Source organism: Serratia inhibens (assembly GCF_003591175.1).
Lineage (GTDB): Bacteria > Pseudomonadota > Gammaproteobacteria > Enterobacterales > Enterobacteriaceae > Serratia > Serratia inhibens.
Map to the genome: position 1 here is coordinate 1 of NZ_QYYG01000004.1, position 57,671 is coordinate 57,671.

A 57,671-nucleotide genomic window follows, 5' to 3' on the forward strand; every position below is an offset into this window, starting at 1 on the left:
AAAGGTTACTAAATGAATTTTACTTCAGTAGTCACTCTTCAAGACTTGATATTTTTTCGTACCCGAAGGTACTGGATATCGTCTTGTGGAGTGCCCACACAGATTGTCTGATAAATTGTTAAAGAGCAGTGAGTTAGTCGCCGTAGCTGGCTATCTCGAGGTGGCGTATACTACGCTTTTCACCCGAAGAGTCAAGCATTTATTTTGCTTTTCTCTTACCGACCTGGCGACTGGTTCTCGTTAGAGGAGTCGTTGTTCCCGGTCAGTGGAGGCGCATTATAGGGAGTTCTCAGAAGGTCGCAACCCCTAAATGCAAAAAACTTTTCAAGCGCGGATTTTTTCGGCAAAACGCTGCACAAGCCAGCATATCAGTCACTTTTCATACTGGATTTGGCCAAACTCCTGGGCAAAACGGTCCACCTGCTGCCAATCGGTGTACTCCACTTCTTTACTGGTATCCGTTTCGCCTCCCGTCATACGCATAATAAATTGAATCATGACGCGATCGAACCAACGATAACGTGGGTAGCGCAACGCGCCGGCAAACACCACGCACTGTTTTGGCTGCCAAGGAGAGGAAAGCAGGAACTTGCGGGTATAGGCATTGGTCTGCGGTGAACGTTTGTCTGGTTTGCGGGCTGTCAGGTTGACGGCAAAGAATGCACTCGGCATCCGGTTCAATTGTTCGGCATGGCGCTTAACGAATTTTTCCAGCACCGGATGGAAGTGGCCGTAACGCACCGAAGCGCCGATCAACACCTGTTGATACTCACTGAGTTCGACACTGTCCGCCTGCAGCAAGTCAATCACGTCACAGTGCAATGTATCCTGCAGTTTACTTGCTATATAAGAAGCGATAGAACGCGTTTGCCCATCACGGCTCGAATAAAGAATCAGTGCCTTCACGGCGTTACTCCTTCTAACTGGATCATTCACGCCAGAACGTTGGCGTAAACAGAACCAGCAGTGTAAAGACTTCCAGTCGTCCGAACAGCATGGTCAGTACCAGAATCCACTTCGCCGGCGCTGGCATAGTAGTAAAGTTATCCGCTACCACGCCCAACCCCGGTCCGAGATTGTTCAGCGTTGCCGTTACGGCAGCAAAAGCGGAGAAATCATCAACGCCGGTGGCGATGATCGCCAACATACTGACGATAAATACCAGGGCATACGCTGAGAAAAATCCCCATACAGCCTCCAGGATCCTTTCCGGCAACGCGCGATTCCCCAGCTTAATGGTATAAACAGCATTGGGATGCACCAGTCTTTTCAGCTCACGCGACCCCTGCAGATACAGCAACAGAATACGGATAACTTTCAGACCACCGCCGGTCGAGCCTGCGCAACCGCCAATAAAAGCAGAGCACAACAGCAGCATGGGCAGGAACAGCGGCCACTTGGAAATGCTGTCAGTGGTAAAACCCGCCGTCGTCGCCATCGACACTACCTGGAAGAACGCCTGATTAAGCGTCTCCATGCCGGTTTTATAGACGCCATGCCCCCACAGCACCGCAGTACACACCACTACCAGCGTGAACTGCACAGCAATGAACATGCGAAACTCAGGATCGCGCCAATACACTTTCAGGTTGCGACCACTCAGCAAGGCAAAGTGCAAACCGTAGTTACAACCAGAAATCAGCAGGAAAATAGCAATGATGGTGTTGATGGTCGGGCTGGCGTAATAACCGATACTGGCATCGTGGGTAGAGAAACCGCCGATGGCGATGGTCGAGAAGCTGTGGCCGATAGCGTCAAAGACTGACATCCCCGCGCCCCACAACGCCAATGCACAGGCAATCGTCAACAGAACATAGATCAGCCACAAGGTTTTGGCCGTTTCGGCGATGCGCGGGCGCATTTTGTTATCTTTCAACGGGCCGGGCATTTCCGCGCGGTAGAGCTGCATGCCGCCGACGCCCAGAATCGGCAGTATCGCTACCGCCAACACGATAATCCCCATCCCTCCCATCCACTGCAACATCTGCCGGTAGAACAAAATGGCTTTGGGCAATGAATCCAACCCGACCAGCGTCGTCGCGCCGGTAGTAGTCAAGCCGGAAAAAGATTCAAAGAAAGCATCAGTAAGCGACAGATTAGGTCGCTCCGAGAATAAAAACGGAAGTGCCCCCACGCTGCCCAACACCGTCCAAAACAACACCACAATCAGGAAACCTTCCCGCGGCTTCAGCTCATGCTTTTGTTTACGGTTGGGCCACCACAACATCAGGCCAATCGTCACCGCCACAAAGAAGGTCTGGCTGAAAGCCCTGCCCGCCCCATCGCGATATATCAATGCCACCAGACCAGGAATAAACATAGTCCCGGAGAATAAGATGACCAGCAAACCTACGATACGGGTTATGGCGCGAAAATGCATTTCAGCACGATCCTTAGCAATTCAGTTGGGGGAATTATTGCGAAACAGGGGCCAATTGCAAATTACCGCGACTGAGATCACGTAATTTCTTCCCGAAGGTCTCAACGACGGTTATCGGCAAAGCCAGATGCAGCATGACGGAGGCGCCATATTCCCCCTGAACGATCCGCCCTTCAGTTTGCTGTAACAAATTCTCGACCAGCGCCAGCTGCGCATAGTCACATTGCAAAATATATTCGGCCTGCGGGACCTTGTAGCCCACAATGATCTGTTTCAGCGCCTGCTGCACGCCGCTGCCATAAGCTCTCACCAGGCCGCCTGTGCCCAACTTGATACCGCCGTAGTAACGTACCACTACGGCGGTGATTTCCCCTATGCCGCTGCCCATCAGTTGTGCGAGGATCGGTTTACCCGCAGTACCGGAAGGCTCACCGTCGTCGGAGAAACCCAACTGCTGCGAATCATTCGGTGGCCCGGCGACAAAGGCCCAACAATGATGCCTTGCCGCCGGATGTTCATTTCGAACCTGTTGAATAAACGCCTTTGCCGCATCGGCCCCGCAAGTCGGCGCCAACAAAGTGATAAAGCGGCTCTTCTTTATCTCCTCGCTGATGCTGACGGCACCCGAAGGGATCGGATAAGGCTGCATCAGGCCAGGTTCAGATCGCGCGTCATGTTCTCGATACGCTTCTCGTGGATCACGATATTGTCTTCAATGCGCATACCACCATAAGGCTTCAGCGCATCAATGCGATCCCAGGCAAAGTGCTTGCTGAACTCACCGTTGCGCCATGGCGCCAACAATGACTCAATAAAATACAGGCCAGGTTCTATAGTCAGCACCATGCCTGGCTGTAACACCCGGGTACAGCGCAGGAAGGGATATTTGGACGGCGCTGCCAGATGCGTACCTTGTTCGTCCTGCATAAAGCCGGCGGCGTCGTGCACCTGCAAGCCCAGAGGATGACCAAGGCCGTGTGGCAGGAATGGCGTGGTGATCCCCTGCTCCACCATGGCTTCTTCGCTGATATCGCTCACCAGTTTGTGGTTCTTGAGCAGTTTGGCGATACGTTGATGCATCTGCACATGGTAGTCGGTGTAACGCACACCCGTCTTGAGGGTGCCCACCAACGCCAACATTTCGGTATTGAGGTCCGCCACCAGCTGCGCGAAATCACTGCCGCTCTGGCCTGCGTAGGTACGCGTTAAATCGGCGGCATAACCGTTGTATTCCGCGCCGGCGTCAATCAGGAAGCTCAGCGCTTCGGCTGGCGGCTGATGGTCAAGCTTGGTGTAATGCAGCACCGCCGCATGTTCATTCAGCGCAACAATGTTGTCATAAGGTACATCGGTATCGCGGTGGCCTGTAGCAGTGAGGTAGGCCAAGTTGATATCAAACTCGCTCATGCCGGACAGGAAGGCCTCATGGGCCGCACGGTGTCCCATCACGGCCGTCTTTTGCGCTTCGCGCATGCAGGCCTGCTCGTAACCGGTTTTGATTGAGCGATGGAAATCCAGGTAGTTCAACACCGCTTTCGGATTCACGTTTTCCGCTGGGATGCCGAGATCGCGGGCGCGTTGCTGCCCGTAACCGATATACCCTACACGCTCACGCTGGGCTGGAAGCTGCTGAGCGATATCATCCGCATTGGCCAGCGGCAACAGTTCGATGGACTTGGTCCAGAAGCTGTCCGGCAGCGGCTCAACGCTGTGCCAATAATCAACCGGCGAATAGAACCACAGCTTCGGTTTGTTAACGCCATCCACCCACAACCAGCAATTCGGTACCGATGTGACGGGCACCCAAGCCTTGAAGTGCGCATTCACTTTGAACGGATAGCTATGGTCGTCCAGAAAAACCCGTTGCAGTTCCCCGGAGTGAATCAACAGAGCGTCCAGCTTGTTGCGCGCCAATACTTCGCGCGCCCGTTTTTGCAGCTCTGCCAGGTGGTCGTTATACAATGAAGCCAGCGTTTCCATCACAATACCCTTATACCCTTAAAACGGAATGCGCCATCTTAGCACACCGCTCTGGCGCACCAACCCCATCAGTTCCGGCATGCGGGGCAGTTCGCAAATCAGCATAAACGTCGTTACATCCGCCGCTGAACAATCAACCACCCCAAAAAACCAAGCAGCGCAATTGCCGCCGTCCACAGACCATGATGCTCCAGCAAGACAGCACCGGCAGCGGCGGCGCCCGCCAGGCATTGCTGCAGAAAACCGCATAGCGCCATGGCATAAGCACCCTGTTCTTTAGCGTCGCTGACGGCTATCGCCATGCTATTCGGGAACAGTATTGCCTGGCCAAAAATCGTCAGGCAATACAAGGTGATGAATATCGTCATGCCGGAAACGCCTACTAGCATGCCACCCCACCACAACAGCATTATCGCAGCGGTCGCCAATGCGGCTATGCTCGTCCCCACCTGCATCAACCGTTTGCCGCCCAAACGGGCCACCGTGCGGTTCACCGTCATAGCTCCGGTAAAGTAAGCCACGCCGATCACCAGCCCCAAAGCACCAAAGGCGGTAACATTGAGGCCAAAGCCCTGCTGCATCACAAACGGGCTAACCTCCTGCAAGGTTACCGTAGTAGCAAACCCCACCCCGCCGACGCAGGCTGGCCAGAAAAACCCCGGACGACGCAGGATACTCCAATAGGTCGCCGCCATTGCAGGACGTTGCCCCACCGCCCGGCCCACCTCCAACGGCAACGTCGCCATTAACAACAAGATCGCCAGCCCGGTCAGCCCCATCAACACGAAGCCCATTTGCCAGTGCGAATACTGGCTGAGCAGCCCGCCAATAAACTGCCCGCCGCCCAGTGCAGTGATGAAGGCTATCGACAGCACCGAGAGACGCCGCGCCAGCTCATCCCCACTCCAGTTGTCGCGCACAATAATGCGCGCGATGATCGCCGCGCCACCGGCAGCAATGCCCTGCAAGGTGCGCAACACCAACAGTTGGATGCCATTGTTACAAAACGCCAACAGCACGCTGCAACCGATAAACAACACCAGAGAAAGCGTCAGCGGCAGGCGGCGGCCAAAACGATCGGCCGCGGCCCCCCAGAACAACACCGGCAGCGCGGCACCAATCACGAACAGGGATATGGAAAGCTCAGTGGCGCGGCGCGTCATCATCAGTTCCTGCATCACCGTCGGCAAAGAAGGCAAATACACCGTTGTCGCCATCTGCGCCATAAAGACCAGCAGACAGGCCAGCGTCATGGTTCTGGCAGGAACACTCCATAAACCACTCTGTTTTACACATATCGCTTTACTCATCCTGCCCCCTGCGTGGATAGCGCTCTATCTCGGGCAAGTGTATTGGGCCTTTCGGCCCCCGGCAAATGACAAGAACGCATAAAATATAATTTAATGTAAAATCAATACATTAACTCAATGATATGTGATCCGCTTTGCAAAAACGCAATCTCTGATTTGCATATTGTTAACATAAAAACCACACTCCTCATCATCTGGTCATACCAGATCAAACGCTGATTCAGGAGATAGACATGCTCTACCAAGGCGAAACATTACAACTGCACTGGCTCGATAACGGCATCGCCGAGCTGGTGTTCAATGCCCCAGGTTCGATAAACAAGCTGGACACTCGCACCGTTGCCAGCCTGGGCGAAGCACTAGACGTACTGGAAAAACAGACCGAACTGAAAGGGCTGCTGGTGCGTTCCGGCAAGGCCGCATTTATTGTCGGCGCCGATATTACCGAATTCCTTTCGCTGTTCGCTGCTCCGGCTGAAAAACTGCACCAATGGCTGGCCTTTGCCAACGCGACCTTTAACCGGTTGGAAGATTTGCCGGTCCCGACCATTTCGGCCATTAACGGTTACGCGCTCGGCGGTGGCTGCGAATGTATTCTGGCAACCGACTTCAGGGTCGCTTCGCCTGATGCGCGCATTGGCCTGCCGGAAACCAAACTGGGCATTATGCCGGGCTTCGGCGGTTCAGTTCGCTTGCCACGCCTGTTGGGTAACGATAGCGCGCTGGAGATCATCGCCGCCGGTAAAGACGTCAGCGCCAAAGATGCGCTGAAGGTCGGTTTGGTGGATGCAGTGGTTGCCCCGGAAAAACTGGTAGAAGCAGCGCTGAAAATGCTGCAACAGGCAATTGATGGCCAGTTGGACTGGCGCGCCTACCGCCAACCGAAACTCGACCCGTTGAAACTCAGCCCAATAGAAGCGGCCATGAGCTTCACCACCGCCAAAGGCATGGTGCTGCAAACCGCAGGTAAACATTATCCAGCGCCGATGACCGCGGTGAAAACCATCGAAGCCGCCGCCAGGTTGGGCCGCGATGAAGCATTGAAACTGGAAACCGCCAGCTTTGTGCCTTTGGCCCGCTCCAAAGAAGCGCGCGCACTGGTCGGTATCTTCCTCAACGATCAGTTTGTGAAAAGCCAGGCGAAAAAGCTGGCCAAAAACGTGGAAGCGCCGAAACAGGCTGCGGTTCTGGGCGCAGGTATCATGGGCGGCGGCATCGCTTACCAGTCCGCGCTGAAAGGCGTGCCGGTGATAATGAAAGACATCAGCGACAAATCCCTGGCGCTCGGCATGAATGAAGCTGCCAAGTTGCTGAACAAACAGTTGGAGCGCGGCAAGCTGGATGGCCTGAAGATGGCTCAAGTGCTGTCGACCATTCAACCGACGCTGGATTATGCCGGTATCGAACGCGCGCAAGTGATCGTTGAAGCCGTAGTCGAGAATCCGAAGATTAAAGCGGCGGTGCTGTCCGAGGTGGAAGGCCTGATCGGTGAAAATACCGTACTTGCATCCAATACCTCGACCATTCCAATCAATCACCTGGCAAAATCGCTGCAACGCCCGCAAAATTTCTGCGGTATGCACTTCTTTAACCCGGTGCACCGCATGCCACTGGTTGAAATCATCCGCGGCGAGCAGACCAGCGACAGCACCATCGCCGCCGTGGTGGCCTACGCCACCCGGATGGGCAAAACGCCGATCGTGGTTAATGATTGCCCGGGCTTCTTCGTCAACCGCGTGCTGTTCCCCTATTTTGCCGGCTTTAGCATGCTGTTGCGCGATGGAGCGGATTTCCGCCAAATCGATAAGGTGATGGAAAAACAGTTTGGCTGGCCAATGGGCCCGGCTTACCTGCTCGACGTGGTGGGGATCGATACCGCGCACCATGCCCAGGCGGTGATGGCTGCCGGTTTCCCGGAACGTATGGGCAAAGATTATCGCGACGCCATCGACGTGATGTTCGACAACCAGCGCTTTGGTCAGAAAAACCAGTTGGGTTTCTACCGTTACAGCCAGGACAACAAAGGCAAGCCGCGTAAAGACAACGATGAGCAGACCGATGCGCTGTTGGCCGCAGTCTCCCAGCCGCGCCAGACCATCAGCGACGAAGAAATTATCGCCCGAATGATGATCCCGATGATCAACGAAGTGGTGCGCTGCCTGGAAGAGAACATCATCGCCAGCCCGGCAGAAGCCGATATGGCACTGGTTTACGGCATTGGGTTCCCTCCGTTCCACGGTGGGGCATTCCGTTACCTGGATACCCTTGGCACCGCCAACTATGTCGAACTGGCCCAGCGTTACGCGCATCTTGGCGCTCTGTATCAAGTGCCTGCCGGCCTGCGCGCCAAAGCTGAACGTAATGAAAGCTACTACCCGGTGGCGACGCCGTTGTCCGATATCGCTACTGGCCAACCGGCATGAGGTCATAAAGATGGAAAACGTAGTTATTGTTGACGCCGTACGCACGCCGATGGGCCGCTCCAAGGGCGGCGCTTTCCGCCAGGTACGCGCTGAAGATCTTTCCGCTCACCTGATGCGTGCCGTGCTGAGCCGTAACCCGGCTCTGGACGCGGCCGAAATTGACGATATTTACTGGGGCTGCGTGCAACAAACGCTAGAGCAGGGTTTTAACATTGCACGTAATGCCTCGCTGCTGGCCGAAATCCCGCATAGCGTACCGGCCGTTACCGTCAACCGACTGTGTGGTTCGTCCATGCAGGCTCTGCACGACGCAGCACGCGCCATTATGGTCGGCGATGCGCAGGTCAGCCTGATTGGCGGCGTTGAGCATATGGGCCACGTGCCGATGAACCACGGCGTGGATTTCCACCCTGGCCTGAGTCGCAGCGTAGCGAAAGCCGCCGGCATGATGGGTCTGACCGCCGAAATGCTGGCCAAGATGCACAATATCAGCCGCCAGATGCAGGATGAATTCGCGGCACGCTCGCACCAACGTGCGCATGCAGCCACTCTGGCCGGTTACTTCAAGAACGAAATCATCCCCACCACCGGCCATGACGCCGATGGCGTGCTGACCCGTTATGACTACGACGAAGTCATTCGCCCGGAAACCACCGTTGCCAGCCTGGCGGCGCTGCGTCCGGCGTTCGATCCGGTCAATGGCACTGTAACCGCCGGCACTTCTTCGGCCTTATCCGACGGCGCATCCGCCATGTTGCTGATGAGCGAGTCACGCGCCAAAGCGCTCGGTCTGAAAGCCCGTGCCCGTATTCGCTCTATGGCGGTAGTCGGTTGCGACCCATCCATTATGGGTTATGGCCCGGTACCGGCCAGCAAACTGGCGCTGAAACGTGCCGGCCTGAGCGTACAGGACATCGATCTGTTTGAATTGAATGAAGCCTTTGCCGCCCAGTCGCTGCCCTGCATCAAGGATCTGGGGCTGTTGGACAGCCTCGACGACAAAATTAACCTGAACGGCGGCGCCATTGCCTTGGGCCACCCGCTGGGCTGCTCGGGCTCACGTATCTCCACCACGCTGTTGAACAACATGGAACGCCGTGACGTGCAATTTGGTCTGGCGACCATGTGTATCGGCCTGGGTCAGGGGATTGCCACCGTATTTGAACGCGTTTAGCTGTGTCTATCTTGGGGTGACTGCGTAACTCATTCAAACCGCAGCATCCCGACAAGTTTAGTTGCCGTACTTCCCGCCTGTCAGGGGCGGGTTTTTTTATGCCTGAAATCTAGAGGTGCCCCAATAAAAAAGGGCAGCCACCGGCTACCCCACTTTATGTCAACCTTGCGCCTCAGATGAACGAGAAGGCGTCGCCAAACATATGCGCTTCCTGCGCACCGCGTTCAATGCAAAAACGTTCGCGGGCAATTTTTGCCATCTCAAACCGGCCGGCAATATAAATATCGTGCTCCGCCAGCGTGCCGAAATCCTGCAATACCGCACTGAGCACCGTGCCGCTGCGGCCACGCCACTCCTCTTCCGGCTGTTCGACCACCGGGATCACCTTCAGATTCGGGTGCTGTAACGACAGCGCTTCCAGCTCACTCAAATCATACAGGTGCTTCAGCTCACGCCCGCCCCAATAGATAGAGATATCGCGGTCCGGCTGTTGCTCCAGCGCGGTAAGCAGAATTGAACGCGCATAGGAGAAGCCTGTACCGCCGGCGATCAACACCAACGGACGGCTGCCTTCTTCTCGTAGCCAGGCATCGCCGTGCGGGATATCGACGGTAATCGCCTGCTCTTTCAGAATGCGATCCATCACCGCCATAGCGTACAGATTCAGCTCCGAAGCGCCGATATGCAGCTCGATATATTCTTGCTGTGAAGGCGTCGATGCCAGCGAGAAAGGACGCTTGTCGCGCTCATCCATCACTACCATCAGATACTGTCCTGCCTTGAAAGAAAACGGTGCCTCTGGCACCAAACGTACCCGATAAACCGTATCGGTAATGGCCTCTACGGAGGTCACTTTACAGCTCAATATTGTCATGCGTTCCCTCTGTCGGGTCATCAATGCAAAACTGAGAACGGAGCCTGACGCTACAACGTCGGTTCTCTGTCACTGAAAATTCCGAGCTCATCCCAGATTTCATCGACGCGCGCACGCACCTTTTCATCCATCTGAATTGGACGGCCCCATTCGCGCGGGGTTTCACCCGGCCATTTATTGGTGGCATCCAGCCCCATCTTCGATCCCAATCCGGAAACCGGGGAGGCGAAGTCCAGATAATCGATCGGCGTGTTTTCTACCATCACGGTATCCCTTGCCGGATCCATTCTGGTGGTGATCGCCCAAATCACATCATTCCAGTCACGCGCATTGATGTCATCGTCACAGACGATAACAAACTTGGTGTACATAAACTGACGCAGGAACGACCAGACGCCCATCATCACGCGCTTGGCATGACCGGCATACTGTTTTTTGATAGTCACCACCGCCAGGCGGTAAGAGCAACCTTCTGGCGGCAGGTAGAAATCTACGATTTCCGGGAACTGCTTTTGCAGGATGGGAACAAACACTTCGTTCAGCGCCACACCCAATACCGCCGGCTCATCCGGCGGACGGCCGGTGTAGGTCGAATGATAAATTGCATCACGACGCTGGGTGATGTGAGTAACGGTAAATACCGGGAAGCTGTCGATCTCGTTGTAGTAACCGGTGTGATCGCCATACGGGCCTTCCGGCGCCATTTCACCCGGCTCAATATAGCCTTCCAACACGATCTCCGCACTGGCGGGCACTTCCAGATCGCAGGATATGCATTTGACCACTTCGGTTTTGTTGCCGCGCAACAACCCGGCAAAGGCATACTCAGACAGGTTGTCCGGCACCGGCGTGACCGCCCCGAGGATAGTGGCGGGATCCGCACCCAGTGCAACAGCAACCGGGAAACGCTCACCGGGATGCGCCTGGCACCATTCCTGGTAATCCAACGCGCCGCCGCGGTGCGACAGCCAACGCATGATCACTTTATTCTTGCCGAGTACCTGCTGACGGTAAATGCCCAAATTCTGCCGCTCTTTTTGCGGCCCGCGGGTGATGGTCAACCCCCAGGTGATGAGCGGTGCAGCGTCTTCAGGCCAACAATGCATCACCGGAATACGGCCGAGATCGACGTCATCACCCTGCCATACCTGCTCCTGGCAAGGCGCGGAACCCAGTACCTTGGTCGGCATATTCAGCACTTGCTTGAACTTCGGCAACTTGTCGAACAGATCGCGGAACCCCTTCGGCGGCTCCGGCTCTTTGAGGAACGCCAGCAGCTTGCCGACCTCACGCAATGAGCTGACATCCTCCTGGCCCATGCCCATCGCTACGCGATTGGCCGTACCAAACAGATTGCACAGCACCGGCATGTCATACCCTTTCGGGTTTTCGAACAGCAACGCCGGGCCGCCCGCACGTAGAGTACGATCGGCAATTTCTGTCATTTCCAGATAGGGATCAATCGGCTGGCTGATGCGTTTTAGTTCCCCTCTCTTTTCCAGCAACGAGAGGAAATCGCGTAAGTCACGGTATTTCATGCTGATCATTATAACGGCCAGTGAGGAGAGCATTATAAGCCCTCTTCACGGTTGTTGCTGCACTTTTGTTAAACACCGGTAAAGGCATCGCCGGTTCTCAGTGGCACGTGAATGGCACCAGCGGGCGTAACGCCTGCGTATTGTCATACTCCTGGGTCTCCACGCCGTGGCGGAATACCTTGAAGCCTTGATCTCTGGCACTGAAGTAGCGCAAGTCATTGCCCTCAACGTGCAACAGGCTGCCCTCGCGCAGTGCCACAACCGATTCGCTCGGATTGACTGCGCAGAATTCCGCCAAGCGTTCATCACGAGTTTCACCCATGTGACCACTGATATGAGCATCGATATAATGCGGGTTAATCTGCACCGGGAACAAGCCCAATGCCGGCAGCACTACGCTGTTGCGCACCGGCATATCATTAGTGGTCCGAATGCTTGGCGTAGCAACGTTGCAGCCGGCGCTCCAACCGACATAAGGTACACCGCGTTCACGAACCGCACGCTGGATCGGGACGATGAGGCCCTTTTCATGCAACATCTGGTTCAACATCCAGGTATTGCCGCCGCTGACCAAAATGCATTGTGCCTGATCAATCGCCGCCGCCGGAGATTCGGCGTGATGAATGCCGGTTACCTGGATGCCCAGGGTCTGCGCCAGTTCCTGCGCACGTTGATCGTAATCGCTGCGGATCAGGGCATAAGGGACTAATACGGCAGACGTAATACCATGACGCGCGATCATCGCCAGCAACCGGCTCTTGGCATAACCCAACAATTCATCCTCGCCGGACAGCTTGCCGTTGCTTAACAGAAATAACTCCATGTCTTCCTCTCAATCGAAAATGATGAATAGCGTCACATCAGGCCACATCAGGCCAAGGCATACTTGCGACGGTAACAAATTTTTAGCCCTCTGTTATACCCAAGCCGTGCGAATAAGTGTGTGACCCCTCGCTAATTGCCGACGATTCATGCAGATAGCGGCTGTTACAAGCTGAAACCTGCATCACTATGTATCCGTACCGGCTTTTGATATGCTTACCGGCTGACAGAAAGGCATGTGAAATTATGGAATCTTGGTACTTACTGTATTGCAAACGCGGCCAACTTTTACGGGCGCAGGAACACCTGGAGCGCCAGGAAGTGAACTGCCTGAGCCCGATCATTACGCTGGAAAAAGTCGTGCGCGGTAAACGCATCTCGGTCAGCGAGCCCCTGTTCCCCAACTACCTGTTTGTGGAGTTCGACCCGGAACGCATTCACACCACAACCATCAGCGCAACACGTGGTGTCAGCCATTTCGTGCGCTTTGGCTCGCTGCCGACGACCATCCCGCAGAAGGTTATCGAAGAGCTGCAGACTCATGCCAGTGAAACCTATTTCGACCCGGAAACCCCTCAGCCAGGCGATACCGTACTGATCGTAGACGGCATGTTCGAAGGGCTGAAGGCGATTTACACCGAGCCGGACGGAGAAGCTCGCTCAATGCTGCTGCTGAATCTGATTAACAAGCAGGTCAGCCAAAGCGTGGACAATCGGCAGTTCCAAAAGCTATAAAAAGCAAAAAGGCGCCAAATGGCGCCTTGGTCATGGGATACAAGCGCCTTAGCGCTGCATCGCTTCATCATGCATCCACTGAGCTACCCGCTTGGCGAAGTAGGTCAGCACACCATCGGCCCCAGCACGCTTGAAGCACATCAGCGACTCCATCACCGCCGGTTGCTCCTGTAGCCAGCCGTTTTGAATCGCGGCCATGTGCATCGCATATTCCCCGGAAACCTGATAGGCAAAGGTCGGCACGCCAAAGGTATCTTTCACCCGACGCACCACATCCAGATAAGGCATACCGGGTTTCACCATCACCATATCCGCGCCTTCCTGCAGATCTTGCGCAATTTCCTGCAGGGCTTCGTCACTGTTGGCAGGGTCCATCTGATAGGTTTTCTTGTTGCCGCCTTTCAGATTGCCGCTCGAACCGAGCGCATCTCGGAACGGACCATAATAGCAGGAGGCATATTTGGCGGAGTACGCCATGATCTGGGTATTAATCAGCCCCTGATGCTCCAGACGATCGCGGATCGCGCCGATACGGCCGTCCATCATATCGCTTGGCGCCACGATTTCCGCTCCGGCTTCCGCATGGGATAACGCCTGACGCACCAGAATATCTTTGGATATATCGTTAATGACGTAACCGTGCTCGTCGATCACGCCGTCCTGGCCGTGCGTGGTGTAAGGATCCAGCGCCACGTCCGTCAGAATACCCAGCTCCGGTACCGCATCTTTCAACGCGCGCACCGTACGCTGCACCAGGCCGTCCGGATTATAAGCTTCTTCCGCATGCAATGACTTCAGACCCGGTTCAATCACCGGGAACAGGGAGATCACCGGTACACCGAGTTTGGCGATGGCTTCCGCTTCCTTAATCAGCAGATCAATGCTCATGCGCGATACGCCTGGCATGGATGCTACCGCTTCCTGACGGTTATTGCCTTCCATGACAAATACCGGATAAATCAGGTCGTTAACCGTCAGTTGATTCTCAGCTACCAGACGGCGACTGAAATCATGACGGCGCACACGGCGCATACGGCGGCCTGGAAAAGCGCCCGGAAATGCATAGCTCATAGTTTTCTCCTAACTCATACCAGCCGGAACAGCCGGCGGGCGTTCTCAACGGTTTTCTGCCCCAACCATTCAGGGTCTTCTTGCCGCCAGGTAGCCACCTGCCGGACGATATGGGGCAAAAAACAGGGTTCGTTGCGGCGAGATGCAGGTTTAGGGCGTAAATCCCGGGGCAACAGATAGGGTGCGTCGGTTTCCAGCAATAAACGGTCCGCCGGGATCCGCGGCAACAGTGCGCGCAATTCCAGGCCACGCCGCTCATCGCAGACCCAACCGGTAATACCGATCGACAACCCCAGCGACAGACAGTGGTCTAATTCCTGGGTGGTGCCGGTAAAGCAGTGCACCACGGCCGCGGGCAGTTTATCCAACCACGGTGCCAACAGCGCGGCAAAACGTGCGTGCGCGTCGCGGCAATGAAGAAAAACCGGCATCCCCAGCTCTGCCGCCAATGCCAACTGGGCGCTGAAAGCCTCTTCTTGCTGCTCCGGGGTGGAGAAATTACGGTTGAAATCCAGCCCGCACTCCCCTATCGCCACCACTTCCGGCCTGATAGCCAACTGGCGGATGCGGGCTGCAGTATCCTCGCTCCAACCGCTGGCATGGTGCGGGTGCACACCTGCGGTGGACCAACAGTAACCGGCGTGCTGCTGCGCCAGGTCACTGGCGGCCTGGCTTTCTTGCAAGTCGGTACCGGTAATTAACAGCCCATCCACGCCAGCGGCGCGTGCGCGTTCCACCACTGCCGGGCGGTCTTTGGCAAACTGTGAACTGGTGAGATTAACGCCGATATCAAACATGTTTTTTTCCAAAGCAAAAGCCGCCCATCGGGCGGCTTTAGAAACAAAACGCAGATTAAGCTGCCGGGGGTTCATCACCCTCGTCTTCTTCTTCCGGCTGCGGGCGGCGCTTGCCGGTGTAAAAGCGGGCAAAGAACACGCCCACTTCAAACAGTAGATACATCGGGATCGCCAGCAAGGTCTGCGAGAAAACATCCGGCGGCGTTAACAGCATGCCAACCACAAAAGCCCCGACCAGGACATAAGGACGCTTCTTTTTCAGATCTTCCGGCGAAGTGACGCCACTCCAACACAGCAGAATAATGGCAACCGGTACCTCAAACGCCACGCCAAACGCCATAAACAGCGCCATGACGAAATCGAGGTAGTTATTGATGTCGGTAGCAATCATCACCCCGGCCGGCGCGGTCTTGGCAAAAAAACCGAACGCCAGCGGGAACACGATAAAATAGGCAAACGCCATGCCGAGATAAAACAGCAAGCTGCTGGAGACCAGCAAAGGCATCATCAAACGACGTTCATGCTTGTACAACGCCGGGGCAATAAAGGCCCAGACCTGATACAGGATCACCGGCGCAGAAACAAACACCGAGACGATCATGGTCAGCTTGATGGGGGTAAAGAAGGGTGAGGCCACGTCTGTGGCTATCATGCTCGCCCCGGCAGGCAACTGTTTGATCAGCGGCGCAGACACCAGTTGATAAATATCGTTGGCGAAATAAACCAGCGCCAGGAAGATCACCAGCACGCTGATAATCGAGTTTAACAACCGCTTACGCAGTTCTATCAGGTGACTGATAAGGGGTTGGGTATCTTCAACAGCCATGTTTTAACGATCGCCACTAGGTTGGTGAGACGCTGGGGTTTTATCCGCAACAGGTTCTGGGGTTGTCTCCACAGTCGCAGCAACAGGCTGCTTGACCGGCTGCGCTGCTGGCGGTTGCACTGCCTGCGGCGTGGCTGCAACGACAGGCTCCGGCTCTACCGGTTTAGGTACAGCCGCCGGTGAGGCGGCAGTGGTCGCAGCCTCCGCCGGGGTCACGCCGTCATGAATGGCTTCCGGGTCGGTGACCAGAGGGTTATGGATGGTGTGCGCCGCTTCGTCTTTGTCTTCGCCATGATAAGAACGCTTCAGCGATTGCGCCGCGTCTTTCAGCTCATCCATTGACGCCTTCAGTTCCGGCGACAAATTCTGCAGGCCCGCCTTCTCAACCTTTTTCAGGCTGTCTTGCAGTTCCTGCAGCTTCAGTTCCTGAGAAAGTTCATTCTGTACCGAAGCCGCCAACGAACGCAGGGCACGGATCCAACCCGAAACTGTTCTAACCGCTACCGGCAACCGTTCTGGCCCGAGTACCACCAGGCCAATGACCAGAACCAGCAGCAGTTCACTAAACCCTATGTCAAACACGGTTTATACCTGCTCTTTGTTCTTCGACTCTTCCGCTTTCACTTCCGGCTGCTTATCGGTAATAGGCTTTGCCGTAAAGTCAGCATCATCCAGGCTGGTTTTCTCAGCCGTGTTGGTCGGTGGCGTGTTGTCGTCACCAATCGCCTTTTTAAAACCCTTGATTGATGCACCGAGATCGGAGCCCAGCGTACGGAGTTTTTTGGTACCGAACAGCAGTACCACGATCACCGCGATGATCAACAATTGCGTAATACTAATACCGCCCATTGCAATTACCTCTATTTTTACAGGGTTTTTTCAAAATCTGCCGTATTATACGGCAGTTTTTACCAGAGTTTTGAATCAATTCAGGTGGTTCGCTTCCAGCCAATCACCCAGGATACGATGCCGGCAGCCATCAGCCACGCGGGGAAGACCTCGACCTTCCCTAACAGCAAAATCGTACCGCTTACTAACAGTGTAGCGCCAACGCCGAACAAATAACGCGATTGCCCCTGACGAACGCGCTGGGCCTGCATCTGATTGGTCAGCTTATCAACGCTTTGTTGCAACCGTTTATGCTGTTGCAGACTATCGTAAAATAATTCAGGCAATTCGGGCAGCTTCTCCGCCCAAAACGGTGCTTTTTCCTTCAGGGCGCGAATCACCGCCGGTATGCCGACCTGATCATGCATCCAACTCTCAAGGAATGGCTTGGCGGTAGTCCATAAATCCAACTTCGGATAGAGCTGCCGCCCCAGGCCTTCAACATACAGCAAGGTCTTCTGCAATAACACCAGTTGCGGCTGTACTTCCATATTGAAACGGCGCGCGGTATTGAACAGATTCAACAGCACGTTGCCGAACGAAATCTCCTCGAGCGGCTTCTCGAAGATCGGCTCGCACACGGTGCGGATGGCGAACTCGAAGTCTTCCACATTGGTATCACGCGGTACCCAGCCTGAATCAACATGCAGCTCTGCCACTTTGCGGTAATCACGGTTGAAAAAGGCGATGAAATTTTCTGCCAAATAGCGTTTGTCGTCCTTGTTCAACGAGCCGACGATGCCGCAGTCAATGCCGATATAACAGGGATTTTCAGGGTGCTCGTAGCTGACAAAAATATTACCGGGATGCATGTCCGCATGGAAAAAACTGTCGCGGAATACCTGGGTAAAGAATACCTGTACCCCACGCTCAGCCAATAGCTTCATGTTGGTGCCCTGCTTTTCCAGCGTGGCAATATCCGAAACCGGTATGCCGTAGATGCGTTCCATCACCAGCACACTTTCACGGCAATAGTCGGAGTAGACCTCCGGCACGTACAGCATCGGGCTGCCATCAAAATTGCGGCGCAGCTGGATGGCGTTTGCCGCTTCACGCAACAGGTTCAACTCGTCCAGCAGAGTCTTTTCGTACTCTCGCACTACTTCACGCGGCCGCAAACGACGGCCATCCGGCATCAGTTTTGGCACCCAGCCCGCCAAACGATACATCAGGCGAACGTCGGCCTTGATGATTGGCCCGATATCCGGTCGGATGACCTTCAGTACAATTTCCTGCCCGGTGGTTTTCAGGCGCGCAGTATGCACCTGTGCTATCGACGCAGATGCCAGCGCCTGCTGGTCAAAATCATCAAACCAGGTTTCCAGCGGGCCCCCCATCGCCAATTCGATGTGCTTGCGCGCCAATGCGCCGTCGAATGGCGCAACCCGATCCTGCAGCAAGGTCAGTTGATCGGCAATCTGTGGCGGGAACAGGTCACGGCGAGTGGACATCATCTGGCCGAATTTGATCCATACCGGCCCCAACTCTTGCAGAGCCAGACGCAAACGCTCGCCCAGAGGCTTGTCTGCGTGGCGATTGGGCATCCAAAACAGCAGGCGGCGGCCAAAACGCAGCGGCAGCGTCAGGCGCATCTTGGGGATCAGTTCATCCAGGCCATAGCTGAGAAAAACGCGGACAATCAAATACAGACGGCGTAGTTCGCCAGGGGTCATCGTTTACCCTCCAACTTGTCCATGCGGGCAATCAGAGCTTCGGTGCTGCGGACGGTGGCGTCAACTTCCTCGTTGAACCACACCACTTCCAGCGGCCCCGGTGCCACGCGCCACTCTTCCGTCAGGGTTTCCGCCACGTAATGCTGCTGACGCTGCAACCCCGATCGCAACAGGCTCGCGCCTTTACCGAGCACCTGGGTGATGCTCTGCGCGGCAATGTCACCGATATAGGGCGACAGCCATTCCGCCGGATCCCACTCCGCCAGATCAAGCAGCCCCACCAGCTGTTGCACCACCTGAATATCGCCCTCGACGATCAACTCGCCGTTGCGCATCAATGGCGAAAGCTGTTGACGATCGCGCAGCTTCAACAACACCGATATCCGGCTGCGTACCGTGCAATCGGCATTATCTTCAGACTGGCCAAGCACATCCACCCGCTGTTCGCTGAATATCAACACCAACGGCGAAGCGAGCTCCTGCAACTCAATACGCAGTATTTTGCCGGCCAACCGCAGACGGGCGGCCTTCATACTGCGATCGCGGAACAGCAGACTATTGAGCGATGTCTCCAGCGCGCCGGTCAACAGGGGGGTTAGCAGCATCGGCATGTCCATATCAGAACTTGAAGCCACGATGCAGGGCCACAATACCGCCGGTCAGATTGAAATAGGTCACGTTGTCAAAACCGGCGGCTCCCATCATGCCCTTCAGCGTTTCCTGATCGGGATGCATACGGATTGACTCGGCCAGATAACGGTAGCTTTCCGGATCCTTCACCACCAGCTCGCCGATTTTCGGCAGCACGTGGAACGAATAGGCATCATAGGCTTTGCTCAGCGGGGCCAGCAGCGGTTTGGAGAACTCCAGTACCAACAGGCGGCCGCCTGGCTTCAGCACGCGGAACATCGAACGCAGCGCCTTGTCTTTGTCGGTGACGTTGCGCAGGCCGAAGGAAATGGTGATGCAGTCAAAATAGTTATCCGGGAACGGCAACGCTTCGGCATTAGCCTGCACATAGCTGATGTTGCCGATGATGCCGCGATCGCGCAGCTTCTCGCGCCCCATCTTCAGCATGGAGTCGTTAATGTCCGCCAGCACTACCTGCCCTTGCTCACCGACCATGCGGGAGAACTTGGCGGCCAGATCGCCGGTGCCGCCGGCCAGATCCAGTACACGCTGCCCACGGCGCACGCCGCTGCAATCAATGGTAAACCGCTTCCAGATACGGTGGATGCCAAACGACATCAGGTCGTTCATCACGTCATACTTTGCCGCTACCGAATGAAAAACGTCTGCCACCATGGCCTGCTTTTCGTCTCTAGCGACGGTGCGAAAACCGAAATCTGTGGTTTCCTGCGATTGATCTGCCATTGTCCTGCCTGCTATTCAGTCAATTTTGTGTGGTCGAGTGTACCAGAACCCCACGGAATACCCCACCTCGCGGCGGCTGTCATGCCTGCGAAGCGGAGCGTGGTTCTTCGGCGGAATCGTCGTCTTCCGCCTGCGGCAACGCGTTGACGTCATCGTCATCCGCTGCCTCATCTTCATCATCATGCTGCGCGCCGGCCTGCTGTGCCAGCAAGGGATTGATCGGCCGTTTCACCTCGACCCCCAGCGCGCGGAACCCTTCGGTTTGGCCGATAAGATTACCACGGCCTTCGCTCAGTTTGTTCATCGCCTGGCGATAACTCCCCTGGGCCTTGTCCAGGCTCTGCCCCAACGCCGACATGTCGTCGACAAACAGCCGCATCTTGTCATACAACCGCGCCGCCCGGTCGGCAATGCGCTGCGCGTTCTGGCTCTGGTGCTCATAGCGCCACAGGTTGGTAATGGTGCGCAACGCGACCAACAACGTGGTCGGGCTGACCAGCATAATATTGTGTTTAAGCGCTTCGCTTATCAATTCCGGCTCCCGGTCGATGGCCAGCAGGAAAGCCGGCTCCACCGGGATAAACATCAACACATAGTCCAGTGAACGCAGGCCGGGCAACTGTTGATAATCTTTACGCCCCAGCAAGCGAATGTGGCCGCGCAGCGAGGCAATATGCTCGCTCAGCGCCGCCTCGCGTTCCGCTTCATCTTCACTGTTGAAATAACGTTCGTAGGCGACCAGCGACATTTTCGCATCGATCACGACGTCCTTGCCCTGCGGCAGACGCACAATAACGTCAGGCTGCATACGGCTCTGATGATCCAACCGCACATTAACCTGAGTTTCATACTCGTGCCCCTCGCGCAAACCCGAGGCTTCCAGCACCCGGCTGAGCACCACCTCACCCCAGTTACCCTGGGTTTTATTATCGCCTTTCAGCGCCTTGGTAAGGTTAATCGCCTCACGCGCCATCTGTGCGTTGAGTTGCTGCAGGTTACGTATTTCATGGGTCAGGGTATGGCGCTCGCGGGCCTCCTGGCCAAAGCTGTCCTGCACCTGACGGCGAAAACCGTCCAGTTGCTCGCGCAGCGGCAGCAACAGCCGATCCAGGCTCTGCTGGTTCTGTTCATTCACCTTGCGCCCGCTGTGTTCGAAGATGCGGTTGGCCAGGTTTTCAAACTGGGTGGTGAGCCGTTGTTCGCTGTTGATCAACAGACGCTGCTTCTCTTCCGCCGCCATGCGGGTCTCTTCCAGGCGGATGGTCACTTCACGCAGTTCGGCTTCCTGAGCGCTGTTGACCTCACGCTGGGCGCGCAGTTCCTGATTAAGCAGTTCACATTCGTTGCGCCAGTGATTGAGCTGCTGCAATTTTTCGTGCCCGGCCGCCAATTGGCTGTGCAAATTGCGCAGTTCCAAATCGGTTTGCCGCATTTGCTGTTCATACCGCTGTAGAATTTCCTGCCGGGCCGCCGTTTCCTGCTGTGCCTGCTGCAACGACTGTTCCAGCAGCCGCAGCTCGGTTTCATGCTGCGCATGGGCCTGTTGCACGCGCAGGCTGGCGATCAACCACCCCAGCAGTATGCCGATCGCAACCCCGCCCACACCGTAAACCAAACTGGTATCCACCCTGCCTCCTGTTACGCCTTGCCGTTCCTGCGTTTAATGCGCCTGTTGCCCGTCACGTTAAGGGGAGGCTGTATGGATGTCCAGTCTGATTTTGCACCGGGAACGCAATATTGCGAAACGCCGCGCAAGTCAGGCAAGAACTAACCAAACCATTGGGTTAGCCACTTGATGCCAAACGCCCCCGGCGCAAGAATACCGAACGCCCAGATCATCGCCGAAGTGATATTCGCCAGTTGGAAGTAACCTTGGGGCATGCCGCAGATGCCGCCGACCAGCGGCACCACCGCGCGCAGCGGGCCGAAGAAACGGCCGATAAAAATACCCAACACGCCCCAGCGTTCAAAAAACCTATGGCCGCGGTCCAGCAACTGCGGATTACGCGATAGTGGCCACATATGCGCCACTCGGTCCTGATAGTGATAACCGATCCAATAAGAAAGCCAGTCGCCGAAAAATGCCCCCATGGCGGCGGCGGCCCAGATAGGCCAAAAAGCGATGCCGCTCTCGCCAATCAACGCGCCCAACGCCAGCAGGATCACCGTGGCCGGCAACAGCAGGGACAAGAACGCCAGCGATTCGCCGAATGCCAGGAAGAAAATAATGGGAATGGCCCAGCCTTCGTGCTGACGCACGGCGTCGCTGACCCAGTTGATAATGTCGTTGAGGCTCAATACAGGCTCCTGATGCGGGGTTTTCTGTGCCAAGGATACGCAATGCCGACCGGGGCAGGTTAAACCCCGACTAAACATGTCGCGGTTTACTCGAGGTAGAACGCCTGCAGCGTTTCACGCTGACTTGGGCCCAGGCCGTATTCTGCCTCCAGCCAGCGATCGGTGGAACCGTATTGAGTGCGAATACCGCTCAGGGCGGTCATCAGGAACTCTTCGCGGACGCTTAGCACGTAGGTGAACTGCCCCAGCGCCGAGGCGCTCAGGCGAATCGACAGTTGATCCAGCATGTGCTCGCGGAAGGTCGCCAGCGTGGTTTCGGTCAGCAGGTAATCTTCAACCACCGTCGCCTCGTCAGCCCCCAGGGCAAACAACACCAGTGCCGCCCCCACCCCGGTGCGATCCTTACCCACCGCGCAATGCTGGACGATAGCGCCGCTATCGGGGGTAAGCAGCAGTTGGGTCAGCCGTTTATACGCAGGATTGCCGAACGGCAGCCGGCGATACAGCTCCTGCATAAACGCCTGTGCGTCGAAACCGGCCAACGTCTGGCTGGTCAGCTTTTCCAGGTTAGCGTTAACCCCACTGCTCAATGGGTTGGCCGGAACATGATGGTAATCGGCGCCACGCCACAGAATATCAGGCTTGTCCTGCACTTCGTCGGCGTCACGGTAGTCCAGCACCGAGCGCACCGGCACGCCGGCCAGGAAGGTGCAGTCGTTTTCCGTCAGGCAATTCAGCGAGCCGGAACGGAACAACAGACCGCGTTTGATGCGGCGACCACCGACGACGCCGTTGCCGCCTAGATCGCGGAAATTAATGCCGCCATCAAGCGGAGCAAGTGAAGGATGAAGCAGAATCTGGGCGGTCATAGACGTCCTCGTGGTTATTGTCTAAAAGGCGCAACCTGAACGGCAAAACCGAAATCAACGGATAAAGAGGCGGCCGAAAGGATGGCGCTGATGGCTATATACACCCTGGCTTTCACGTTGCGGCCAGCCGCAGTTTGCAAGGCGTGGATATAACCGTAACAGATTAAGGCTGAATGGAAAAACGGACCGCGTTGGCGGCCCGTTGAAGGGGGAGGCGATTACAGCAGGCGGCGTGCCGCTTCAACCACAATCTGTACCGCTTTGCTTTCGGTGTTTTTCATGGTTTCTGCGTTTGGAATTTCCTGCTGGGTGCGATTGACGATCACGCCGGCAACCATACCGGCGCGCAGGCCCTGGCTGGCGCACATGGTCAGCAGAGTGGCGGATTCCATTTCATAGTTCATTACGCCCATCGCCTGCCATTCTTCCATCGAGCCCTTAAAGCGGCTGACGACGCGGCCGGAATAGGTATCGTAACGTTCCTGGCCAGGATAGAAGGTGTCAGAAGACGCGGTCACGCCAATGTGGGTGGCGGCACCGCTGGCCTTGGCGGCCTCGACCAGTGCGGTGGTACAGGCGAAGTCGGCCACTGCCGGGAATTCCATCGGCGCAAAATGCAGGCTGGCACCGTCGAGACGAACCGCCGCGGTAGTGACCAGCACGTCGCCGACGTTGATGTTCGACTGAATCGCCCCGGTGGTGCCGATACGCAGGAAGGTACGGATCCCCAGCTGCGCCAGTTCTTCAACGGCGATCGAGGTAGACGGACCGCCGATACCGGTGGAGCAGACGATCACTGCCTTGCCGTCCAGCTCTGCACGCCAGGTAGTAAATTCACGATGGGAAGCCAGATGCACCGGATTTTCCATCAGCTTGGCAATTTTCTCTACGCGCTGCGGATCGCCCGGAACGATGGCAAGCTGGGCCCCTTGTAAATCGTTTTTAGTGAGGCCGAGATGAAAAACGTCAGATTGAGACATGCGAGACTCCTCATAGATCATGTTTATTGGGAGGAACAAAAAAGTACTCTACTGAAAATCGCCACCTAATTTCGTGACGACCATCACCATGAATAAAGAAACAGATAGCAATCTACATAATTTTTGTGATTCAAGTCACATAAAATCACCCAGGGGCGTTCCATGAACGCCGTACCTGCCACAAGTCTAGCCGACAAAACAAAGCGTCGTTTTACCTGCCTCTTCCCTGGCGACAAGCCCCTTTCCCGCGATGAGGCCACTTACGGCAGCGCCGAAAAATAGCCTTATTTTATCGGCGACTTAGCAACAAAAAATGTGGCTAACGCACCTTATGGCGCTAATGCAGGCCAAAATGCGCAATACCCTGATAAAAAGATAAGAAAAACGCGCTAAAGCCAGATAATTAATCGTTTTTTACAGACTTGACCGAAAATGCTCAACCGGGTGCCAATAACGGGTAATCTTACCTATAGTTATTCTCAGCGCTTTTTTCTATTGCACGGAGACCGCAATGAAAACCGACCATGTGATGACATTAAAACAGGCTCAGGGGGGATTCGCCCCGGCCGTAATACCCTTGGCCGCTTCCACTCTTCATACCGACGCACAGGGTATTCATGCCGGGGAAACCACCATTCCCTCGCAGGGTGACAACCTGCCGGCCTATATTGCCAAGCCGGCGAACCACGACGGCCCCTTCCCGGTAGTGCTGGTGGTACAAGAGATTTTTGGCGTGCACGAGCATATTCAGGATCTGTGCCGCCGCCTGGCGAAACAGGGCTACCTGGCGATAGCGCCCGAGTTGTATTTCCGCCAGGGGGATGCCAGGGATTACACCGACATAGGCGAATTGTTCCAGAAACTGGTGGGCAAGGTGCCGGACCGTCAGGTGCTGGCCGATCTCGACCACGCAGCCCATTGGGCCACCCGTCATGGCGGCGACGCCGGCAAGCTGGCGATTACCGGTTTCTGCTGGGGCGGTCGCATTACCTGGCTGTATGCGGCACATAACCCGCAGTTGAAGGCAGCAGTGGCCTGGTACGGCAAGTTAGTGGGCGAAAAAACGCTGAACTCCCCCAAACACCCGGTCGACGTCGCAACGCAGCTGTCTGCGCCGGTGCTGGGATTATACGGCGGCCAGGACACCGGCATCCCGTTGGAAACGGTGGAGACCATGCGCCAGGCGATTCGCGCAGCTAACGCCAATGCCGAGATCGTGGTGTACCCCGAAGCGGGTCATGCCTTCAATGCCGATTATCGCCCAAGCTATGATGCCGAAGCGGCGACGGACGGCTGGCAACGCATGCTGGCATGGTTCGCCCAGCACGGCGTAGCCGGCGTCAAATAATTCTCCCACGGGCGCGCTGCTACTGCGCCCGGTCTACTCGCCCACCGCCGGCTCACTGCGCTGCCGGTTACGGTACACCGAAGCCGAACATCGGTTATTCTTGCGAAACAGGCGGCAGAAATAATTGCTGTCAACAAAGCCGCAGGCCTTCGCTACGTCCTTTACCTTCATATTGTCGTCCCTGAGCAGGTGTCGGGCCTGTTCCAGCCGGACATGATTCAGGGACTCGTTAAAACCCATGCCGCCCGACTTTTGGAACAAATGCGAAAGGTAATTGGGGGAAATGCCAAAAAATTGCGCAACCGACTCGCGGGTTAAAGGCTCACGGAAATGCGCTTCAAGATAATCCCGCACCGCCAAAAACAACGTCTGACTGCGTGATGCCACCGGTGCCGACGAGCCGAACAGGTCGATCGCATGGCTCAGCAGGCCCTTCACCAGAAAGCGCGCCGTTGACTGATCGTTATGATGCGCCGCCAGTTCGCTCAAGGCCTGCAGCGTAAAAGATCCCACGCGCGATCCTCGTCGTGCCACGCTATCCTTCCCCTGAGGGATAGGATCGCGGCCATCCCATTTCAGCAGGCTGTAACCGAGTTGCTGCTTGTTGAACCGCAGGCTGAGCGTGGTGACCGGCCGCTGCCAGTGCGGGCAGTGCCACCCCTGCGCCGGGACAAACAACGCATCGCCGGGCAGTAACAACTGCCGCTGGCGTTCCCCCTGATGCCCTACCCAGGCCACGCTTTGCTCCCCGGCCAGCACCAGCTCAATACGCGGATAATTGACCAAAGAGGAAAGGTCCGGCGCAGGATGCCGGTTATCGGCAAAATAAACCTGCCTGATCCCCTGCGCGTCATCCAGTAACGGCGCCAACACCGTCAGCAGCGGATGTTTCATCAGCGATGATCCTCCAACCCGGAAAAGATAACGCCAGATGATAACCAATCGACCAAGGGAAAAATCTGCGGCAGGGCAAAAAATGAACGATTGCGGTTGAGCAACGAAAAAGGGCGCCGCAACGCCCAAAAATAATCACACCAGAACATTATTGATTGCGCCAGCCTCGATGGCCGAGCGCACATCGGTCAGGCTTGCTGCTCGCGCAGGCGCTGAGCCGCCAACACCATGTTGGCCAGCGACTGACGGGTTTCCGGCCAGCCACGGGTTTTCAGGCCGCAATCCGGGTTAACCCACAGGCGTTCCGCCGGGATGTTCTGCGCCGCTTTACGCAGCAGCGCTTCGATCCATTCCACGCTTGGCACGTTTGGTGAGTGGATGTCGTACACGCCTGGGCCAATTTCGTTTGGATACTCGAACTCTTTGAAGGCTTCCAGCAGATCCATATCGGAACGCGAGGTTTCGATGGTGATCACATCGGCATCCAGCGCCGCGATGGAATCCATGATGTCGTTGAATTCGCAGTAACACATGTGGGTGTGGATCTGCGTGTCATCCTGCGCGACGGCGGCGTTCAGTTTGAAGGCATCCACTGCCCAGTCCAGGTAAGCGGCCCAGTCGGATTGACGCAGCGGCAACCCTTCACGCAGTGCCGGTTCGTCAATCTGGATGATGCCGATACCGGCTTTTTCCAGATCTTCCACTTCGTCGCGCAGCGCCAGGGCGATCTGCTTGGCGATCACTTCACGGGTTACGTCTTCGCGCGGGAATGACCAGCAAAGGATGGTCACCGGGCCGGTCAACATGCCTTTTACCGGCTTGTCGGTCAGCGATTGCGCATATTTCGCCCACTCAACGGTAATGGCTTCAGGACGGCTGATGTCGCCAATGATCACCGGCGGTTTTACGCAGCGGGAACCGTAGCTCTGTACCCAGCCATTTTGGGTAAAGACGAAGCCATCGAGGTTCTCACCGAAGTATTCCACCATGTCATTACGCTCGGCTTCGCCGTGCACCAGCACGTCCAGGCCCAGACGCTCTTGTTCAACAATCGCCTGTTTGATGTGCTCGCTAATGCTGGTGCGGTAGTTGTTGCCGTCCAGACGCCCCTGTTTGAAGTCCAGGCGCAAGCCGCGGATTTCGGTGGTCTGCGGGAATGAACCGATAGTAGTGGTCGGCCAGGCCGGCAGGTTGAAGCGATCGCGCTGTGCCTGAGCGCGCTGAGCGTAAGGGCTCTGGCGCTCGCTGTCTTGTGCGGTAATGGCGGCCAGACGTTGGCCTACCTGCGCATTGTGTACGCGGCTGGATTGACGACGGGCGCGGATTGGCGCGCTGTACGCGTCCAGTTCTGCCCGCTTTTCTGCACCCGGTGCGTTCAACGCCGCGCTCAGCAAAGCCACTTCGGCGCATTTTTGCAGGGCGAAGGCGAACCAGCTCTTCACTTCTTCATCCAGGCGGGTTTCCACGCTCAGATCGATGGGGCTGTGCAGCAGGGAACAAGAGGTGCCAATCCACAGCGGACGGCTGTTAACCAGCGGTTGCAGGCGCTCGAACCAGTTGCTCAGGTCGGCACGCCAGACGTTACGGCCATTGATGACGCCCAGCGACAGCAGCCACTCTTTTGGCAATGCCTTGTTCAATACGGCGATATCGTCGTGACCGGCCACCAGATCGACATGCAGGCCCTGTACCGGCAATGCGCGGATAGTGTCGAGGTTGTGACCGACGCTGTCGAAATAGGTGGTCAACAGCAGTTTTACCTGGCCCTGCAACGCGTCGTAAGCCGGTTTGAAGGCGTCGAGCCATGCCTGCGGCAGCTCCAGCACCAGTGCAGGTTCGTCGATCTGCACCCACTCTACGCCGCGCTGCGCCAGTTCGGCCAGAACCTGCTGGTAAACCGGCAGAATGTCCTTCAGCAAAGACAGTCGATCAAACTGCTCACCCTTCACTTTGCCCAGCCACAGGTAAGTGACCGGCCCCAGCAGCACAGGCTTGATTTTGTGGCCCAGCGCCAGCGCTTCGTCTACTTCATCCAGCAATTGAGTCCAGCCCAGTTTGAACTGCTGGCCCTTCTGGAATTCAGGCACCATGTAGTGGTAGTTGGTGTTAAACCACTTGGTCATTTCTGCCGCCGCCGCCGGTTCACCGGTCGGTGCACGGCCACGGCCCAGACGGAACAGCTGGTCCAGATCGATTGAGCCATCCGCATTTTGATGACGTGCCGGCACGTTGCCCAGCAGCAAGCTGGTGGTCAATACATGATCGTACCAGGCGAAATCGCCGACCGGCACCAAATCCACCCCGGCCTGCTGTTGCTGTTGCCAATGGCGAGCACGCAGCTCGCGGCCAACCGCCAGCAGCTCTTCCTGCGTTGAGTTGCCTGCCCAGTAACTTTCCTGAGCTTTTTTCAGTTCACGTCGCAGCCCAACGCGTGGAAAACCCAGTGTGTGATTTAGAATTGCCATCGTCATATTCCCCATTTAGCCGTCCAGATGTTTACACATCCATAATCCGCAGGTACTGTATTAACCACAAGCGCAATTTATTCACTGTCACTGTGAAGGACTCTCATGATCGAACTGAAACACTTACGGACGCTGCAGGCTCTGCGCAACACCGGCTCTCTGGCGGCCGCCGCGGCCCAACTCCATCAGACGCAATCGGCCCTGTCGCATCAGTTCAGCGATCTGGAACAGCGTCTGGGCTTCAAACTGTTCGTTCGAAAAAGCCAACCGCTGCGCTTTACCGTGCAGGGAGAAATCCTGTTACAGCTGGCAGAACAGGTACTGCCGCAAATCCAGCAGGCATTGCAGGCTTGCCACGAACCGCATCAAACCACGCTGCGCATCGCCATCGAATGCCACAGCTGCATTCAGTGGCTGACGCCCGCATTGGACAACTTCCGCCAGAGCTTTCCGCAGGTGGTGATGGACTTTAAGTCCGGCGTCACCTTTGATCCGCAACCGGCGCTGCAGCAAGGGGAGCTGGATCTGGTGCTGACCTCAGATATCCTGCCGCGCAGCGGCCTGCACTATTCGCCGATGTTTGATTTCGAGGTGCGTCTGGTGCTGGCGCCGGATCACCCACTGGCCGGCAAACTGCATATTGAGCCGGAAGATTTGAGCGATGAGACGCTGATGATTTATCCAGTGCAGCGTCAGAGGCTGGATATATGGCGTCATTTCCTGCAACCGGCCGGCGTCAGCCCGGCGCTGAAAAACGTCGATAACACCTTGCTGCTGATCCAGATGGTATCGGCACGGATGGGGATTGCGGCGCTGCCGCATTGGGTAGTCGAAAGTTTTGAACGCCAGGGGCTGGTGGTGACAAAAACCCTGGGCGATGGCCTGTGGAGCCGCCTGTATGCGGCAGTACGCGACGGCGAGCAGCGCCAGGCGGTGACGGAAGCCTTTATCCGCTCGGCGCGCCAACACGCCTGCAATCACCTGCCGTTCGTACGCGACGCTGCGCGCCCGGGCAGCCTCGCCGCCAGCGTCAAACCGCTGGCTTCATAAGCCTAATCCTGCGGGCTGCCTGCGCTTGGGTAGCCCGTGGTCTCAATTAGCCGGCTTTGGCGCCACCCAGCGGCGGTGCACCCACAGCGAAGCGACAATCACCGCCCCGCCGATAATAAAACTCGGCCAGTGCGGTTGCTGCTGCCAGATAGCCAAATTCACCAGCAACCCGGCGGGCACGTGCATGTTGTTCATGATGCCGAGCGTTCCGGCATCCACCTGCGTTGCACCGTAGTTCCACATGAAATAGCCCAGCCCGGAAGCCACCACGCCCAGCCACACCAGAATGCCCCATTGCAGGTTAGTGGTCGGCAACTGTTGCGGGTTACCCCACAGGCACCAGGCGACCACCGCGACCACCAACGCCCCGAGGTAGAACCAGGAAAACGCCGTGTGTTGCGGCAACGGGTGCACCTCCATCAGGCGCTTGTAACCGACCATGCCGATGGCGAAGCTGATATTCGCCGCCTGCACCAGCAGCAACCCCCACCAGAAATGCTCGCTCAATTGATGGTAACGGATGATCGCCGCGCCCAGTACCGCCAGCAACGCGCTGAACACATAGGCCCAACGCAGGCGTTGACCGCTGATCAGATCGTAAATCAGCGTGACGTACAGTGGCGTAAGCACGGTAAACAGCAGGAATTCCGGTACCGTCAGGTACATATAGGCACGGAAGCTGAACAAGTACATGATGCCCAATTGGCAGGCACCCACCAGCATGTACATCAGGATCACTTTCGGTTTGATATTGCGCCAGCGCAGGAAAGGCAGGAATACCAACGCCGCCAGCCCGATACGCATCAGCACCGAGAACCAGCTGTCGACCTGGCCCGCCAGATATTCGCCAATCAGGCTGAAAGAGAACGCCCATAAGACGGTAGTAATCACCAGAAGCAGCACGTCGGGTTCACCCTAAACAATCAGAAAAGGCGATTGTAACGGAAGGCGAAATGCTGCGTGATGAAAAGGCGGTTTACAATTGTGCAAAATATAAACTTTTCGGCAATTTTTCACCGGTGGGTTAGGCTTAATTAAAAGCGAGGATAAATATCATGAAGAGTTATCGCATTCTGTACGGCCTGCTGTTGCTGTCCGGACTGGCAACGGCGGCCAATGGCGTAACCGAGCTCAGTTCGCAACAGCAGTTCCTTAACCAGCGCAATCAGCAGACGCAGCAACAACGCATGCTGAATAACCAGCAGTTGGATCAGCGACGCCTGCAACAACAGCGGCAATTCGACCAAAATCAGCAAAATTTGCTGCGAAATGCGCCAAACGGCGGGCAATTGCTGCCAAACGGCAACCAGCCTAGCAATCCGTTTAACCGTACGTCGCCGACGGTGCCGCAAACGCAGATGCCGGCTACACCCGTACGCCCATAATGGTGAGGATCAACGGCGTAGTGACTGCCGCCAGCGCGGTGGACATCACCAAAAAAGACAGACATCAGATCCCTTCCGTTAGCGCGGCGGCAAGGGGCTGACGTCGCAAGAATCAACGGGCGCCGCAGACTGCGCCCGTAACAACGGAGGTTATTCGTTGGGAAAATCCGGGCCGATTAAATCTATCCGGTCGGTACAAATACAGTCAACGCCCCAGTTCAACAACAGGCGCGCACGCGCCGGCTGGTTAACGGTATACACCAGAATGCGCAGGCCGGCCGCCTTCAGCGCCGCTACCCGCTCAGCGGTCAGCTCTTTGTGGTTGATATGCAGCGACACGCAACCCAGCCGCTCTGTCAGCGCCTGCCAGTTGTCATCCCATTCATCCAGCAACAGACCGCGCGGCAGGTCCGGCACCGTACGCTGTGCCGCCTCAAGCGCCTCAACCGAGAACGAAGAAAGCAGCGGTTCGGTCTGGCCTTGCCACAACAGCCGTGCCGCCAGCGCCACCACGCGACCGGTTTCATCGTCAGTGCCGGTGGTGGGTTTGATTTCGATATTCGCCATCATGCCGTGCTGCTGACAGCGCTCCGCGACCTCCAACAACAACGGCAGCCGCTCGCCCTTGTAGGCGGAGTTGTACCAGTTGCCGGCATCCAGCAGCACCAGTTTGTCCCAGGGCAATTCGCCCGCCACACCCCAACCGTCGCTGGTGCGATCGAGGGTATCGTCATGCAACAAAAAGATCTGCCCGTCCTGCGCCAGCTTGACGTCGAACTCAATCATTTTGTGGCCGTGTCGCGCGCCAACGTCGATCGCCGCCAGGGTATTTTCCGGTGCCAGGGAACCGCCGCCGCGGTGGGCGACGATATGAGGATAAGGCCAGGCTGTGGTCATTGTTCCATCCGTAATCCGCTGTTTGAATCAAAAAAGTGCAGCGCCTGTACAGGCAGTTGCAAATATAGCGTGCTGCCCGCCGTCGGCATAGTTTCATGCGACAACCGCGCAATCACGCCATGGCCGCCCCATTGCCCGTGCGCCAGATTATCTGCGCCCAGCAGCTCCAGCGTTTGCAGTTCCAGCGGCACGCCGCCTTGTTCAAGGGTGGTCAGCTGAATATGCTCCGGACGGATGCCGAGCGTCAACGGGCGGCCGCCCCACTGTGCCTGGGCCTGAGGTAAATTCAGCGTCATGCCGCCGGTCAGCAACAGTTGGCTGCCGTCGGCACTCAACGTACCGGGCAGCAGGTTCATCGCCGGAGAGCCGATAAAGCTGGCGACAAACAACGACGCCGGGCGCTGGTAAACCTCGCTCGGGGTGCCAATCTGTTCCGCTACGCCCTTGTTCATCACAATCACCCGCTGCGCCAGCGTCATCGCCTCTACCTGATCGTGCGTGACGTACAGACTGGTGGTTTTCAACCGGCGATGCAATTGCTGCAATTCCAGGCGCATCTGTACACGCAGCTTGGCATCCAGGTTGGAAAGCGGTTCATCGAACAGAAACACCGCCGGTTCGCGCACGATAGCGCGCCCCATCGCCACCCGCTGGCGTTGCCCGCCGGAAAGCTCACGCGGCTTGCGCTGCAACAGCGGCTCCAGCTCCAGAATGCGCGCGGCTTCTTCCACCCGCTGCTGGATATGCTGTTTGCCGAAGCCGCGAATTTTCAGGCCGTAGGCCATGTTGTCGTACACGCTCATGTGCGGATACAGTGCGTAGTTCTGAAACACCATCGCGATGCCACGATCTTTCGGTTCCATATCGGTCACGCGCTGACTGTCGATATAAATATCGCCGCTGGTGGTGCGTTCCAGCCCGGCGACCATGCGCAACAGCGTCGATTTTCCGCAGCCTGAAGGGCCGACCATCACGATAAACTCGCCGTCCGCCACGTCGAGATCGATTTGCTTAATCACCGGCGTTTTACCGTCGTAGGATTTGGTAACTGCCTGTAGTTTTAAACCTGCCATGTGAACATTTCTCTCGTTACTTCTCGCTGTCGACGAGACCGCGCACAAACCAGCGCTGCATCAGAAGAACCACCGTCAGCGGTGGAATTAAGGTCAGAATCATCGCCGCCATTACCTGATTCCACTGGGTCGGCGCGCCGGAGGTGGAGATCATGCTCTTGATGCCCGCCACTGCGGTCCCCATCGAGGCGTCGCTGGTGATCAGGATCGGCCACAGATACTGGTTCCAGCCGTAGATAAAGGTGATGACAAACAGCGCCGCCAGATTGGTTTTCGACAGCGGCAGCACGATGTCCCAGAAAAAGCGCATCGGGCCGGCACCATCGATGCGCGCCGCTTCCAGCAGCTCATCCGGCAACGTCATGAAGAACTGGCGCAGCAGGAAGGTCGCGGTCGCCGAGGCCATCAGCGGCAGCGTCAGGCCGGTGTAGCTGTCCAGCAGGTTCAGGGTGGAGATCACCTCCACCGTCGGGAAAATACGCACTTCTACCGGCAGCATCAGGGTGAGGAAAATCAGCCAGAAAAACAGGCTGCGCAGCGGGAAACGGAAATACACTATGGCGTAGGCCGACAGCACCGACACCAGGATTTTGCCGAAGGTAATCGCCAGCGCCATGATCACGCTGTTCAGCAGCAACAGCGAGAACGGCACCTTGAGGTTGCCCACGCCGCCCTGCCAGATATTGCGGATGTTTTCCCACAGATGGCCGCCCGGTATCAGGGTCATCGGCACCTGAAACACCTGTTTGTCGTCCAGCGTGGCGGCGACAAAAGCTACGTACAGCGGGAACAGCACCACCAGCACGCCGATAATCAGCATTACGTGGCTGAAGATATCCAGCCCGCGTCGGTTTTCAATCATTGGTAGCGTACCTTACGTTCGACAAAGCGGAACTGGATCACCGTCAGGCCAATCACCAACAGCATCAGGATCACCGACTGCGCCGCTGAGCTGGACAGATCCAGGCCGGCAAAGCCTTCGCGGTAGATCTTGTAGATCAGCGTGGTGGTGGACTGAACCGGACCACCGCCGGTAGCGGCATCAATCACCGGGAAAGTATCGAAGAAGGCGTACACCAGGTTAACCACCAGCAGGAAGAAGCTCACCGGGGTGATCAGCGGTAACACCAGGTTGAAGAAACGCCGCACCGGGCCGGCGCCGTCGATAGCCGCCGCTTCCACCAGCGAACGCGGGATCGATTGCAGTGCCGCCAGGAAAAACAGGAAGTTATAGCTGATTTGCTGCCACACCGAAGCCAGCACCACCAGGAACATCGCCTGCCCGCTGTTCTGCGCGTGGTTCCAGTTGTAGCCCAGCCCGCCAAGGAAATGGGTAATCAGCCCCAGGCCGGGGTTAAACAGGAAGATCCACAATACCGCCGCCACCGCAGGCGCCACGGCGTAGGGCAAGATCATCAGCGTCTGGTAAATCCGGCTACCGCGCAGCACGTAATCCACCAATGCGGCGAAGAACAGCGACACCACCAACCCGATACCCGCCACCAGGAAGCTGAAAATCAGCGTGGTGTAAAAAGAATCGAGGTAGTACGGGTCCTGGAACAGTTGGCTAAAGTTATCCAACCCGACGAACTGGCTGGACAGGCCGAAGGGATCCAGGCTTTGCACCGAATACCACAGTGCCTCGCCGGCGGGCCACAGGAAGAATATTGCGGTTATCAGCAGTTGCGGCAGCACCAGCACGTAGGGCAGCCAGCTGCAGCCAAAACCGGGACGATGTGAGCTCATAATCAGGGACTCATGAAGACAAAAGACGGGTGAATCAAAGCAAGGCGTCGCGAGCAAAGCCAGTCTGGGTGCGGACAGCGCACGGCTCCCGGAGCGGACACAAAGTCCATGAGGAGAGCGAGCACTGTCCAATCCCAGGCTGGCGAAGCGCGGTAGCCGTTATTACCTGGTCTGGGACTCGAAGCGACGCAGCAACACATCACCGCGCTGCACGGCAGCGTCCAGCGCCTGCTGTGGCGTTTTCTTGCCGGTCCACACGCCTTCCAGTTCTTCATCCACCACGCTGCGGATCTGCGGCATATTGCCCAGACGCAGGCCTTTGGTGAACGGCAATGGCGGCTTGTTCAGCATCTGACGCGTCGCAACGTCGGCGCCAGGGTTCTTGTCATAGAAGCCCTGTTGCTTGGTCAGATCGTACGCGGCGGTGGTAATGGGCAGGTAGCCGGTTTTCTGGTGCCATTCGGCGGCAATTTCCGGCTGCGCCAGATACTGCAGGAACTCGGCTACGCCCTTATAGGTGGCGGCATCTTTGCCGTTCATCACCCACAGGCTGGCGCCGCCGATGATGGCGTTCTGCGGCGCATTCTTGGCATCGGCGTCGTAAGGCATCATGCCCACGCCATAGTTGAATTTGGCATAGTGTTTGATATCCGCCAGCGAACCGGAAGAGGCGGTAGTGATGGCGCAATCGCCGCTGTAGAACTTCTCGGTCGATTCGTCTTTACGGCCGAAGTAGGTGAAATCCCCCTTCTTGTTCATGTCCGCCAACAGCTGGATATGTTTAACCTGCAAAGGTTTGTTGAACTCCAGCTTGGCGCTGGGGCCACCGAAGCCGTTGTTTTCGGTAGCGAACGGCACACCGTGCCAGGCGCTGAAGTTCTCGAGTTGGATCCAGCCCTGCCAGCCGCTGGCGTAGCCGCACTTCATGCCGGCCTCACGCAGTTTGGCGGTGTCCGCCGCCAGCTCTTGCCAGGTTTTTGGCGGCTGATCCGGGTTCAGACCAGCTTTTTTGAACGCGTCTTTGTTGTAATACAGCACCGGGGTGGAGCTGTTGAACGGCTGGGACAGCAGATGGCCGCTCTTGTTGTCGGTGTAGTAACCGGCCACCGTCGGCACGAACACCGATTCGTCAAAGTTGATGCCGGCATCTTTGAACACCTGATACACCGGTTTGATCGCTTTGCTCGCCATCATGGTGGCGGTGCCCACTTCGTAAACTTGCAAAATCGCCGGCGCCTTGCCGGAACGGTAAGCCGCAATGCCCGCCGCCAGGTTCTGTTCGTAGTTGCCTTTATAAACCGGAACGATTTTAACGTCGCTGTGCGACTGGTTAAAGCGGTCCGCCAGGGAATCCACTTCTTTACCCAGTTCACCTTCCATCGAATGCCAGAACGGGATCTCGGTCGCCGCCAGTGCCTGAGTGCTGACCGCCAGGGTCAACGCGACGCACAGCGTAGTTTTGCGAATAGCGTAGGTGAGCATGCCTAACTCCTGAAAAAGCTGGTGTAATAAGCGCGTGAGCGAAAAGAATCAGTTTTTTGTTCGGAAGCTAACATGCCATGCTCGGATGACAGAAAAATAACCAAAAAATGACAGCAAGGTGACAGCGAGGTGAAGTGCAGATTGCGGTTTGATGTCGGCGACGAGGAAAATCTCCCCCGCCGCCGCGGGGATTACAGCGAACGACGCAGACGGGCGACCGCTTCCTGCATCTGTTGTTCAGTGGCGGTGGCGAACGACAGGCGGAAGCTTGAACGATCCGGGTTATCGGAGAAGAAATATTCCCCCGGCACGAACACCACACCCTGTTGCAGGGTAGTTTTCAGCCATTCGGTGGCGTTGAACGGCTGACGGAAACGCGCCCACAGGAACATGCCGCCCTTCGGCATATCAAAGGTGATGTGATCTCCCAGCTCTTTCTCCACCAGCGCAGCCAGGATCTCGCCCTTTTGCTTGTAGGCGGCGCGGATCTTTTCGATCTGCCCCGGCAGACGATCCAGACCCAGGTAGCATTCGACGATGCTCTGCGACAGAGCGCTGGCGTGCAGATCCGCCGCCTGTTTGATGATCGCCACTTTATGCAGCAGAAACTCAGGCAAAATAGCCCAACCCAGGCGCAAGCCCGGTGCCAGGATCTTGGAGAAGGTCGAGGTGTAGATAATGTTATCGGTATGGCCCAGCACCTGCTGCGAAACCTGATGCAGCGTGGCATTGCGCTCTTCGGTAAAGCGCAGTTCGCCGTACGGATCATCCTCGATAATCAGGAAGTTGTGCTCGGCCGCCAGTTTCACCAGCAGTTCGCGGCGCGGTGCGCTCAGCGTGAGGCCGCTTGGGTTGCCAAAGTTCGGCACCACGTACACGCCCTTGATGCGCTGAGTTTTCAGCAGCTCGGCAAGCTCTTCAACCACCATGCCGTCGCTGTCGGATGATACCGACATGATGTTGGCTTCCGCCAGTTCCAGCGTCTGCAGCGCCGCCAGATAGGTCGGGCGTTCCACCACAAACACGTCGCCAGGGTTGACGATAGCGCGCATCACCAGATCCAGCGCCTGTTGGGAGCCGGCGGTCACCATCACTTCTTCGGCCGTAGCGACCACGCCGCGCTCGGCGCACAACTCGCAAATGCGTTCACGCAGCAACGGGCTGCCTTCAGTCAGGCCGTACTGGAAGGCGCTTTTTGGTTGTTCGGTGATCGCCTGATGGGTGGCAATGCTCAATCCTTCAAAATCAAACAGGGCATCAGAGGGGATGCCGCCCGCCAGCGAAATGACGTTTTCCATCTTACTGTGCTTGAGCAATTCACGAATTGCCGAGCTTTTTACGTTGACGATGCGCTGCGCGAGTAACCCTTCTGTCTTCATTTCTTATTCTCGTAATCGTTATAAATTTTGTAGGGGCGCGGTACACGGCGACCAGGCTATTCGCCCCCACAGGAAAGTGAGTGCAACCAACAACGCTGTAGCCTGAAAGACGACGGGTATTTAGCCGCCCAGATACGCCGACCTTACTGCTTCGTTTGCTAACAATGCGGCTCCCGTATCTTCCAACACCACGCGCCCGTTTTCCAGTACATAACCGCGATCCGCCAATTTCAGCGCCTGATTGGCGTTTTGCTCCACCAGGAAGATGGTCATGCCCTCTTCGCGCAGTTGCTGAATGATGTCGAAAATCTGCTGGATGATGATCGGCGCCAACCCGAGGGACGGCTCGTCGAGCAACAACAGCTTCGGCTGGCTCATCAGCGCGCGGCCGATCGCCAGCATCTGCTGTTCACCGCCGGACATGGTGCCGGAGCGCTGATTGCGACGCTCCAGCAAGCGCGGGAACAGGCCGAACACCCGCTCGATACGCTGCTGGTACTGGTGACGATCGGCAAAAAAACCGCCCATCGCCAGATTCTCTTCCACCGTCATGCGCGAAAATACCCGGCGCCCTTCCGGCACTATCGCCACCGCCTCACGCATAATGCGCGAGGTCTGCCACTGGGTAATATCCTGATCGAGGAAGGTAACGCTGCCTTCGGTGGCGCGCGGCTCACCGCACAGCGTACCGAGCAGCGTGGTTTTACCGGCACCGTTGGCACCGATCAGGGTGACTATCTCACCCTGCCTGATGTTCAGGCTGACCTGATGCAGCGCCTGGATTTTGCCGTAATGGGCGGAAACCTGATTAAATGACAACATAGTATTATTCGCCCAGATAGGCCCGGATGACGTCCGGGTTGTTACGAATTTCCGCCGGGGTGCCCTGCGCCAGCGGCGTACCCTGATTCACCACGTAGATACGATCGGAAATGCCCATCACCAACTTCATGTCGTGCTCGATCAGCAACACCGACACTTTATGCTGGTTGCGTAGCTCGACGATCAAGTGGTCCAGCTCGTCGGTTTCCTTCGGGTTCAGGCCCGCAGCGGGTTCGTCCAGCATCAGCAGTTCCGGACGGGTCACCATGCAGCGCGCAATCTCCAGCCGCCGCTGCTGGCCGTAGGCCAGATTGCCCGCCGAACGGTTAGCCATCTCAAGCAAGCCAACGCGTTGCAGCCACACGGAAGCACGTTCCAGCGCGTCGGCTTCGGCACGACGGAAGGCAGGGGTTTTCAGCAGCCCGGCGAATACGCCGCTTTTCAGGTGCTGATGCTGGGCGACCAGCAGGTTCTCAATCACCGTCATTTCGCGGAACAGCCGCACATGCTGGAAAGTGCGCACTACGCCCATGCGGGCAATCGTCTGGCCAGGCAGCCCTTCCAGATGGCGATCGCGCAGCTTTATGGTGCCGCCAGTAGGGCGATAAAAGCCGGTCAGGCAGTTGAACACCGTGGTTTTTCCCGCGCCGTTCGGGCCGATCAGCGAAACAATTTCGCCTTCGTTCAACTCGAGCGCCACATTATTTACCGCCAGCAGGCCGCCGAAACGCATCGACAGTCCTTCTACTTTCAGCAGAGGTTGCATGCTCATGCCTGTTCCCCCTTGCCGGCCGTTTTCAACTTCAACTGCGGGCGCTTCATCGGCAGCAGCCCTTGCGGCCGCCAAATCATCATCAACACCATCAACGCGCCCAGCAACAGCATGCTGTATTCGTTCAGATCACGCATCATCTCGCGCGACACCACCAGCAGGATAGCCGCCAGGATCACCGCGAACTGCGATCCCATGCCGCCCAACACCACAATCGCCAGCACGAAGGCCGATTCGACGAAGGTGAAGGACTCCGGGCTCACGAAGCCCTGGCGCGCGGCGAACAGCGTGCCGGCAAAACCGGCGAAGGCGGCGCTGATGGTAAAAGCGGTCAGTTTGATTTTGGTCGGGCTCAGGCCCAGCGAGCGGCAGGCGATTTCATCTTCACGCAGCGCTTCCCAGGCGCGGCCCAATGGCATGCGCAGCAAGCGGTTGATCACAAACAGCGTCAGCACCACCAGCAGCAACGCCACCAGATACAGGAACACGATGCGATCGCTCGGATCGTATTGCAGGCCGAAGAAATTATGGAAGGTATCCCAACCGCCGTCACGCGCGCTGCGGTTGAATTCCAGACCAAAAAAGGTCGGTTTCGGGATCTGGCTGATGCCGTTCGGCCCACCGGTAATCTCGGTGTTGTTCAGCAACAGGATACGTACGATCTCACCAAAACCCAGCGTCACAATCGCCAGGTAGTCCCCGCGCAAACGCAGCACCGGGAAACCGAGCAGGAAACCGAAGATGGCAGTGACGATACCCGCCAGCGGCAGGCTTTCCCAGAAGCCAAGGCCGTAATAGTGATTCAGTAGCGCGTAGGTATAGGCGCCGATGGCGTAGAAGCCGCCGTAACCCAGCACCAGCAGGCCGGACAGCCCTACTACCACGTTCAGGCCCAGGCCGAGCATCACGTAGATCAACGTCAGGGTGGCGATATCCACCGAGCCGCGCGACACCAGAAATGGCCAGGCGATCGCAGCGACAATAATCGCCGCCGCCAACAGCTTCTGGCGCGGGGTGGTGCCGTCAAAGCTCGGTAATACAAAAGAGGGGCCGGAGAGTTTTTTCAACCCCTGCCGCATCAGCGGGCGCAACAGTTGGAAGAAGAAGACGATGACGCAGCCGATGCCGATCCACATCCAGCGCACTTCCGCCGCACCGTGGACCACCAGCTTGGTACCGTCCAGGCTCAGTTGCATCCCCATCAGGAACGACGCCATGACAAACAGCACTACCGAGGCTATCAGCGCGTTAAGCAGATTGAGTTTCATACCTTCTCAACCTCCGGCCGCCCGAGGATGCCGGTCGGCATGATCAGCAACACCACGATCAGCAGCGCGAACGACACCACGTCTTTATATTCGGTGCTCAGATAGGCCGAGGTCAGCGCTTCTGCCACTCCCAGTACCAGCCCGCCGATCATCGCGCCGGGAATACTGCCGATGCCGCCCAATACTGCCGCGGTAAAGGCTTTCATGCCGGCCATAAAGCCGATGTACGGGTTGATTACGCCGTAGAACTGGCCAAGCAGCACACCGGCCACCGCCGCCATCACGGCGCCGATCACGAAGGTCAGTGAAATCACCCGGTCGGTATTGATGCCCAACAGGCTGGCCATCTTCAAATCTTCCGCGCAGGCGCGGCAGGCGCGACCCATGCGGGAATAACGGATAAACAGCGTCAACGCCAGCATCGCCAGGAAGGTGACGCCCCAGATAATCAGTTGCATGGTGCTGATGGTGGCGGCGAAGCCATTGCTTTCACCCAGCACCCACTGGCCGGTGACCAGGCTTGGCAACGCCAGATCGCGCGAGCCCTGAGTCAGGCTGACGTAGTTTTGCAGGAATATCGACATCCCGATGGCGGAAATCAGCGCTATCAGGCGTTTGGAGTTGCGCACCGGCTTATAGGCCACCCGCTCGATGCTCCAGCCGTAGGCGCTGGCGATCACGATCGACACCAAAAACGCGGCGCCAATCAGCAGCCAGCCGACGTCGATACCGAGCATCATCAGGGCGGCGATAACAATAAAGGAGACATAGCTGCCGATCATATACACCTCGCCGTGGGCGAAGTTGATCATGCCGATAATGCCGTAGACCATGGTGTAACCGATGGCGATCAATGCATAGGTGCTGCCCAGCGTGACGCCGTTGAACATCTGCTGCAGAAAATAGAGAACCTGCTCTGACATACTCTGACCCTTGGCTGCGAAACCTGAACGCGAAGATCGTTCAGGTAAAGGGATACGGGGCCGGCAAGCCGGCCCGCGGGCGCAGCGGACTGCGCCCTACCCTGATTATTATGGCTTATTTAATCGGTGTTGATGTGCCGTCTGCATGCCATTCAAACACGCCGAATTCGAAACCTTTCAGATCGCCCTTATCATCCCAGCTCAGCGGCCCCATCACGGTGTCCACCGGCTTGCCGGTTTTCAGATCCTTGACGATGTCGGCCGGCTCCTGGCTGCCGCTGCGCTCCATCCCGGTAGTCAGAGATTGCAGCGCTGCGTAAGTGGTCCAGACGAACGGCCCGGTCGGATCCAGCTTCTTGGCCTTCAGTGCATCCACGACAGGTTTGTTGGCAGGTACCTGATCGTAACGTTTAGGCAGGGTCACGAGCATGCCTTCTGAGGCGGCACCGGCAATGTTGGACAACGAGGAGTTGCCCACGCCCTCTGGCCCCATAAAGCGGGTGGTCAGGCCTGCCTGTTTTGCCTGACGCAGGATCTGCCCCATTTCCGGGTAGTAGCCGCCGAAGTAAACGAAATCGACGTTTTCTTTCTTCAGACGCGCCACCAGAGTGGAGAAATCTTTATCACCGGCGGTGATGCCTTCAAACATCACCACGTCGGTACCCTGCTTTTTCAGGCTGTCGCGCACCGAGCGCGCCAGGCCTTCGCCATACTGCTGCTTGTCGTGAACCACGGCAATGCGCTTGGGTTTGATTTCGCTGAGGATGTATTTCGCTGCGGTTGGGCCCTGATCGGAATCCAGCCCGGTGGTACGCATGATCATCTTGTAACCACGGGTGGTCAGATCGGCGTTGGTGGCCGCCGGGGTAATCATGATCACGCCTTCGTCTTCATAAATATCGGAAGCCGGTTGAGTCGAGGACGAGCACAGGTGGCCGATCACATAGCGAATGCCGTCATTGATCACCTTGTTGGCGACCGCAACCGCCTGTTTCGGGTCACAGGCGTCGTCATATTCCACGCCGACCAGTTTATCGCCCTTGATGCCACCTTTGGCGTTGATATCGGCAATCGCCTGACGGGCACCGGTAAACTCCATATCGCCATACTGCGCGACCGGGCCGGACATTGCGCCCACGATCGCCACCTTGATATCTTTCGCCATTGCCGAATGGCCGATCGCCATCGCGATACAACCCGCCAACAGCGCCTTACCTTTTGTTAATTTCATCCGCAAATCCCCATCTGTCGTTGTGAACGTACCTGTTGTGTTTGCCTGCACCTGACCCTTATTTACTGCTTTTATTCATAAGTAATAATGATTTAGGTGTTTTCGTGGCAATATTTTCTAATAAGACTTTATTTTTCATACCATTAAACAGGAATTTTCTGCTGCAAATCAACTTGAACAATCAGAAACAAGCGGTGTAAACAGGATAAAATCCGGATTAAATCTGCGCCATTTTGCATCAGTCGCAGCGCGTTATGCTGGTTATCGATCCATTAACAATCTATTTACTCGGAAAATGCGTCCTGCAAAAAACATTTTGCGCAGTAATCGTACAGAAAAACTTACACAACGCTCTGTGCAAGATCTATTACACTGTCGGCATCGATTAGCCGTTCGGAAATTCTGCATGAAACTGACTATTGAGCGATTAACCACGCTGTCCCCGCAAGACCTTATCGACCTCGGTAAAATCTGGCCGCAACAGCAGCCGCAGCAGTGGCAGAGCTGGCTGGACGGTGATAAGGCCCTGTTCGCCGCCCGTTTTAACGAACGGCTGCTGGGTGCGGTGAAAATTGTGCTGGATGGCGATAACGCTCAACTGCAGGATTTGCTGGTGCGCGAAGTGACGCGCCGTCGCGGCGTCGGGCTGTATCTGGTGCAGGATACACAGCGCCAACTGCCCCAGATAGCGCATTGGCAGCTTTCTATCGCCGGCCTGGCACCGCGCGAACGCGGTGAAGTGGATAACTTTATGCGCGCCTGCGGTTTCACTCAGCAAGGCGATCTCTGGCATAAATGAAACGCGGGATGATGGCGTTGCTGCTGTTGGCACTGGCGTTGACGGCCTGGTTCGCTGGCCGTCACCAGGCGCTGCGGCTACCACCGCCCCGGGACAACCAGATTTATATCTGGCAACGGGTCTGGACGCCGCAACACGCCACTGCGCTGGCGCAAAGCCGCGACCTGTTCTCCACTCTGCGCGTGTTGGGTGCGCAGGCGCATCCGCGCGAAGGCTGGCGCGAAATCCCGGTCAATCTGCCGCAACTGCAACAAGATGGCCGCCCGATGTGGCTGGTAGCCCGTTTGGATGGGCAACTGGCGCAACTCGATGAATCGGCTATTCGTCAGCGCCTGGTAAAACAGGTTCTGCAATGGCAGGCCGCCGGGTTGCAGGTGATCGGCATCGAAATAGATCATGACGCCGCCACCGCTCGTCTGCCTGACTATCAATATTTCTTGCAACAGCTGCGCCGACAACTGCCTTCTTCCTTGCAACTCGGCATTACCGCGTTACCGGCCTGGATCGGCTCACCGGCGCTGCCCGGCGTGTTGCAACAGGCAGACAGCTCGGTGTTGCAGGTTCATGCGGTGCTCTCGCCGCAGCAGGGGCTGTTCACCGCCCCGCTGGCGCTGCGCTGGGTAAAACAATATGCAAAAATTACGTCCAAACCTTTCAGAGTGGCGCTGCCGGCCTACGGTATGGGCCTGCTGGGCGTTGATGCACAGGGCGCACAGGTCGAGAGCGAAGCTTCGCTGCGCGTGGCGGGCAATCCCCGCGAACTGACGGTAGCGCCGCAACAGGTGGCCGATTTTCTGCAGCAACTGGATACCCAGGCGGTACCGCATCTGCGCGGCGTTATCTGGTTCCGGCTGCCGCTGGCGGACGATCGCCGTGCCTGGTCGCTCAATACGCTGCGGGCGGTGATCGAACAACAGCCGCTTAACGCCAGCTGGCAGGTAAAATTTAGCCCTCAGCCACAGCAAAATGGGCTGTATGATCTGATAATTCATAATAACGGACCGGTTGATGCCCCGTTGCCTCGTGAAATAACCGTCGCCGCCACGGACTGTCTGGCGGCAGATGCGGCGGGCAACTACCGGTTGGAAAGCGGGCCTCAGCGCCAGCGCTTTGTCCTTATCAGCGGCGATCAGCTGCGCGCCGGGCAATCCCGGCCGCTGGGCTGGCTGCGCTGCCAACAATTGACGCCAGGAGGCACTCTTGTCATACCCTGATGCACCCGCGGTACGCAACCGCCACGGCCGGTATCTCTCACTCGCCGCCCTGATCGGCTCCGCGCTGGCGATGCCCATTAACGGTTTCGCTTGCGGGCCGGACTTTCCCAACCGTTTGCTGACCGATCGTAACGGTACCCTGCTGTATATGCCGGAAGGCAATTTTGCCTTTGAGGCCAGTCGCCTGGTCGCGGTCGATAACCAGCTGCCGCTGTGGAAAGCGCCTCCACCGGCAACGCCGCCGAAACCGATGCCGCTTTCGCCGGAGACAATCATTATCGGCAAAATGCGCGCCGCCAAGACCGTCGAGGAGGCCGATGCAGTCAATTCTCAGGGGTTGTCAGACGCCGCACGCCTTTATCAACTCGGCGCCGTGGCCTTTGCCGGTGCTGATCCGCGGGCCGCAGAGTATTTCCAGCAGGTCCTGGCGCTGCCCGCAGCACAGCAGGGCGACTGGGGACTTCGGGCGCAGTATTCGCTCGGACGGGTTCTGATGGACGACCACGGCACGCCGGAAAATGAGTCCGATACACCGGCTCCGGCGGTTAAACGTCCGGCTAAACCACAGTTAGAGCAGGCGCAGGCGGCTTTTCAGCAGGTGATTGACCGGGTTAAAGCCGGCGCGGCCGATCCTGATCAACTGGCGCTGAGCAGCCTGGGACAGCAAGCGCGCATCCAACTGTGGCTGGGTAACATCGCCCCGGCGGCACAACTGTACGCCCGGCAGGCGGCGCAGGGCGATCAAAACGGTGGGCTGTCGTTACAGTACGTCTCCAGCTATCTGGTCAATCCTGACCACTTTGACGCGCTGAAACAGGCCATTAGCGATCCGTTGATCCAACAGTTGGTGACCATCGAACTCTTTGCGCGCGGCAGCAATTTGCAAATGTCGGATACCGATGCCACCGGTACCCGTTCGAAACAGATCATCAGCCAAATTCTGACGCTGCTGAACGCCTCGGTGAAAAGTGGCTTCAGCGGCAGCGACCGGCTAGCGGCGCTGGCTTATCGCGCCGGGCAATATCCCATGGCGGCCAGCCTGTTGAAACATGCCGGCGACAGTGGGCTGGCGTGGTGGCTGCGCGCCAAGATGGCGCTACGCAATGGGGATGTTAAGGCGGCTACCGCCGCTTATGCCAAAGCGGCTGCAGCCTTCCCCTCCAGTGAAAGCTGGGGCGAGCAGCGCAATGCGGACTTTGCGCCGGAAACCATCGTGCCCGAATGCCGGGTGGCCGGGGAGCAGGCGATCCTTGCGTTGGATCGCGGCGACTACCTGCAGGCGATGGATTTTCTGTATCGCGGCAAAGAGATTTATTGGGCAGATGTCGCCGATGTGGCCGAGCGGGTGCTGACGATCGACGAACTGAAAGGCTTCGTTGATAAACATGTGCCGGCACCGGCAACGCCGCTGAAACCCGTCAATCCCGATGAGTACAACGGCCAACAAATCACGCCGGATATCCAATTGCGGGAACTGCTGGCGCGACGGCTGATGCGTGCCGGGCGGGCCCAGGAGGCGATGGACTACTTTGATATTCCGAACTACCGCCAGGTGGCGCAAGGGTATGCCGATACGCTGAAAACCGCGCAGGACAAAACCGCCGACAAACAGGTGCGGGCCAAAGCCTATTATCAGGCGGCGACACTGCTGCGCACGCAGGGGCTGACCTTCACCGGCTACGAGATGACGCCGGATTACGCCATTTATGACGCAGGTTATTCATATCTGGGGGATGCCTTTGATACCCACGAGCTGAAACACAAGAGTTGGATCAGCAGCGCCGAAGCGGCGCGAGCCAAAGCGGCGCTGCCGGCACAAGACAATCGCTTCCTGCATTATCGCTGGCAGGCGGTCGACCTTGCCCAGCAGGCCGCCGATTTGTTGCCGCCCAAAAGCCAGGCGTATGCTGCCGTGCTGTGCAATGCCGCCGGCTGGGTTATTAAACGCGACGCGAAAACCGGCCAGGCGCTGTATCAGCGCTATATCAACACCGGCACCCGTTACCCCTGGGCCAGCAAGTTTGGTTACGACTGCCCGGCACCGGATTTTGCCGCGGCAGGCCGGTAACGCCGAATTTCAGGCACAAAAAAACCCGTTCACTGCTGAACGGGTTTTTTAACGCTTAAGCGGGATCAGGCTTCGATCGCCATTTTCAGTTTCTTCATGGCGTTCTTTTCCAACTGGCGCACACGCTCGGCGGAAACGCCGTACTGATCGGCCAGTTCCTGCAAAGTGGATTTGTTGTCGTCATCCAACCAGCGGGCGCGAATGATATGCTGGCTGCGCTCGTCCAGACCTTCCAGCGCGTAGGCCAGTTTGTCTGCGGCATTACTTTCCCAGTTATCTTCCTCGATGCCTTCGGCGAAGTCCGAGCTTTTGTCCTGCAGGTAGAGAACCGGCGCCATCGACTGACCATCGCGCGCGTCGTCGTCCGGCGTGGGATCGAAAGTCATATCCTGCGCCGCCATGCGGGACTCCATCTCACGCACGTCTTTGCTGGTCACGCCCAACTCGCGAGCTACCAGTTCCACCTCGTCCTGATTGAACCAACCCAGACGTTGCTTGGTTTTACGCAGGTTAAAGAACAGCTTGCGCTGTGCTTTGGTGGTAGCGACCTTGACGATACGCCAGTTGCGCAGCACGTATTCGTGAATTTCTGCCTTGATCCAATGCACCGCAAAGGACACCAGGCGCACCCCAACTTCCGGATTGAAGCGGCGTACAGCTTTCATCAGGCCGATATTACCTTCCTGAATCAGGTCTGCCTGCGGCAGGCCGTAACCAGAGTAATTACGGGCAATATGAGCGACAAAGCGCAGGTGAGACAGGATCAGCTGCTTAGCGGCCTCCAGATCGCCCTGATAATGCAGCCGTTCAGCCAGCTCCCGCTCTTCCTCTGCCGTCAGCATCGGATAGGTGTTGGCGGCCCGGATATAGGCTTCCAAACTGCCCTGGGGCACTAAAGCTAAAGTTTGCATTTCTTTGGTCATTCAAACCCTCTCTTGAGAAAACAGGTCATGCAGGTGATTATTTACGGCGGGGAAAAGATTGATTTTACGGCAGTTGCTGTTGCAAAAGCGGTCCACACGCCGGGCACCCTAACATTTTGCTGCAAATTTTGACCGTGTTCCGCCCTATAAGTTCACTGTTTTTCGATCGCATTGCAGATGACAATACGTGACGAAGGTGGAGACCGATAGGGAATTTGTGCGCTAAGAAGAGACTGAATGGTGCTTGCTTTACTGCCGGTAGCTCTTCTCCCGCAACACGCTCGGAGCAGCAGGAGAAGAGTATACCAAAAAAACTTTATTGTGGTGTAAATCGGCGTAAATGTTGCACCGTCGCCAGCCAGGCGGCGATCCAGCCAATCATCGCGGAGATAATCAGCAGCAACAGCGCCTCATCCCACCCCAACCCATGCAGGGTAAAGGTGGTGCCGAACACTTTTGCCACGCCGGTCACCACCGACCCCAGTTTCCACACCAGCGCCCCGGACAGCAGCAGTGACAGCAGTGCGCCGAAAAAGCCGAGCATCGCCCCGCCGTTCAGGAACGGCCGCAGAATGAAGCCGTCGGTCGCGCCGATCAACTTCATCACATTGATGGTGTCGCGGCGGCTGAAGATGCTCAGACGCACGCTGTTGCCTATCACCAGGAAGACCGCCACAATCATCAGAATGCCGATCATCGCCGCCACCTGCCCCACCAACCCGGTCAGCGCCGCCAGGCGGGCAAACCAGCTGTCATCCATCCGCACTTCGTCCACCCCCTGAACCGCCGCCACGCGATCGCGCAGGGTATTGAGGGTTTCCGAACTCTGGAAGCTCATCTTCGGCGTGATGATAGCCACGGCCGGCAGCGGGTTTTCTTCCAGCATATCCAGCGCACCGCCGAAGCCGGACCAGTTGCGGAATTCGCCCCGCGCCTCTTCGCGCGACAGGTAATTCACCTTCTCTACGCCGGCTTCCGCCTTGATGGCGTCGAGCACTTTCACCGCGGCGTCGTCATCGAGAGATTTATCCAGATACACCGTCAGCTGCGGCGTCGGATACCACTGGGTGGCCGCAGTGCTGACGTTTTTCCAGACGATATAACACAGGCTCGGCAGCGTCAGGGAGATGGCGATAACCATCACCGTCAGCAACGTCGCCAAAGGTTGACGCAGCATATCCTTGATGGCGTTCATCCAGGCATAGCGCCATTGTTCACGCCAGCCGCCACGCAGCGCCTTGCTCTTGGCGGTTTTTGCATTATTCGCCATGATGCGCTCCTCCAGCCATACGGCCCTGGCTCAGGCTCAGAATGCGGTAATTGCGACGGGCGATAAGCCCGGTATCGTGAGTGGCCATCAGCACGGTAACGCCAACACGGTTAAATTCTTCAAACAGGCGCAGAATGCCTTCCGACAACGCGTCATCCAGGTTACCGGTGGGTTCATCCGCCAGCAGCACCGCCGGTTTGTTCACCACCGCACGGGCGATGCCCACGCGCTGCTGTTCACCGCCGGACAGCTGAATCGGGAAGTTTTTCGCTTTATCCAGCAGCCCGACCTTGTCCAGCGCGGCGGAAACGCGGCGGCGGATGTCTTCGGTGCTGGCGCCGGCGATGATCAGCGGCATCGCCACGTTGTCATAGACCGTGCGATCCAGCAGCAGGTGGTGATCCTGGAAAATCATGCCGATCTGACGACGCAGAAACGGCACCTCGCTGTTTTTCAACCGGCTGATGTCGTGGCCACCAAACCAGATATGGCCGGCGCTTGGTCGTTCGATACCACAAATCAGTTTCAGCAGGGTACTCTTCCCCGCGCCGGAATGGCCGGTCAGAAACGCCATCTCCGCCGGGCGCAGATGGAAATCTACCCCCTGCAGCGCTTGCCGTCCGCCCAGATAAGCTTTACTGACCTGTTCAAAGCGAATCATCCGTATTAATCCTCTCGGGCAAAAAGTGCCTCAATAAAATCGTCAGCCTTAAATGGCCGCAAATCTTCGATACCTTCCCCAACGCCAATATAGCGAATCGGGATTTCGAACTGATCGGCAATGGCGAAGATCACCCCGCCCTTGGCGGTACCGTCCAGTTTAGTCAGAGTGATGCCGGTTAAGCCCACGGCTTCATTAAATAATTTCGCCTGGCTGACAGCATTCTGTCCGGTGCTGGCATCAAGAGTCAGCATAACCTCATGGGGGGCCTGGTCGTCCAGTTTTTTCATGACGCGGACGATCTTCTTCAGCTCTTCCATCAGATGCGCCTTGTTCTGCAAGCGGCCGGCGGTATCCGCGAGCAGCACGTCAATACCGCGCGCCTTGGCAGCCTGCACCGCGTCGTAGATCACCGAAGCGGAGTCCGCGCCGGTATGCTGCGCCACCACAGAAATACGGTTGCGCTCGCCCCACACTTGCAATTGCTCCACCGCCGCCGCACGGAAGGTATCCCCCGCCGCCAGCATCACCGATTTGCCTTCCGCCTGGAACTGACGAGCCAGCTTGCCGATGGTGGTGGTTTTCCCCACGCCGTTCACCCCAACCATCAGAATGACATAGGGGTTTTTACCGCCAACATCCAGCGGTTGTTCAACTTTAGTCAGAATTTCAGACATTTCCTCCTTCAGCTTGCCATACAGCGCCTCGGCGTCTTTCAACTGCTTACGACTGGCGTGCTGGGTAAGGGAGGTAATGATTTTACTGGTGGTCTCCACGCCGACGTCGGCAATCAGCAACTGTTCTTCCAGCTCTTCAAACAGATCGTCGTCGATTTTCTTGCCGCGGAACAGGCCGATAAAACCGGAGCCCAGGTTCTGCTTGGTTTTTACCAGGCTGCGCTTCAGGCGGGCAAAGAAGCCTTCTTTGGTCGGACGTTCCTGCTCTTGAGTGACCGCCGGGGCCGGCAACTCGCCTTCCGCCGATTCGGGCTCTTGTTCTTCTGTTGCAACAACGGCTGGAGCAATGATAATCGGCTCAAGCGCAACGCTGACCGGCAGAGGCTCTGCTTCTGGCTCTGCTTCTGGCTCTGGCTCTGCTTCTGGCTCTGGCTCTGCTTCTGGCTCTGCTTCTGGCTCTGGCTCTGGCTCAACCAACGCCTCAATCATTTCCGGCTCAGGTTCAACAATCGGCTCAGGCTCGACGGCAGGTGCGATGAGTTCAGGCTCCGCTGCAATGACCGCAACCGGCTCAAGGATCTCTTCAGCCTCAGGCTGCTGTTGCGCCGCCACCTGTTCGGTGAGGGTGACAACCTCTTCCGCCAACGCTTGCGCCGGGGTGGCATGCTCAGCGACGGCAGGTAAGCTTTCGGCGATGTGTTCGCCGGTCAGGCTGCCGTCCCATTCCCCTGGGGTATCAACGGAGGCGGCAGGTTCAGATTCCTGGGCGGGGAGCTTGTCGTCCAGCGGGGCGGCAACCGGTTCAACCGGCGTCTCCACGGCCTGATTTTCCGTCTGCTCTACCGACGGTTCAGGTTGCGATTGCTCTTCTTCCTTCTGGCCGAAGCCCAGCCAGGAGAAAAACCCACGTTTCTTATCTTTTGCCATGTGATGACTCTACTCCGTACCTAAGGCTTGCTTATGCTGACAATAATCCGCCGAGTCTATCACTTTCCCTCGCGCAGCAACACGCATCCGGTATGCTTTCCACTGTGAAATCAGGCAACAAAGTTTTACCGTTCCCCCCGGGGCGTCTCACCGGTAGAATAGAGGCAACTTTTCGTTAACTCGTGCGGCCTCGCGGCCAGAGAAAGAAATAAAGCAAACCTATGACAAGACTATCGCCACGGGCGACGGCAAAAAAACCGCCCCAGGCCGCGGCCGGGCAGATCCGCATCATCGGCGGCCAATGGCGCGGGCGTAAACTGCCGGTGCCGAACAGCCCGGGGCTGCGTCCGACCACCGATCGCGTCCGCGAAACCCTGTTCAACTGGCTGGCGCCGGTCATTCAGGGTGCGCGCTGCCTGGACTGTTTTGCCGGCAGCGGTGCACTGGGATTGGAGGCGCTGTCACGCTATGCCGGCAGCGCCACGCTACTGGAATTTGAACGCCCGGTGGCACAGCAGTTGGAGAAAAACCTGGCACTGCTGCAGGGTAAAGGCACGGTGGTCAACACCAACACGCTGAACTGGCTGGCGGGCAACGGCCAGCCGTTTGACGTGGTGTTTCTCGATCCGCCGTTCCGCAAAGGGCTGCTGGCAGAAACCGTCACCCTGCTGGAACAGCAGGGCTGGCTGGCCGATGAGGCCTGGATTTACGTAGAGGCCGAGGCGGAAAGTGCCGCGGCCGACGTGCCGGCCAACTGGCAATTACACCGGGAAAAAGTCGCCGGTCAGGTCGCTTACCGGCTTTATATTCGTTCGCAAGAGAAAACCGACAATGCTGATTAATCTGGGCCGCCTGCTGATGCTGTGCGTATGGGGCTTTCTGCTCTCCAATCTGTTCCACCCTTTTCCCAAGCCGCTGAAGTATTTCATCGACGTGGCGCTGTTCTTTATGGTGGTGATGCACGGGCTGCAACTGGTGTTACTGAAGTCCACCCAGCCGAAAGATCAGCCGATAAGCTACTGGCAGGAAGCCAAGATCTTCATCTTTGGCGTATTCGAACTGCTGGCCTGGCAGAAAAAGCAGCCGCCAATTAAAAGGAAATAACCCGTTCGGGCGCGGCATCCGGTGCCTCGCTATTGCGATTGCCGAGCGGTAAATGAGACGTATCTTGTTCCCTGCATGCTCAGCGTGCCTTGCGCGCCCTTTTCGATCGGGTTGTACTGCCACTGTTTCAGCCGCAGCCGGATGTCCTCACCGCCGCGCAACGGGGTGAACACTACCTCATAATGCATCGGCTCATTGACCATCTGTTCGCGCTGGCGCGAACGGGTGGTCGCCACGGGAAACTCGCGCTTGTCGCTCACCTTGACCTGCAAGCTGCGCACCGGCGCGCGGTCATTTTCCGCCTCGGCCCGGCGCTGGTTGAAGTAACGGTGCGTCGCCAGCACGGCGATCAACGCAATCACGGCGATAAAAAACAGCGGCGGCTTACTCATCTTTATTCCCATTCCTTTCGCGGTTAAATCGGCGTAAACATAGCATTCTCAAGAAAGCATTGTCGATTGCAGGCGCGCTGCCTACACTGCACATAGGAAGTGACACTGGTGACAATTTGGAGCCGTGCTCTGCGGCTCCCATAATGAATAAGGAAGACACAATGAGTTGGCCGTTCCTTGCCGTATTCTTTTCCGGTTGGCTGTTCGTAGACGCCTCCTATCGTGGGCCACGCTGGCAACGTTGGGTATTTAAACCGCTTACTCTGCTGCTGCTGTTGCTGCTGGCCTGGCAAGCGCCGGTGCTGGGTGCCGCAGGCTATCTGATCGTCCTCGGGCTGGTCGCGACGCTGATCGCCGACGCCTTGCTGCTGCTTCCGCGTGAGCGTGTCTTGTACGCCATCGGCGCATTTTTCCTTTCGCACCTGCTTTATACCCTGAGCTTCGCCAGCCAGATGACTTTCAGCCTGTTTTGGCCGCTGCCGTTGGCGCTGCTGATTATCGGCGTGTTGCTGTTGGCGACGATCTGGACCCGGCTGGAGGACATGCGCTGGCCAATCGCCACCTACGTAGCGATGACGTTGCTGATGGTGTGGTTGGCGGGTGAACATTACTTCATGCGCAGCACCGATTTTGGCTTCTCGCTGTTGGCGGGCACCTCGCTGCTGCTGTTAGCCAACGTGGTGTGGCTACTTAACCGTTACCGCTTTAGTTTCAGGGCGGCGGATGCGGTGGTGGCGTTTTGTTACTTCTCCGGCCATTTCCTGATCGTCCGCTCGTTATACCTGTAAATGCCCAGGGCGGGTTCGGGCTACCGAACCCGTTTTATTATCTCAGCGCCTTCAGAGTCAGGCCATCCTCCGCCCCGGGTTGGTTGCGGTAACTCTCGCCGTCGCGCGAAAAGAACGCCAGCGTACTGCCATCGGCCTGCAACAGCGCGATGCCATCCGGCGCCGGGCGCCAACCAACGACCTCTGCCGTAAACAGCTTTTTCAGACAGTGCTGAGGATCCACCAGCCGATAGCCGTTGGTTTCACTTTGTTCGCCAGCCAAAAATTCAATCTGACACTGCTGTTCGGCATCGGCGATCAGCCATTGCCCCGCCAGCGACTTCGCGGAAGGAAGAACCAAACTGCCGGCCATAACTGCTCCCGTAACCATCATGCCTCCCGCCATCACGGCGGCCCACGCTAAACTGCCTTTCATGTTAACTCCTGCATAACGCCCGGCCAGGCTGCGCCGGGCGTTATGATGTTCATTGTTACACGATAAAGTCAGTGGCAACGTCCGCCTGCCCGACAATTTTCACCAGGAAGTCCGGCGTTTGATGCCCACCAATGTTCAGCGCCAAATCGCTGACGTTGCTCGAGGTATCGTAGGTTAACAATGCTTCACCCGCCGCACCGCTGAAATGATCGACGAAATGGATCGCATCGCCGCCCTGCGCCCCTTGATTAAAGAACGACAGGTCAATTTTATCGGTACCTTTCTGGAAATCGCGGATCCAGTCAGAAGCGCCCGGCTTGGAATCGCTGACGGCGGCGAAAACAAAGGTATCTTTGCCGACGCCACCCCACAGTTCATCGGCACCTGCGCCGCCGAACAGGATGTCGTTGCCCGCACCGCCCTTCAACAGGTTGTTGGCCGCATTACCGACGATAACGTCGTTGCCTGAACCGCCAATGGCGTTCTCAATGGTGACGCCCGCCGCGATCGACACATTGCCTTTCAGCCCGCCTACGTCCGAGAAAGATTTCTCGTTCAGGTTAATACGCTGATTGGCGGTGTAGCCGGAGAAATCGAAGGTATCATTGCCGCCCGCGTCCCAGGCCGCAAAGATCACTTTCTGCGCGTTGCCGGCGGTGCTGAGGAAATCGCGACCGGTATTGGAGTTGAAGCCATACACTGTGTCGCCGGTGCGGGTGGACAGGTTAGCGCCATACAGGTGCTGAATGGCGGAAATGTCATCCAGCAGCGGCGCCGCGGCATAGTGCCCGCCGTTATCGCCGCCGGTATTGGTTTCACTCCAGTAGCTCATCAGGCTGAACTCGCGAGTGTCTTCGGCATAGCTGGCGTCGTTGTAGGTTGGGTCGCCTTCCCCGGCGTTGTAATCGCCCGGGTGGCTCAGGCCCAACGCGTGGCCAATTTCATGAGTGAACGTCTGGCGACCGTAATCTTCGCTTGCCGGATGTTGAACATTGGACTGATTGACGTTGTACCAGGTTTGGCCGCCCAGATTCTGCCCCTGATAAATCGTGTTCGGCAGGAAAGCGTAAGCCTGAGTATCGTAGTCGTAATGGCCGGGGCGATCCTGGCTGTAATTGCCGAAGGTGATATTGACCTTTTGGTTGGCGGCAACTTCGGTGAAAGTGATATTCGCCACGTCCGACCAGGATTGCAGCGACAGTTTAGCCTGTTGCTGCTGTTCGGCGCTGAACTTGCTCAGCCCGGTATCGCCGGCGACGTTGGTAGAAGAGAATTTATAATCGGGGAAAGAGAAAGTTAATTTAACCGGTTGACCAAAAACCTTATAACCGTTCCAGGTTTGGTTCTCACGGGTAATAAACAGCCCAGCTTGTTCGGTAGAAAATGAGTCCTTGCCATTAATCTGGATCCCGTTGCCGCGCTCATGGTAATGCAACAGATCCTCTACAGCATTATAGCCGGATCCGGTAGAGGCGAGACTGGACTCAGTAACTTCAATTGCCTTTTTAGTAGATTGCATTGGTTCGATTCCACTCATTAGCTGATTGTTATCAATCAGACAGATAGACATAACCTGCCAGAAAGCCACGATGGACGAACCAGCGGCTTGCGGGAAGGGGTTTATGCGCCGTTACCGGCAGTGTGTTAGATAGAATTAATGCATATATATCAGCAAATAAGATTACCAACAGAAATGGTAATCGATTCCAATTATAGGCAGGGACCCAAAACTGAACACAAAATAATCAACCATATATTTTAATAACGAAAGATATTTGTGCTGGTTTTTGGCCATTTTTACAAATCAAAAGCAACAAATTCCCTACAAGTTGGCTACAAACTTCAATAAGAATGCGACCTGCAGACACAAGCGGATCATGCTGGCTGTTTTGAACAAAAGAGTTAAATTTAACTAAATAGTTATAGATTAATAACTCTTTATTATTAGCTGGCGGGGCTTTTTAGTTCGCCTGGAAATAACATCTTCTTATATCGACTAACGGCCTGAGAGTGCATTGCCGAAAAACACCCCACGGCATCACCAATATATTAATCTTTGCATTATTACCCTGCTATCAAACACTTTTTACCGTACGCCCCCTCTCCGCATGACAGTTAGCAATAATTCTCATCCCGGCGCTTGACTCTGGAGTTGACTCCAGGGTGTAGAGTCGGCGCAATGAACATCATTAACTGCCCGGAGGGGGACGTTATGCATACCCATCAAAACCATAATCATCAGGAACATAACCCTGCAGAAGGTGCCTGCGGCTGCAATCACAGCCACGGCAAAACCCAGCACGGTTGCAGCAGCGAGCAAAAAAACCTGGCCGTTGAAACCGATCACGCTCACTCGCACGATCATGGCGCCAGCTGTTGCAGCACGGACGATCATGAGGATCCGGATGAGGAAAGCGACAGGCTGGCTGCCGCCCCTCCTTCCGGTAGCCGGCGTTACAGTTGGAAAGTCACCGGCATGGACTGCCCAAGCTGCGCCAAAAAAATAGAGAACGCCATTACGGGCATTCCCGGCGTAGAAAACGCTCGCGTGCTGTTCGCCACTGAAAAACTGGTGGTCGACGCCCAATCCGATGTCAGCCTGCGCATCCAGGATGCGGTGCAACAGGCCGGCTTTACCCTGCTCGGCGCCCAGACAACCAAAGCCGAGTCGCCCAAGGCATCACACCTGAAAGAGTTCGGCCCGCTGCTGCTGCTCACCACGCTGATGGTGGTCAGCTGGGCACTCGATATGGTCAATCCTGAGCTGGGGCGCATTGCGTTTATCGCCACCACGCTGGTCGGTCTGGCACCGGTCGCTACCAAGGCGCTGCGGCTGATCCGCTCCGGTACGCCGTTTGCCATTGAAACGCTGATGAGCGTGGCGGCAATAGGCGCGCTGTTTATCGGCGCCACCGCCGAGGCGGCCATGGTGCTGCTGCTGTTTATGGTTGGCGAACTCTTGGAATCCTACGCCGCCAACCGCGCACGCCGTGGCGTGAAGGCGCTGATGGAACTGGTGCCGGAAGATGCTTTGCTGGTCCGGGGCTCGGAGCGCAAACGCGTGCCGGTCGCCGGCCTGCGCCCCGGCGATGTGATTGAAATTGCCCCCGGCGGCCGCCTGCCGGCCGATGCCGAACTGCTCAACCCGTTCGCCAGTTTCGACGAAAGCGCCCTGACCGGCGAGTCGGTGCCGGTCGAACGTCAACAGGGCCAGAAAGTGGCGGCGGGCAGCCTGTCGGTCGATCAGGCCGCGCAGATGAAGGTGATTTCCGAACCGGGCAAAAACGCCATCGACCGCATTCTGCAACTGATCGAAGAGGCCGAAGAACGCCGCGCCCCTATCGAACGTTTCCTTGACCGGTTCAGCAGTTACTACACGCCAGCGATTATGCTGCTGGCCGTTGCGGTGATCCTGGTGCCGCCGCTGCTGATGTCGCAGCCCTGGGATATCTGGATTTACCGTGGCCTGACCCTGTTGCTGATTGGCTGCCCTTGCGCGCTGGTCATATCCACTCCGGCGGCGATTACTTCCGGACTGGCGGCAGCCACTCGACGCGGCGCCCTGATTAAAGGCGGCGCAGCGCTGGAACAGTTGGGCCAGGTGCAAACCATTGCCTTCGATAAGACCGGCACGCTGACGGAAGGCAAACCCCGAATCACGGATGTACTGCCGAGCAACGGCTTCA

Annotated in this window: 54 protein-coding genes (1 of these 54 running past the window's edge); 13 read left to right on the forward strand and 41 right to left on the reverse strand. The window is 57.0% G+C overall.

The genetic code is table 11. From position 1 onward, the window contains the following. Positions 1-372: 372 nt before the first annotated feature. From hemG to D4100_RS14595, 5 genes are all read right to left on the reverse strand, one after another. Positions 373-906, reverse strand: coding sequence for a menaquinone-dependent protoporphyrinogen IX dehydrogenase (hemG, locus tag D4100_RS14575; protein WP_006317247.1), 534 nt, complete (start codon positions 904-906; stop codon positions 373-375). 22 nt (positions 907-928) lie between these two features. After that, on the reverse strand, positions 929-2,380 hold the full coding sequence (trkH, locus tag D4100_RS14580) for a Trk system potassium transporter TrkH (RefSeq protein ID WP_006317246.1): 1,452 nt from the start codon (positions 2,378-2,380) through the stop codon (positions 929-931). Between the two features lie 34 nt (positions 2,381-2,414). Continuing rightward, positions 2,415-3,029: an IMPACT family protein gene (locus D4100_RS14585; protein WP_006317245.1), complete on the reverse strand. Its 615-nt coding sequence runs from the start codon at positions 3,027-3,029 to the stop codon at positions 2,415-2,417. Next, on the reverse strand, positions 3,029-4,360 hold the full coding sequence (pepQ, locus tag D4100_RS14590; protein WP_006317244.1) for a Xaa-Pro dipeptidase: 1,332 nt from the start codon (positions 4,358-4,360) through the stop codon (positions 3,029-3,031). Before pepQ ends, D4100_RS14585 begins: the two co-directional genes overlap by 1 nt. A 113-nt stretch (positions 4,361-4,473) precedes the next feature. After that, on the reverse strand, positions 4,474-5,670 hold the full coding sequence (locus D4100_RS14595; protein WP_119804649.1) for an MFS transporter: 1,197 nt from the start codon (positions 5,668-5,670) through the stop codon (positions 4,474-4,476). Positions 5,671-5,903: 233 nt separating this feature from the next. Here D4100_RS14595 and fadB point away from each other — a divergent pair, with 233 nt between their 5' ends. Both fadB and fadA read left to right on the forward strand, forming a co-directional pair. Then, the gene (fadB, locus tag D4100_RS14600; RefSeq protein WP_006317242.1) at positions 5,904-8,093 is read left to right on the forward strand and encodes a fatty acid oxidation complex subunit alpha FadB; all 2,190 of its coding nucleotides are present in this window, start codon (positions 5,904-5,906) and stop codon (positions 8,091-8,093) included. 10 nt (positions 8,094-8,103) lie between these two features. Further along, positions 8,104-9,267: an acetyl-CoA C-acyltransferase FadA gene (gene fadA, locus D4100_RS14605; protein ID WP_006317241.1), complete on the forward strand. Its 1,164-nt coding sequence runs from the start codon at positions 8,104-8,106 to the stop codon at positions 9,265-9,267. Positions 9,268-9,439: 172 nt separating this feature from the next. Here the strand turns inward: fadA and fre are convergent, their stop codons facing one another. The 3 genes from fre to pepE all read right to left on the reverse strand — a co-directional run bounded on the left by fre (position 9,440) and on the right by pepE (position 12,502). Beyond that, entirely contained in the window at positions 9,440-10,141 is a 702-nt protein-coding gene (gene fre, locus D4100_RS14610) for an NAD(P)H-flavin reductase (protein ID WP_119804650.1), read from the reverse strand. Between the two features lie 50 nt (positions 10,142-10,191). After that, a complete protein-coding gene (gene ubiD / locus D4100_RS14615; protein ID WP_119804758.1) occupies positions 10,192-11,688 on the reverse strand; it encodes a 4-hydroxy-3-polyprenylbenzoate decarboxylase in 1,497 nt (498 codons plus the stop codon). Positions 11,689-11,776: 88 nt separating this feature from the next. Next, positions 11,777-12,502 (reverse strand): dipeptidase PepE, encoded by a 726-nt coding sequence (pepE, locus tag D4100_RS14620; protein ID WP_065505737.1) that lies wholly within the window; start codon positions 12,500-12,502, stop codon positions 11,777-11,779. Between the two features lie 245 nt (positions 12,503-12,747). Here pepE and rfaH point away from each other — a divergent pair, with 245 nt between their 5' ends. Then, positions 12,748-13,236: a transcription/translation regulatory transformer protein RfaH gene (gene rfaH / locus D4100_RS14625; RefSeq protein ID WP_065505736.1), complete on the forward strand. Its 489-nt coding sequence runs from the start codon at positions 12,748-12,750 to the stop codon at positions 13,234-13,236. Between the two features lie 48 nt (positions 13,237-13,284). On the opposite strand, the gene hemB is transcribed toward rfaH, so the two are convergent. From hemB to udp, 12 genes are all read right to left on the reverse strand, one after another. Further along, positions 13,285-14,307: a porphobilinogen synthase gene (gene hemB / locus D4100_RS14630; RefSeq protein ID WP_065505735.1), complete on the reverse strand. Its 1,023-nt coding sequence runs from the start codon at positions 14,305-14,307 to the stop codon at positions 13,285-13,287. Positions 14,308-14,321: 14 nt separating this feature from the next. Then, positions 14,322-15,104, reverse strand: coding sequence for a 3'-5' ssDNA/RNA exonuclease TatD (gene tatD / locus D4100_RS14635; protein WP_065505734.1), 783 nt, complete (start codon positions 15,102-15,104; stop codon positions 14,322-14,324). A gap of 55 nt (positions 15,105-15,159) precedes the next feature. Then, positions 15,160-15,930 (reverse strand): Sec-independent protein translocase subunit TatC, encoded by a 771-nt coding sequence (gene tatC, locus D4100_RS14640; RefSeq protein WP_065505733.1) that lies wholly within the window; start codon positions 15,928-15,930, stop codon positions 15,160-15,162. A 3-nt stretch (positions 15,931-15,933) separates the two neighbouring features. Then, positions 15,934-16,512 (reverse strand): Sec-independent protein translocase protein TatB, encoded by a 579-nt coding sequence (gene tatB / locus D4100_RS14645; RefSeq protein ID WP_119804651.1) that lies wholly within the window; start codon positions 16,510-16,512, stop codon positions 15,934-15,936. A 3-nt stretch (positions 16,513-16,515) separates the two neighbouring features. Continuing rightward, positions 16,516-16,779, reverse strand: a complete 264-nt coding sequence (gene tatA / locus D4100_RS14650; protein WP_065505731.1) for a Sec-independent protein translocase subunit TatA — start codon at positions 16,777-16,779, stop codon at positions 16,516-16,518. A gap of 80 nt (positions 16,780-16,859) precedes the next feature. Continuing rightward, entirely contained in the window at positions 16,860-18,491 is a 1,632-nt protein-coding gene (gene ubiB, locus D4100_RS14655) for a ubiquinone biosynthesis regulatory protein kinase UbiB (protein WP_119804652.1), read from the reverse strand. Continuing rightward, positions 18,488-19,096, reverse strand: a complete 609-nt coding sequence (ubiJ, locus tag D4100_RS14660; RefSeq protein ID WP_065506796.1) for a ubiquinone biosynthesis protein UbiJ — start codon at positions 19,094-19,096, stop codon at positions 18,488-18,490. The genes ubiB and ubiJ overlap by 4 nt, the downstream gene beginning before the upstream one ends. 13 nt (positions 19,097-19,109) lie before the next feature. Continuing rightward, positions 19,110-19,865 (reverse strand): bifunctional demethylmenaquinone methyltransferase/2-methoxy-6-polyprenyl-1,4-benzoquinol methylase UbiE, encoded by a 756-nt coding sequence (gene ubiE, locus D4100_RS14665; protein ID WP_004951027.1) that lies wholly within the window; start codon positions 19,863-19,865, stop codon positions 19,110-19,112. Between the two features lie 79 nt (positions 19,866-19,944). Then, on the reverse strand, positions 19,945-21,492 hold the full coding sequence (rmuC, locus tag D4100_RS14670; protein ID WP_119804653.1) for a DNA recombination protein RmuC: 1,548 nt from the start codon (positions 21,490-21,492) through the stop codon (positions 19,945-19,947). Positions 21,493-21,632: 140 nt separating this feature from the next. Beyond that, positions 21,633-22,163: a DedA family protein gene (locus D4100_RS14675; protein ID WP_006323094.1), complete on the reverse strand. Its 531-nt coding sequence runs from the start codon at positions 22,161-22,163 to the stop codon at positions 21,633-21,635. An 86-nt stretch (positions 22,164-22,249) separates the two neighbouring features. Next, positions 22,250-23,032: a tyrosine-protein phosphatase gene (locus tag D4100_RS14680; RefSeq protein WP_065505728.1), complete on the reverse strand. Its 783-nt coding sequence runs from the start codon at positions 23,030-23,032 to the stop codon at positions 22,250-22,252. A 218-nt stretch (positions 23,033-23,250) separates the two neighbouring features. Next, entirely contained in the window at positions 23,251-24,012 is a 762-nt protein-coding gene (udp, locus tag D4100_RS14685) for a uridine phosphorylase (RefSeq protein WP_065505727.1), read from the reverse strand. Positions 24,013-24,523: 511 nt separating this feature from the next. Here udp and D4100_RS14690 point away from each other — a divergent pair. Further along, a complete protein-coding gene (locus D4100_RS14690) occupies positions 24,524-25,360 on the forward strand; it encodes a dienelactone hydrolase family protein (RefSeq protein ID WP_065505726.1) in 837 nt (278 codons plus the stop codon). 33 nt (positions 25,361-25,393) lie between these two features. Here D4100_RS14690 and D4100_RS14695 read toward each other — a convergent pair whose 3' ends face one another. Further along, entirely contained in the window at positions 25,394-26,254 is an 861-nt protein-coding gene (locus D4100_RS14695) for an AraC family transcriptional regulator (protein WP_065505725.1), read from the reverse strand. Between the two features lie 188 nt (positions 26,255-26,442). Further along, positions 26,443-28,719, reverse strand: coding sequence for a 5-methyltetrahydropteroyltriglutamate--homocysteine S-methyltransferase (metE, locus tag D4100_RS14700; protein WP_119804654.1), 2,277 nt, complete (start codon positions 28,717-28,719; stop codon positions 26,443-26,445). A 105-nt stretch (positions 28,720-28,824) separates the two neighbouring features. On the opposite strand from metE, the gene metR reads away from it, so the two are divergent. Continuing rightward, entirely contained in the window at positions 28,825-29,769 is a 945-nt protein-coding gene (metR, locus tag D4100_RS14705; protein WP_065505723.1) for an HTH-type transcriptional regulator MetR, read from the forward strand. 42 nt (positions 29,770-29,811) lie between these two features. Here metR and D4100_RS14710 read toward each other — a convergent pair whose 3' ends face one another. Next, entirely contained in the window at positions 29,812-30,672 is an 861-nt protein-coding gene (locus tag D4100_RS14710; RefSeq protein WP_065505722.1) for a carboxylate/amino acid/amine transporter, read from the reverse strand. Positions 30,673-30,824: 152 nt separating this feature from the next. On the opposite strand from D4100_RS14710, the gene D4100_RS14715 reads away from it, so the two are divergent. Then, complete coding sequence (locus tag D4100_RS14715; RefSeq protein ID WP_065505721.1) at positions 30,825-31,154, forward strand: hypothetical protein; 330 nt, start codon at positions 30,825-30,827, stop codon at positions 31,152-31,154. Between the two features lie 150 nt (positions 31,155-31,304). On the opposite strand, the gene ugpQ is transcribed toward D4100_RS14715, so the two are convergent. From ugpQ to D4100_RS14770, 11 genes are all read right to left on the reverse strand, one after another. After that, complete coding sequence (gene ugpQ / locus D4100_RS14720; protein WP_065505720.1) at positions 31,305-32,051, reverse strand: glycerophosphodiester phosphodiesterase; 747 nt, start codon at positions 32,049-32,051, stop codon at positions 31,305-31,307. Next, a complete protein-coding gene (locus tag D4100_RS14725) occupies positions 32,048-33,124 on the reverse strand; it encodes a sn-glycerol-3-phosphate import ATP-binding protein UgpC (RefSeq protein WP_119804655.1) in 1,077 nt (358 codons plus the stop codon). Before D4100_RS14725 ends, ugpQ begins: the two co-directional genes overlap by 4 nt. A 16-nt stretch (positions 33,125-33,140) precedes the next feature. Continuing rightward, on the reverse strand, positions 33,141-33,986 hold the full coding sequence (gene ugpE / locus D4100_RS14730) for a sn-glycerol-3-phosphate ABC transporter permease UgpE (protein WP_065505718.1): 846 nt from the start codon (positions 33,984-33,986) through the stop codon (positions 33,141-33,143). After that, a complete protein-coding gene (ugpA, locus tag D4100_RS14735) occupies positions 33,983-34,870 on the reverse strand; it encodes a sn-glycerol-3-phosphate ABC transporter permease UgpA (RefSeq protein ID WP_065505717.1) in 888 nt (295 codons plus the stop codon). The genes ugpE and ugpA overlap by 4 nt, the downstream gene beginning before the upstream one ends. Before the next feature lie 162 nt (positions 34,871-35,032). Continuing rightward, entirely contained in the window at positions 35,033-36,352 is a 1,320-nt protein-coding gene (gene ugpB, locus D4100_RS14740; RefSeq protein ID WP_119804656.1) for a sn-glycerol-3-phosphate ABC transporter substrate-binding protein UgpB, read from the reverse strand. 191 nt (positions 36,353-36,543) lie between these two features. Further along, complete coding sequence (locus D4100_RS14745) at positions 36,544-37,731, reverse strand: aminotransferase-like domain-containing protein (RefSeq protein WP_065505715.1); 1,188 nt, start codon at positions 37,729-37,731, stop codon at positions 36,544-36,546. 120 nt (positions 37,732-37,851) lie between these two features. Next, positions 37,852-38,553, reverse strand: a complete 702-nt coding sequence (livF, locus tag D4100_RS14750; RefSeq protein WP_065505714.1) for a high-affinity branched-chain amino acid ABC transporter ATP-binding protein LivF — start codon at positions 38,551-38,553, stop codon at positions 37,852-37,854. Positions 38,554-38,557: 4 nt separating this feature from the next. Then, a complete protein-coding gene (gene livG, locus D4100_RS14755) occupies positions 38,558-39,325 on the reverse strand; it encodes a high-affinity branched-chain amino acid ABC transporter ATP-binding protein LivG (protein ID WP_065505713.1) in 768 nt (255 codons plus the stop codon). Further along, entirely contained in the window at positions 39,322-40,593 is a 1,272-nt protein-coding gene (locus tag D4100_RS14760) for a high-affinity branched-chain amino acid ABC transporter permease LivM (RefSeq protein ID WP_065505712.1), read from the reverse strand. The genes livG and D4100_RS14760 overlap by 4 nt, the downstream gene beginning before the upstream one ends. Then, positions 40,590-41,516, reverse strand: a complete 927-nt coding sequence (gene livH, locus D4100_RS14765; protein ID WP_065505711.1) for a high-affinity branched-chain amino acid ABC transporter permease LivH — start codon at positions 41,514-41,516, stop codon at positions 40,590-40,592. Before livH ends, D4100_RS14760 begins: the two co-directional genes overlap by 4 nt. 115 nt (positions 41,517-41,631) lie before the next feature. Continuing rightward, positions 41,632-42,747 (reverse strand): branched-chain amino acid ABC transporter substrate-binding protein, encoded by a 1,116-nt coding sequence (locus D4100_RS14770; protein ID WP_006317237.1) that lies wholly within the window; start codon positions 42,745-42,747, stop codon positions 41,632-41,634. 406 nt (positions 42,748-43,153) lie between these two features. Between D4100_RS14770 and panM the strand changes: the two genes are divergently transcribed. Genes panM through D4100_RS14785 form a run of 3 tightly spaced genes read left to right on the forward strand, consistent with a single transcriptional unit; the run spans position 43,154 to position 46,828 of the window. Continuing rightward, positions 43,154-43,546: an aspartate 1-decarboxylase autocleavage activator PanM gene (gene panM, locus D4100_RS14775; protein ID WP_119804657.1), complete on the forward strand. Its 393-nt coding sequence runs from the start codon at positions 43,154-43,156 to the stop codon at positions 43,544-43,546. Continuing rightward, positions 43,543-44,760, forward strand: a complete 1,218-nt coding sequence (locus D4100_RS14780) for a DUF3142 domain-containing protein (protein ID WP_119804658.1) — start codon at positions 43,543-43,545, stop codon at positions 44,758-44,760. Before panM ends, D4100_RS14780 begins: the two co-directional genes overlap by 4 nt. Continuing rightward, positions 44,747-46,828, forward strand: coding sequence for a hypothetical protein (locus tag D4100_RS14785; protein WP_119804659.1), 2,082 nt, complete (start codon positions 44,747-44,749; stop codon positions 46,826-46,828). Before D4100_RS14780 ends, D4100_RS14785 begins: the two co-directional genes overlap by 14 nt. A 65-nt stretch (positions 46,829-46,893) precedes the next feature. Here D4100_RS14785 and rpoH read toward each other — a convergent pair whose 3' ends face one another. From rpoH to ftsY, 4 genes are all read right to left on the reverse strand, one after another. Beyond that, the gene (rpoH, locus tag D4100_RS14790; protein WP_004950979.1) at positions 46,894-47,751 is read right to left on the reverse strand and encodes an RNA polymerase sigma factor RpoH; all 858 of its coding nucleotides are present in this window, start codon (positions 47,749-47,751) and stop codon (positions 46,894-46,896) included. Between the two features lie 316 nt (positions 47,752-48,067). Further along, complete coding sequence (gene ftsX / locus D4100_RS14795) at positions 48,068-49,021, reverse strand: permease-like cell division protein FtsX (protein WP_006317226.1); 954 nt, start codon at positions 49,019-49,021, stop codon at positions 48,068-48,070. Beyond that, entirely contained in the window at positions 49,011-49,682 is a 672-nt protein-coding gene (gene ftsE, locus D4100_RS14800; protein WP_004950974.1) for a cell division ATP-binding protein FtsE, read from the reverse strand. The genes ftsX and ftsE overlap by 11 nt, the downstream gene beginning before the upstream one ends. Positions 49,683-49,687: 5 nt before the next feature. Next, positions 49,688-51,286 (reverse strand): signal recognition particle-docking protein FtsY, encoded by a 1,599-nt coding sequence (gene ftsY, locus D4100_RS14805; protein WP_119804660.1) that lies wholly within the window; start codon positions 51,284-51,286, stop codon positions 49,688-49,690. Positions 51,287-51,507: 221 nt separating this feature from the next. Between ftsY and rsmD the strand changes: the two genes are divergently transcribed. Both rsmD and D4100_RS14815 read left to right on the forward strand, forming a co-directional pair. After that, positions 51,508-52,128, forward strand: coding sequence for a 16S rRNA (guanine(966)-N(2))-methyltransferase (rsmD, locus tag D4100_RS14810; RefSeq protein ID WP_006317224.1), 621 nt, complete (start codon positions 51,508-51,510; stop codon positions 52,126-52,128). Then, a complete protein-coding gene (locus D4100_RS14815) occupies positions 52,118-52,390 on the forward strand; it encodes a DUF1145 family protein (RefSeq protein ID WP_006317223.1) in 273 nt (90 codons plus the stop codon). The genes rsmD and D4100_RS14815 overlap by 11 nt, the downstream gene beginning before the upstream one ends. A gap of 29 nt (positions 52,391-52,419) precedes the next feature. Here D4100_RS14815 and D4100_RS14820 read toward each other — a convergent pair whose 3' ends face one another. Then, positions 52,420-52,782: a DUF2500 domain-containing protein gene (locus D4100_RS14820; protein WP_119804661.1), complete on the reverse strand. Its 363-nt coding sequence runs from the start codon at positions 52,780-52,782 to the stop codon at positions 52,420-52,422. Between the two features lie 161 nt (positions 52,783-52,943). Between D4100_RS14820 and D4100_RS14825 the strand changes: the two genes are divergently transcribed. Further along, positions 52,944-53,570, forward strand: a complete 627-nt coding sequence (locus tag D4100_RS14825; protein WP_006317221.1) for a lysoplasmalogenase — start codon at positions 52,944-52,946, stop codon at positions 53,568-53,570. Positions 53,571-53,607: 37 nt separating this feature from the next. On the opposite strand, the gene D4100_RS14830 is transcribed toward D4100_RS14825, so the two are convergent. Both D4100_RS14830 and D4100_RS14835 read right to left on the reverse strand, forming a co-directional pair. Further along, positions 53,608-53,985 (reverse strand): AprI/Inh family metalloprotease inhibitor, encoded by a 378-nt coding sequence (locus D4100_RS14830; protein ID WP_119804662.1) that lies wholly within the window; start codon positions 53,983-53,985, stop codon positions 53,608-53,610. Between the two features lie 55 nt (positions 53,986-54,040). Beyond that, on the reverse strand, positions 54,041-55,504 hold the full coding sequence (locus D4100_RS14835) for a serralysin family metalloprotease (RefSeq protein WP_119804663.1): 1,464 nt from the start codon (positions 55,502-55,504) through the stop codon (positions 54,041-54,043). Positions 55,505-56,197: 693 nt separating this feature from the next. On the opposite strand from D4100_RS14835, the gene D4100_RS14840 reads away from it, so the two are divergent. Next, positions 56,198-57,671: the 5' portion of a zinc/cadmium/mercury/lead-transporting ATPase gene (locus D4100_RS14840; protein ID WP_119804759.1), read on the forward strand. Its footprint extends 842 nt past the window's final position; 1,474 of the gene's 2,316 nt are visible here — the first part of the coding sequence; its start codon is at positions 56,198-56,200; its stop codon lies off the right edge, out of view.

Coding starts and splice junctions, on each gene's coding strand:
- fadB (WP_006317242.1), top strand. CDS start 5,904: ATGCTCTACCAAGGCGAAACATTACAACTGCACTGGCTCGATAACGGC.
- ugpE (WP_065505718.1), bottom strand. CDS start 33,986: ATGATTGAAAACCGACGCGGGCTGGATATCTTCAGCCACGTAATGCTG.
- D4100_RS14830 (WP_119804662.1), bottom strand. CDS start 53,985: ATGAAAGGCAGTTTAGCGTGGGCCGCCGTGATGGCGGGAGGCATGATG.
- D4100_RS14760 (WP_065505712.1), bottom strand. CDS start 40,593: ATGAAACTCAATCTGCTTAACGCGCTGATAGCCTCGGTAGTGCTGTTT.
- ugpQ (WP_065505720.1), bottom strand. CDS start 32,051: ATGACCACAGCCTGGCCTTATCCTCATATCGTCGCCCACCGCGGCGGC.
- D4100_RS14715 (WP_065505721.1), top strand. CDS start 30,825: ATGAAGAGTTATCGCATTCTGTACGGCCTGCTGTTGCTGTCCGGACTG.
- D4100_RS14770 (WP_006317237.1), bottom strand. CDS start 42,747: ATGAAATTAACAAAAGGTAAGGCGCTGTTGGCGGGTTGTATCGCGATG.
- fre (WP_119804650.1), bottom strand. CDS start 10,141: ATGACAATATTGAGCTGTAAAGTGACCTCCGTAGAGGCCATTACCGAT.
- ugpA (WP_065505717.1), bottom strand. CDS start 34,870: ATGAGCTCACATCGTCCCGGTTTTGGCTGCAGCTGGCTGCCCTACGTG.
- ftsY (WP_119804660.1), bottom strand. CDS start 51,286: ATGGCAAAAGATAAGAAACGTGGGTTTTTCTCCTGGCTGGGCTTCGGC.
- D4100_RS14690 (WP_065505726.1), top strand. CDS start 24,524: ATGAAAACCGACCATGTGATGACATTAAAACAGGCTCAGGGGGGATTC.
- ugpB (WP_119804656.1), bottom strand. CDS start 36,352: ATGCTCACCTACGCTATTCGCAAAACTACGCTGTGCGTCGCGTTGACC.
- D4100_RS14780 (WP_119804658.1), top strand. CDS start 43,543: ATGAAACGCGGGATGATGGCGTTGCTGCTGTTGGCACTGGCGTTGACG.
- livF (WP_065505714.1), bottom strand. CDS start 38,553: ATGTTGTCATTTAATCAGGTTTCCGCCCATTACGGCAAAATCCAGGCG.
- D4100_RS14815 (WP_006317223.1), top strand. CDS start 52,118: ATGCTGATTAATCTGGGCCGCCTGCTGATGCTGTGCGTATGGGGCTTT.
- D4100_RS14585 (WP_006317245.1), bottom strand. CDS start 3,029: ATGCAGCCTTATCCGATCCCTTCGGGTGCCGTCAGCATCAGCGAGGAG.
- tatA (WP_065505731.1), bottom strand. CDS start 16,779: ATGGGCGGTATTAGTATTACGCAATTGTTGATCATCGCGGTGATCGTG.
- D4100_RS14825 (WP_006317221.1), top strand. CDS start 52,944: ATGAGTTGGCCGTTCCTTGCCGTATTCTTTTCCGGTTGGCTGTTCGTA.
- D4100_RS14725 (WP_119804655.1), bottom strand. CDS start 33,124: ATGGCAGGTTTAAAACTACAGGCAGTTACCAAATCCTACGACGGTAAA.
- tatC (WP_065505733.1), bottom strand. CDS start 15,930: ATGGCTGTTGAAGATACCCAACCCCTTATCAGTCACCTGATAGAACTG.
- metR (WP_065505723.1), top strand. CDS start 28,825: ATGATCGAACTGAAACACTTACGGACGCTGCAGGCTCTGCGCAACACC.
- D4100_RS14820 (WP_119804661.1), bottom strand. CDS start 52,782: ATGAGTAAGCCGCCGCTGTTTTTTATCGCCGTGATTGCGTTGATCGCC.
- trkH (WP_006317246.1), bottom strand. CDS start 2,380: ATGCATTTTCGCGCCATAACCCGTATCGTAGGTTTGCTGGTCATCTTA.
- D4100_RS14595 (WP_119804649.1), bottom strand. CDS start 5,670: ATGAGTAAAGCGATATGTGTAAAACAGAGTGGTTTATGGAGTGTTCCT.
- ubiB (WP_119804652.1), bottom strand. CDS start 18,491: ATGACCCCTGGCGAACTACGCCGTCTGTATTTGATTGTCCGCGTTTTT.
- panM (WP_119804657.1), top strand. CDS start 43,154: ATGAAACTGACTATTGAGCGATTAACCACGCTGTCCCCGCAAGACCTT.
- D4100_RS14745 (WP_065505715.1), bottom strand. CDS start 37,731: ATGAAGACAGAAGGGTTACTCGCGCAGCGCATCGTCAACGTAAAAAGC.
- D4100_RS14680 (WP_065505728.1), bottom strand. CDS start 23,032: ATGACCGCCCAGATTCTGCTTCATCCTTCACTTGCTCCGCTTGATGGC.
- tatD (WP_065505734.1), bottom strand. CDS start 15,104: ATGTTTGATATCGGCGTTAATCTCACCAGTTCACAGTTTGCCAAAGAC.
- ubiD (WP_119804758.1), bottom strand. CDS start 11,688: ATGATCAGCATGAAATACCGTGACTTACGCGATTTCCTCTCGTTGCTG.
- ftsX (WP_006317226.1), bottom strand. CDS start 49,021: ATGGCGAATAATGCAAAAACCGCCAAGAGCAAGGCGCTGCGTGGCGGC.
- fadA (WP_006317241.1), top strand. CDS start 8,104: ATGGAAAACGTAGTTATTGTTGACGCCGTACGCACGCCGATGGGCCGC.
- ubiJ (WP_065506796.1), bottom strand. CDS start 19,096: ATGCTGCTAACCCCCCTGTTGACCGGCGCGCTGGAGACATCGCTCAAT.
- pepQ (WP_006317244.1), bottom strand. CDS start 4,360: ATGGAAACGCTGGCTTCATTGTATAACGACCACCTGGCAGAGCTGCAA.
- D4100_RS14835 (WP_119804663.1), bottom strand. CDS start 55,504: ATGCAATCTACTAAAAAGGCAATTGAAGTTACTGAGTCCAGTCTCGCC.
- D4100_RS14695 (WP_065505725.1), bottom strand. CDS start 26,254: ATGAAACATCCGCTGCTGACGGTGTTGGCGCCGTTACTGGATGACGCG.
- pepE (WP_065505737.1), bottom strand. CDS start 12,502: ATGGAGTTATTTCTGTTAAGCAACGGCAAGCTGTCCGGCGAGGATGAA.
- metE (WP_119804654.1), bottom strand. CDS start 28,719: ATGGCAATTCTAAATCACACACTGGGTTTTCCACGCGTTGGGCTGCGA.
- udp (WP_065505727.1), bottom strand. CDS start 24,012: ATGTCTCAATCTGACGTTTTTCATCTCGGCCTCACTAAAAACGATTTA.
- livH (WP_065505711.1), bottom strand. CDS start 41,516: ATGTCAGAGCAGGTTCTCTATTTTCTGCAGCAGATGTTCAACGGCGTC.
- ubiE (WP_004951027.1), bottom strand. CDS start 19,865: ATGGCAGATCAATCGCAGGAAACCACAGATTTCGGTTTTCGCACCGTC.
- rsmD (WP_006317224.1), top strand. CDS start 51,508: ATGACAAGACTATCGCCACGGGCGACGGCAAAAAAACCGCCCCAGGCC.
- livG (WP_065505713.1), bottom strand. CDS start 39,325: ATGAGCATGCAACCTCTGCTGAAAGTAGAAGGACTGTCGATGCGTTTC.
- ftsE (WP_004950974.1), bottom strand. CDS start 49,682: ATGATTCGCTTTGAACAGGTCAGTAAAGCTTATCTGGGCGGACGGCAA.
- rpoH (WP_004950979.1), bottom strand. CDS start 47,751: ATGACCAAAGAAATGCAAACTTTAGCTTTAGTGCCCCAGGGCAGTTTG.
- hemB (WP_065505735.1), bottom strand. CDS start 14,307: ATGAGCTATGCATTTCCGGGCGCTTTTCCAGGCCGCCGTATGCGCCGT.
- rfaH (WP_065505736.1), top strand. CDS start 12,748: ATGGAATCTTGGTACTTACTGTATTGCAAACGCGGCCAACTTTTACGG.